The sequence below is a fragment of the Agrobacterium sp. genome, from assembly GCF_059499945.1.
Genome location: NZ_JCABZP010000015.1, coordinates 284,907 through 342,140 on the forward strand (window position 1 = coordinate 284,907; position 57,234 = coordinate 342,140).

General features: G+C 59.6%; 54 protein-coding genes (2 of these 54 running past the window's edge). 21 read left to right on the forward strand and 33 right to left on the reverse strand.

Features of this window, described 5'->3' with window-relative positions; all coding sequences use genetic code 11:
- A protein-coding gene (locus tag AC5I5B_RS18845) for a 2-hydroxyacid dehydrogenase (protein ID WP_060723100.1) crosses the window boundary here: on the forward strand, positions 1-736 show its 3' portion. It extends 275 nt beyond the left edge of the window; 736 of the gene's 1,011 nt are visible here — the last part of the coding sequence; its start codon lies off the left edge, out of view; its stop codon occupies positions 734-736.
- Between the two features lie 144 nt (positions 737-880).
- Positions 881-1,633: a FadR/GntR family transcriptional regulator gene (locus tag AC5I5B_RS18850; protein WP_111792399.1), complete on the forward strand. Its 753-nt coding sequence runs from the start codon at positions 881-883 to the stop codon at positions 1,631-1,633.
- 55 nt (positions 1,634-1,688) lie between these two features.
- On the opposite strand, the gene AC5I5B_RS18855 is transcribed toward AC5I5B_RS18850, so the two are convergent.
- A complete protein-coding gene (locus AC5I5B_RS18855; RefSeq protein WP_060723098.1) occupies positions 1,689-2,486 on the reverse strand; it encodes a hypothetical protein in 798 nt (265 codons plus the stop codon).
- Positions 2,487-2,496: 10 nt separating this feature from the next.
- Positions 2,497-4,284 carry a heparinase II/III domain-containing protein gene (locus tag AC5I5B_RS18860; RefSeq protein WP_111834223.1) on the reverse strand — a complete coding sequence of 596 codons (1,788 nt, stop codon included), beginning with the start codon at positions 4,282-4,284 and terminating at the stop codon, positions 2,497-2,499.
- 246 nt (positions 4,285-4,530) lie between these two features.
- Here AC5I5B_RS18860 and AC5I5B_RS18865 point away from each other — a divergent pair, with 246 nt between their 5' ends.
- The 9 genes from AC5I5B_RS18865 (at position 4,531) to AC5I5B_RS18905 (ending at position 15,461) form a co-directional block, all read left to right on the forward strand.
- Positions 4,531-5,460, forward strand: coding sequence for a carbohydrate ABC transporter permease (locus tag AC5I5B_RS18865; protein WP_112357198.1), 930 nt, complete (start codon positions 4,531-4,533; stop codon positions 5,458-5,460).
- A 3-nt stretch (positions 5,461-5,463) separates the two neighbouring features.
- Positions 5,464-6,300 carry a carbohydrate ABC transporter permease gene (locus AC5I5B_RS18870; protein WP_003506013.1) on the forward strand — a complete coding sequence of 279 codons (837 nt, stop codon included), beginning with the start codon at positions 5,464-5,466 and terminating at the stop codon, positions 6,298-6,300.
- Positions 6,301-6,304: 4 nt separating this feature from the next.
- Positions 6,305-7,483, forward strand: coding sequence for a glycoside hydrolase family 88 protein (locus tag AC5I5B_RS18875; protein ID WP_107676669.1), 1,179 nt, complete (start codon positions 6,305-6,307; stop codon positions 7,481-7,483).
- Between the two features lie 13 nt (positions 7,484-7,496).
- A complete protein-coding gene (locus AC5I5B_RS18880) occupies positions 7,497-8,606 on the forward strand; it encodes an ABC transporter ATP-binding protein (protein ID WP_111834224.1) in 1,110 nt (369 codons plus the stop codon).
- A 19-nt stretch (positions 8,607-8,625) separates the two neighbouring features.
- Complete coding sequence (locus AC5I5B_RS18885) at positions 8,626-9,333, forward strand: DUF624 domain-containing protein (protein ID WP_065695008.1); 708 nt, start codon at positions 8,626-8,628, stop codon at positions 9,331-9,333.
- 48 nt (positions 9,334-9,381) lie between these two features.
- A complete protein-coding gene (locus AC5I5B_RS18890) occupies positions 9,382-10,662 on the forward strand; it encodes an ABC transporter substrate-binding protein (RefSeq protein WP_111834225.1) in 1,281 nt (426 codons plus the stop codon).
- Positions 10,663-10,732: 70 nt separating this feature from the next.
- Positions 10,733-12,598 carry a DUF2264 domain-containing protein gene (locus AC5I5B_RS18895; RefSeq protein WP_111834226.1) on the forward strand — a complete coding sequence of 622 codons (1,866 nt, stop codon included), beginning with the start codon at positions 10,733-10,735 and terminating at the stop codon, positions 12,596-12,598.
- Positions 12,599-12,603: 5 nt separating this feature from the next.
- Complete coding sequence (locus AC5I5B_RS18900; protein ID WP_111834227.1) at positions 12,604-14,265, forward strand: acyltransferase; 1,662 nt, start codon at positions 12,604-12,606, stop codon at positions 14,263-14,265.
- Between the two features lie 50 nt (positions 14,266-14,315).
- A complete protein-coding gene (locus AC5I5B_RS18905) occupies positions 14,316-15,461 on the forward strand; it encodes an alpha-hydroxy acid oxidase (RefSeq protein ID WP_111834228.1) in 1,146 nt (381 codons plus the stop codon).
- A 43-nt stretch (positions 15,462-15,504) separates the two neighbouring features.
- Here the strand turns inward: AC5I5B_RS18905 and AC5I5B_RS18910 are convergent, their stop codons facing one another.
- Positions 15,505-15,846 (reverse strand): hypothetical protein, encoded by a 342-nt coding sequence (locus AC5I5B_RS18910; RefSeq protein WP_111834229.1) that lies wholly within the window; start codon positions 15,844-15,846, stop codon positions 15,505-15,507.
- A gap of 234 nt (positions 15,847-16,080) precedes the next feature.
- Between AC5I5B_RS18910 and AC5I5B_RS18915 the strand changes: the two genes are divergently transcribed.
- Positions 16,081-17,022 carry a helix-turn-helix domain-containing GNAT family N-acetyltransferase gene (locus AC5I5B_RS18915; RefSeq protein ID WP_111834230.1) on the forward strand — a complete coding sequence of 314 codons (942 nt, stop codon included), beginning with the start codon at positions 16,081-16,083 and terminating at the stop codon, positions 17,020-17,022.
- Positions 17,023-17,095: 73 nt separating this feature from the next.
- On the opposite strand, the gene AC5I5B_RS18920 is transcribed toward AC5I5B_RS18915, so the two are convergent.
- From AC5I5B_RS18920 to AC5I5B_RS18990, 15 genes are all read right to left on the reverse strand, one after another.
- Entirely contained in the window at positions 17,096-18,127 is a 1,032-nt protein-coding gene (locus AC5I5B_RS18920; protein ID WP_111794791.1) for an L-idonate 5-dehydrogenase, read from the reverse strand.
- 63 nt (positions 18,128-18,190) lie between these two features.
- Positions 18,191-18,865: a 4-carboxy-4-hydroxy-2-oxoadipate aldolase/oxaloacetate decarboxylase gene (locus tag AC5I5B_RS18925; protein WP_003505993.1), complete on the reverse strand. Its 675-nt coding sequence runs from the start codon at positions 18,863-18,865 to the stop codon at positions 18,191-18,193.
- A 94-nt stretch (positions 18,866-18,959) separates the two neighbouring features.
- Positions 18,960-19,796 (reverse strand): ABC transporter substrate-binding protein, encoded by an 837-nt coding sequence (locus tag AC5I5B_RS18930; RefSeq protein WP_003505991.1) that lies wholly within the window; start codon positions 19,794-19,796, stop codon positions 18,960-18,962.
- Between the two features lie 33 nt (positions 19,797-19,829).
- Positions 19,830-20,594 (reverse strand): amino acid ABC transporter ATP-binding protein, encoded by a 765-nt coding sequence (locus AC5I5B_RS18935; RefSeq protein WP_003505989.1) that lies wholly within the window; start codon positions 20,592-20,594, stop codon positions 19,830-19,832.
- Positions 20,591-21,352 (reverse strand): amino acid ABC transporter permease, encoded by a 762-nt coding sequence (locus AC5I5B_RS18940; protein ID WP_111834231.1) that lies wholly within the window; start codon positions 21,350-21,352, stop codon positions 20,591-20,593. The genes AC5I5B_RS18935 and AC5I5B_RS18940 overlap by 4 nt, the downstream gene beginning before the upstream one ends.
- The gene (locus tag AC5I5B_RS18945; RefSeq protein ID WP_003505985.1) at positions 21,349-22,056 is read right to left on the reverse strand and encodes an amino acid ABC transporter permease; all 708 of its coding nucleotides are present in this window, start codon (positions 22,054-22,056) and stop codon (positions 21,349-21,351) included. The genes AC5I5B_RS18940 and AC5I5B_RS18945 overlap by 4 nt, the downstream gene beginning before the upstream one ends.
- Positions 22,053-22,856, reverse strand: coding sequence for an SDR family oxidoreductase (locus AC5I5B_RS18950; protein ID WP_111834232.1), 804 nt, complete (start codon positions 22,854-22,856; stop codon positions 22,053-22,055). Before AC5I5B_RS18950 ends, AC5I5B_RS18945 begins: the two co-directional genes overlap by 4 nt.
- 169 nt (positions 22,857-23,025) lie before the next feature.
- Complete coding sequence (locus AC5I5B_RS18955; protein ID WP_111834233.1) at positions 23,026-23,961, reverse strand: 2-hydroxyacid dehydrogenase; 936 nt, start codon at positions 23,959-23,961, stop codon at positions 23,026-23,028.
- Positions 23,962-23,970: 9 nt separating this feature from the next.
- A complete protein-coding gene (locus AC5I5B_RS18960; protein ID WP_020810699.1) occupies positions 23,971-24,726 on the reverse strand; it encodes an SDR family oxidoreductase in 756 nt (251 codons plus the stop codon).
- On the reverse strand, positions 24,723-25,709 hold the full coding sequence (gene denD / locus AC5I5B_RS18965) for a D-erythronate dehydrogenase (RefSeq protein ID WP_111834234.1): 987 nt from the start codon (positions 25,707-25,709) through the stop codon (positions 24,723-24,725). Before denD ends, AC5I5B_RS18960 begins: the two co-directional genes overlap by 4 nt.
- A gap of 43 nt (positions 25,710-25,752) precedes the next feature.
- Complete coding sequence (locus AC5I5B_RS18970) at positions 25,753-27,264, reverse strand: tripartite tricarboxylate transporter permease (protein WP_020810701.1); 1,512 nt, start codon at positions 27,262-27,264, stop codon at positions 25,753-25,755.
- The gene (locus AC5I5B_RS18975; RefSeq protein WP_111794795.1) at positions 27,261-27,719 is read right to left on the reverse strand and encodes a tripartite tricarboxylate transporter TctB family protein; all 459 of its coding nucleotides are present in this window, start codon (positions 27,717-27,719) and stop codon (positions 27,261-27,263) included. Before AC5I5B_RS18975 ends, AC5I5B_RS18970 begins: the two co-directional genes overlap by 4 nt.
- 73 nt (positions 27,720-27,792) lie before the next feature.
- Positions 27,793-28,461: a 4-carboxy-4-hydroxy-2-oxoadipate aldolase/oxaloacetate decarboxylase gene (locus AC5I5B_RS18980; protein WP_107676680.1), complete on the reverse strand. Its 669-nt coding sequence runs from the start codon at positions 28,459-28,461 to the stop codon at positions 27,793-27,795.
- An 86-nt stretch (positions 28,462-28,547) separates the two neighbouring features.
- Positions 28,548-29,501, reverse strand: coding sequence for a tripartite tricarboxylate transporter substrate binding protein (locus AC5I5B_RS18985; protein WP_111834235.1), 954 nt, complete (start codon positions 29,499-29,501; stop codon positions 28,548-28,550).
- Positions 29,502-29,595: 94 nt separating this feature from the next.
- Positions 29,596-30,483 (reverse strand): LysR family transcriptional regulator, encoded by an 888-nt coding sequence (locus AC5I5B_RS18990; protein WP_020810704.1) that lies wholly within the window; start codon positions 30,481-30,483, stop codon positions 29,596-29,598.
- Positions 30,484-30,692: 209 nt separating this feature from the next.
- On the opposite strand from AC5I5B_RS18990, the gene AC5I5B_RS18995 reads away from it, so the two are divergent.
- Complete coding sequence (locus AC5I5B_RS18995) at positions 30,693-31,610, forward strand: DMT family transporter (protein WP_003505963.1); 918 nt, start codon at positions 30,693-30,695, stop codon at positions 31,608-31,610.
- On the opposite strand, the gene AC5I5B_RS19000 is transcribed toward AC5I5B_RS18995, so the two are convergent.
- Complete coding sequence (locus AC5I5B_RS19000) at positions 31,591-32,517, reverse strand: DMT family transporter (RefSeq protein ID WP_111834236.1); 927 nt, start codon at positions 32,515-32,517, stop codon at positions 31,591-31,593. The genes AC5I5B_RS18995 and AC5I5B_RS19000 overlap by 20 nt on opposite strands.
- Before the next feature lie 194 nt (positions 32,518-32,711).
- Between AC5I5B_RS19000 and accB the strand changes: the two genes are divergently transcribed.
- The 6 genes from accB to AC5I5B_RS19030 are packed head-to-tail and all read left to right on the forward strand — an operon-like array spanning position 32,712 to position 37,505.
- On the forward strand, positions 32,712-33,179 hold the full coding sequence (gene accB, locus AC5I5B_RS19005; protein ID WP_003505959.1) for an acetyl-CoA carboxylase biotin carboxyl carrier protein: 468 nt from the start codon (positions 32,712-32,714) through the stop codon (positions 33,177-33,179).
- On the forward strand, positions 33,176-34,570 hold the full coding sequence (gene accC, locus AC5I5B_RS19010; protein WP_111834237.1) for an acetyl-CoA carboxylase biotin carboxylase subunit: 1,395 nt from the start codon (positions 33,176-33,178) through the stop codon (positions 34,568-34,570). Before accB ends, accC begins: the two co-directional genes overlap by 4 nt.
- Positions 34,567-35,007, forward strand: coding sequence for an acetyl-CoA carboxylase biotin carboxyl carrier protein (locus tag AC5I5B_RS19015; RefSeq protein ID WP_111834238.1), 441 nt, complete (start codon positions 34,567-34,569; stop codon positions 35,005-35,007). Before accC ends, AC5I5B_RS19015 begins: the two co-directional genes overlap by 4 nt.
- On the forward strand, positions 35,004-35,717 hold the full coding sequence (pxpB, locus tag AC5I5B_RS19020; RefSeq protein WP_111834239.1) for a 5-oxoprolinase subunit PxpB: 714 nt from the start codon (positions 35,004-35,006) through the stop codon (positions 35,715-35,717). Before AC5I5B_RS19015 ends, pxpB begins: the two co-directional genes overlap by 4 nt.
- Positions 35,714-36,712 carry a 5-oxoprolinase subunit C family protein gene (locus AC5I5B_RS19025; RefSeq protein ID WP_111834240.1) on the forward strand — a complete coding sequence of 333 codons (999 nt, stop codon included), beginning with the start codon at positions 35,714-35,716 and terminating at the stop codon, positions 36,710-36,712. The genes pxpB and AC5I5B_RS19025 overlap by 4 nt, the downstream gene beginning before the upstream one ends.
- Positions 36,713-36,737: 25 nt before the next feature.
- The gene (locus AC5I5B_RS19030; RefSeq protein WP_495752778.1) at positions 36,738-37,505 is read left to right on the forward strand and encodes a 5-oxoprolinase subunit PxpA; all 768 of its coding nucleotides are present in this window, start codon (positions 36,738-36,740) and stop codon (positions 37,503-37,505) included.
- Positions 37,506-37,640: 135 nt separating this feature from the next.
- Here AC5I5B_RS19030 and AC5I5B_RS19035 read toward each other — a convergent pair whose 3' ends face one another.
- Genes AC5I5B_RS19035 through AC5I5B_RS19050 form a run of 4 tightly spaced genes read right to left on the reverse strand, consistent with a single transcriptional unit; the run spans position 37,641 to position 41,570 of the window.
- A complete protein-coding gene (locus AC5I5B_RS19035; RefSeq protein WP_020810713.1) occupies positions 37,641-38,744 on the reverse strand; it encodes an ABC transporter ATP-binding protein in 1,104 nt (367 codons plus the stop codon).
- Positions 38,745-38,753: 9 nt separating this feature from the next.
- The gene (locus tag AC5I5B_RS19040) at positions 38,754-39,830 is read right to left on the reverse strand and encodes an ABC transporter substrate-binding protein (protein WP_003505945.1); all 1,077 of its coding nucleotides are present in this window, start codon (positions 39,828-39,830) and stop codon (positions 38,754-38,756) included.
- A gap of 25 nt (positions 39,831-39,855) precedes the next feature.
- Positions 39,856-40,659 carry an ABC transporter permease gene (locus tag AC5I5B_RS19045; RefSeq protein WP_003505942.1) on the reverse strand — a complete coding sequence of 268 codons (804 nt, stop codon included), beginning with the start codon at positions 40,657-40,659 and terminating at the stop codon, positions 39,856-39,858.
- Entirely contained in the window at positions 40,656-41,570 is a 915-nt protein-coding gene (locus AC5I5B_RS19050) for an ABC transporter permease (protein ID WP_495752779.1), read from the reverse strand. Before AC5I5B_RS19050 ends, AC5I5B_RS19045 begins: the two co-directional genes overlap by 4 nt.
- Positions 41,571-42,014: 444 nt before the next feature.
- Between AC5I5B_RS19050 and AC5I5B_RS19055 the strand changes: the two genes are divergently transcribed.
- Both AC5I5B_RS19055 and AC5I5B_RS19060 read left to right on the forward strand, forming a co-directional pair.
- Positions 42,015-43,217, forward strand: coding sequence for a pyridoxal phosphate-dependent aminotransferase (locus AC5I5B_RS19055; RefSeq protein WP_111834242.1), 1,203 nt, complete (start codon positions 42,015-42,017; stop codon positions 43,215-43,217).
- 10 nt (positions 43,218-43,227) lie between these two features.
- Entirely contained in the window at positions 43,228-43,920 is a 693-nt protein-coding gene (locus tag AC5I5B_RS19060; RefSeq protein ID WP_111834243.1) for an SDR family NAD(P)-dependent oxidoreductase, read from the forward strand.
- Positions 43,921-43,983: 63 nt separating this feature from the next.
- On the opposite strand, the gene AC5I5B_RS19065 is transcribed toward AC5I5B_RS19060, so the two are convergent.
- From AC5I5B_RS19065 to AC5I5B_RS19110, 10 genes are all read right to left on the reverse strand, one after another.
- Positions 43,984-44,889: a LysR substrate-binding domain-containing protein gene (locus AC5I5B_RS19065; RefSeq protein WP_003505935.1), complete on the reverse strand. Its 906-nt coding sequence runs from the start codon at positions 44,887-44,889 to the stop codon at positions 43,984-43,986.
- 113 nt (positions 44,890-45,002) lie between these two features.
- A complete protein-coding gene (locus AC5I5B_RS19070; protein ID WP_495752780.1) occupies positions 45,003-47,207 on the reverse strand; it encodes a methyl-accepting chemotaxis protein in 2,205 nt (734 codons plus the stop codon).
- A 279-nt stretch (positions 47,208-47,486) separates the two neighbouring features.
- Complete coding sequence (locus tag AC5I5B_RS19075) at positions 47,487-48,986, reverse strand: FGGY family carbohydrate kinase (protein WP_162695571.1); 1,500 nt, start codon at positions 48,984-48,986, stop codon at positions 47,487-47,489.
- Positions 48,979-49,821 carry a class I fructose-bisphosphate aldolase gene (locus AC5I5B_RS19080; RefSeq protein ID WP_003505929.1) on the reverse strand — a complete coding sequence of 281 codons (843 nt, stop codon included), beginning with the start codon at positions 49,819-49,821 and terminating at the stop codon, positions 48,979-48,981. Before AC5I5B_RS19080 ends, AC5I5B_RS19075 begins: the two co-directional genes overlap by 8 nt.
- Before the next feature lie 2 nt (positions 49,822-49,823).
- Positions 49,824-51,548, reverse strand: a complete 1,725-nt coding sequence (locus tag AC5I5B_RS19085; protein WP_111834784.1) for a glycerol-3-phosphate dehydrogenase/oxidase — start codon at positions 51,546-51,548, stop codon at positions 49,824-49,826.
- Between the two features lie 120 nt (positions 51,549-51,668).
- On the reverse strand, positions 51,669-52,667 hold the full coding sequence (locus AC5I5B_RS19090) for an aldo/keto reductase (RefSeq protein WP_111834785.1): 999 nt from the start codon (positions 52,665-52,667) through the stop codon (positions 51,669-51,671).
- Positions 52,664-53,638, reverse strand: a complete 975-nt coding sequence (locus AC5I5B_RS19095) for a sugar-binding transcriptional regulator (protein ID WP_003505921.1) — start codon at positions 53,636-53,638, stop codon at positions 52,664-52,666. The genes AC5I5B_RS19090 and AC5I5B_RS19095 overlap by 4 nt, the downstream gene beginning before the upstream one ends.
- Positions 53,639-53,679: 41 nt before the next feature.
- The gene (locus AC5I5B_RS19100) at positions 53,680-54,681 is read right to left on the reverse strand and encodes an ABC transporter permease (protein ID WP_003505919.1); all 1,002 of its coding nucleotides are present in this window, start codon (positions 54,679-54,681) and stop codon (positions 53,680-53,682) included.
- A 12-nt stretch (positions 54,682-54,693) separates the two neighbouring features.
- A complete protein-coding gene (locus AC5I5B_RS19105) occupies positions 54,694-56,214 on the reverse strand; it encodes a sugar ABC transporter ATP-binding protein (RefSeq protein ID WP_111834786.1) in 1,521 nt (506 codons plus the stop codon).
- 69 nt (positions 56,215-56,283) lie between these two features.
- On the reverse strand, positions 56,284-57,234 hold the 3' portion of the coding sequence (locus AC5I5B_RS19110; protein WP_111834787.1) for a substrate-binding domain-containing protein. It continues 63 nt past the right edge of the window; 951 of the gene's 1,014 nt are visible here — the last part of the coding sequence; its start codon lies off the right edge, out of view — the gene reads right to left on this strand; the stop codon is at positions 56,284-56,286.

Sequence of the window (57,234 nt, forward strand, 5' to 3'; positions counted from 1 at the left end):
CGTTGCGCGCGTCCCGGCCTATTCGCCCTATGCGGTTGCCGAACACACCATGGCGCTCATCCTGTCGCTCAACCGCAAGATTCACCGCGCCTATAACCGTGTCCGTGAAGGAAACTTCGCCCTTGATGGGCTGCTTGGCTTCGATCTTCACGGCAAGACCGTCGGCATTGTGGGTACGGGGAAGATTGGGGCGATTTTCGCGCGCATTGTGGCCGGTTTCGGCTGCCGTCTCGTCGGCCACGATCTCCGGCCAAATCCCGATTGCGAGGCGCTGGGCATGGAATATGTCACGCGCGAGGAACTGTTCCAGACATCGGACATTCTGGCGCTGATGTGCCCACTCACACCGGAGACCCGTCACCTCATTCGCAGGGAGACACTGCCGCTGCTAAAAAAGGGCGTGATGCTCGTCAATACCAGCCGCGGCGCCATCATCAACACGCAGGCCGCGATTGCGGGTCTGAAAGACGGCACGATCGGCAGCCTCGGCATCGATGTCTATGAAGAAGAAGCCGATCTCTTTTTCGAGGACCTTTCCAATGACGTGCTGCGCGATGACGTTTTCGCCCGATTGCTGACCTTCCCCAATGTCCTGGTGACCGGCCATCAGGGCTTCTTCACGCAGGAAGCCCTCACGAACATCGCGGACACCACGATCGGCAATATCGAGAGCTTTTTCAGAACCGGCAGGGCGTTGCATGCCGTTTCCACGGAACAGTTTGCCGGCCCAGCCTAGTATCTCCTGCCAGAGTCGGGAAGATTTTAATGCCATCCTGCCCGACTTCTGCAGGAAAGCGGGTAAAATTGGTATGATCATTGAGTTTTATTGAAATTCATCATACATATTTGACAGGCTCCACGCCTGCCTCGATTTTAATGCATGGTGACCGACGTGCCTGAACAGCAAAAACAGCGCAGCAAATCCTCCGGTTCTCTGGTCAGCAGAGTTAGCCTCAGCCTGAGAAACGCGATTGCCTCAGGGCAATACGGACCCGGTGACCGCTTGCCCAGCGAAATCGAGATGACGGAAACCCATGGTGTCAGCCGCACCGTCGTGCGCGAGGCGGTCACGGCGCTACGCTGCGACGGGCTGGTAGAAGTTCGCCAGGGGGCAGGCATTTTCGTGCTGAAGCGTGAAAAGGAAGCGTCACCCACGCCCGGTATCGACCGCGCCCGCCTCTCTTCCGATCTGGAAGTGCTGGAAATCAGGACGCCGCTCGAAATCGAAGCGGCGGGGCTCGCCGCCCTTCGCCGCTCGCCATCGCAGGAGGAGGCGATTTTCGACTGTCACGCCCGGCTTCTGCAATGTATCGAAGAAAACCGCTCCATTCGCGAAGCCGATCTCGCGCTGCATCTGGCCATTGCGGCCGCCACCAACAATCCGCTCTTCACACAGTTTCTCGAACTGCACGGCCAGGCCGTGATTCCACAATCGCGCGTGGTTTCCGAAACCGCGGAGAACGACCAGACAGCTTACCGGCGATTGATCCACAAGGAGCATGAAGCCATCGTCATCGCCATATCCGACCGAAACGAACAGGCCGCGAAGCTGGCGATGCAGGCGCATCTGCGGGGCAGCCAGCACCGCTACCGCGACATGATGCGAGACCTGCGCGGCATCGCGCACAGCTAAGGGATTTCCGGTAAACTGCGTCGTCGCTCTATGCTCTGAAGGGCGCGATCAGGAACTACGGCGCTTCCCGCAGATCCGCACCCCAGACCTCGATCTGCGTCAGTGCGGGAAAGGGCGAAGGATCGTCCGCTTTCTTGAGATCGTGCAGACGGATCCACTCCACCCGGCGCGGCACGACCGGAAAACTCTGGGCAGCCCCGGTTTTTTGCAGGGAAAAGCTCGCGCTTTCACCGTCAGAAAAAGTGACGCTCGCTTTTTCCCACCAGGCATCATGGGGGAAATCCGCCCTCAGATAAAAGGTCAACTGGTCGATGAGGACTGCGCGGCCGAATACGAGCGTCAACGAGGCTTCGGGATCGCGGTTGATGCCCCAGCTGGTATAGGGCCAGAAACCATGACCAGCGCTTGCCTTTTCGCCATCAATGACATTGCGGGCCGCAAAGGCCGCCTCCCCGCGCGTTTCGGTGCTCGCATAGACATGCGGAAACAGCGAGGTGTTTTCATGATCATCAAACGGGTTCAGGGCCAGATTCCTGCGAACTCCAATCTCGCCGGCAAGTGTGCGGCGGGCAGCGATCCGGTGAAGGTTACCGCTGAAGGCCTGCGGCGGATAGGATTTGCGCTTTGCAGCGGAAGGAACAGGCAGGATGAACTCGTTCCCGTGCAAGAAAACCAGCGTCGGCGGCATGCCGGCATCGAGCGCGAGCCAGATGTGGCCTGGCTGCGAAACCGCGACGACAAGCCTGTCTCCCTCGCAATATTCTGCGCGATAGACTAGCAAAGCTTCATCCTCCGCTCCGGCTTCCGCCAGAACATCTCCCGCCGCATTGACGACCTTGAGTGTGAGCTTCATCGGCACTTCCTTAACTGATCGTCAGGCACAGACGTCCGGCTTTGATGGGAATGAGAACGCGATAGATTTCCGGCGGCCAGGACTGGCGAAGGCGGGCATCGTTGATTGTTATGGCTTCGATGACAGGCTCTCCTGCGCCTTCGCAGGCTATCTCTCCCAGCCCCGCAAAGACCAGGCCACCCGGCATGAGGGCAGGTTTTTCGGCGACCATGAGCGACAGAACCGCCTCCCGGCCGCCCAGATAGTCGTCAACGACCTCCACATGGCTGCCACGCAGCAGTCGGACGCGGCGACGATAGTGTTCAACACCCGCGACGCTGGGATAAGCCCCGGCCATATCGAGAGAAAATTCCGCCTCTTCTTCAGAAAACCTGGTCACAAAATCTGCAGCTGCAAACTCTGCCCCGGCGACCTGCATGACGCCGCCGAAAGTCGGCAGATTGTGAAAGGCCGACTGCATCGTCCAGATGTCATAGCGCTGCGGCGAGAAGGTTTTTGCAGTGTAGGTTTCCACCCCGACATCGATGATGAACGGCCTGCCGTTCTTATAAAGCGTGAAGCTGCCGACATCGTTGTGGTTATGGCTCTCGCCATTATTGTCCGCCTTCACGGCAAGATCGAAAACTCCGTCGCGGGCAATCGCCAGACCGATGCCGGGATAGATGATGTCGGTCTTTGCGGGGTCGGCGGCAGTGAGCGCAGACAATTCCTGTGTGGCCAGAACCGCCTGGACACGATACCAGAGGTTCCACTCCTTGTGCATAAGCCGGTCCGGCGAGCGGTTCCAGCAGGCGGTAGCGAAAGTCTGGAGTGACGGCGAAGAAACGGCCTTGCCGAAAAGATATTCCCGCACGCCGGATGTCTCGATCTTCGCCGGCGCATCGGCGAAGTTGAAAAACTTGTCCCCCGCCACATGCATGTTGACGATGAATTCGGCCATGTTGCGAAGCTTCGGCGCATGAAAGAGCGGTGCCATGGAGCCGGGCGCGGAGGTTTCGAGAATGCTCATCGCCCCGAACATACAAAGTGCCGCATGACCGTAATAAAGAACACCCTCTTCGCAGGCGCCGTCTTCTGCATAATCCTTCTGAAAGGCATCTAGACTCTTGAGCGCCTTTTCGACGACCGAACGTCTCGTCGGCTGGTCAGTGGGAGATAGCATGGTCGAGAGAAGAACATTCTGGGTGATCCAGGCCGTCCAGTTGTTCATTCGCTCGTCGCCATTCCCCATCCACCAGAAATGCCGGGCTAGATAGGGTTTTGTTATACGCTGATCGATCCCGGCGCGGACCCGCGAAACGAGATTTGTATTTGCCCGCTCCAGCTCCGGTGCGAGCAAATGCAGGCACACAGCGAGGTTGGCGCCCGTTTCAGCAGCAAACAGGTCTATCACCGGATTTTGCGGATCGGGCAGAGGATCTCGTGGGCCGCCGCGAATATGGGAGTTATGGGCGGGCAATTGCCAGCCGCTCTCTTCGCATATCAGCCAGAGACCATCGATGATGGCATCGAGAAAACGGCCCTGCCCTTCGGCGCATTCCCCCAGAACCAGCGCGTTCAGCTTCAGTCGCCGGGAAAAATAAAGCGCCTCGAAACGATCGCGATTGCCAGTACGGCTATATTCCCGGTAATCGCCCGCCAAAATGACGGACCACGGCTCGCCAAGCGCCTTTTCCGCCGCCTCGACGAGGCTGCGGCAAACCGTATCCGGCGCTGAAGACCGTATTTTTTCCACCGTCAGTTCCACACCGAAATCGGCGAACCGTTCGGGCAGGAGCCGCATCATTTCGACAAACACGCCCTCAAACCTCCCGCGCGTTCCGCAATCCGATATGCGGCTCCTATCATACGTATTTCTAGAAAACCAGAAAATTTGTCTGACTTTATGCAAAGTTGTTTGACCAATATTGATATTGTGTTATCCAGAGCGCGGGAGGCGGCAGGGTGAAGACCCCGGTCGTAATGGAAAACGCAGCAGCCGACACCGATGACGCGGTGAAACGGCAGCAATGGGAGGTAGGCTGTGGCAATCGCAACCGCGACCATGTCCGACAAGCAGGCGGTTCCGTATGGGAAGAAGAAAGTCCGGGTCGTCTCCAAACGGCGGCGCAGGATCGAAAATGCGCTCGTCGCCTATTCCTTCATTGCACCCAATTTTATCGGCTTTGCGATTTTCACGCTCGGGCCGATCCTCTTCGCCTTTGCGCTGGCCTTCATGCATTGGGATGGCTCCAATGCAATGCGTTTCGCCGGCCTCGATAACTTCTGGCGGCTTTTCGAAGACAGGGCCTTCATCGCTGCCTTCTGGAACACGGTCATCTACACGGTCGCATCGGTGCCGGCGACGCTCGCCTGCGCGCTGGGGCTTGCGATCCTGCTCAACCAGAAAATCCGCGGCCGCAATTTCTTTCGTACCGCGATGTTCTTTCCCTATGTCGCATCGCTGGTCGCCGTGGCCGTCGTCTGGAACATGATTTTCAATCCGGAAATGGGTCCGGTCAACATGCTGCTTTATACGCTCGGCCTTGATCCCGCCGATATGCCGGGATGGGCGGCGGACCGGCACTGGGCCATGGTCACGGTCATTCTCTTCGGCGTGTGGAAGAGCATGGGCTATTACATGGTCATCTATCTCGCCGGGCTGCAGGGCATCAATTCGGAGCTTTACGAAGCGGCGGGGCTGGATGGCGCCAATGCCTGGCAGAAATTCATCCACGTCACCCTGCCGCAGCTTGCACCGACCACCTTCTTCGTCACCGTCATGCTGACGATCCAGTCCTTCAAGGTTTTCGATCAGGTCTATATGATCACGCAGGGCGGGCCGGGCACCTCGACGCTGGTTCTCGTCTATCACATATACAATGAGGCCTTCATTTCTTGGGATCTCGGCTATTCCAGCATGATCGCGCTCGTCCTGTTTTTCCTGGTCCTTGTCGTCACCATCGTCCAGTTCAAACGGCAGCGGGAGGATTGATCCATGCGCATCATGGGCCGTAAAATCCCCACCGCGACGATCGGTATCTATCTGACCGTCATCGTCGTCACCATCGTCATGCTTTTGCCCTTCGCATGGATGCTGTCGGCATCGCTGAAGCTCAGCCGTGATGTCTTCGCCTTCCCGATCGAATGGATACCCTCTCAGCCGCGCTGGGAGAACTACGTGGAAATCTGGACGAAGATCCCGCTGGCGCTGTTCATCTACAACACGTCGAAGCTGACGATCATCGTCACGCTGCTGCAATTGCTGACATCGAGCTTTGCGGCCTATGCCTTTGCCAAGCTGCATTTTCCCTACAAGAACACGTTGTTTCTCGGCTATATCGCCACCATCGCCATGCCCTGGCAGGTCTATATGGTGCCGCAATTCCTGCTGATGCGAGAATTCGGGCTCAACAACACCCATCTCGCCCTGATTTTCCTGCAAGCCTTCACCGCCTTCGGCGTTTTCCTGATGCGGCAGTTCTACATGTCGATCCCGAACGAGCTATGCGAAGCGGCCCGCATCGACGGCATGAACGAGTACCAGATCTGGGCGAAGATCATGCTGCCGCTTTCCAAACCGGCGCTTTCCACATTGACGATCTTCACCTTCGTCACAACCTGGAACGATTTTCTCGGGCCGATGATCTATCTCACCAAGACCGAGCTGAAGACCATTCAGATCGGTCTTCGCATGTTCATTTCGCAATATTCGGCCGAATACGGGTTGATCATGGCCGCGTCGGTCGTGGCGCTTATCCCGGTTCTCGTCGTTTTCCTGGCATTGCAGCGCTTCTTCGTCGAAGGCGTCGCTTCCACTGGCCTCAAGGGTTGATTTCATGCTCGATTTGACCACGTCCCTTCCAACCCCGATCACCACAGCTGAAATCGATGCTGCGCTGACGGCCGCCATCGCGCAGGTCAGGCGCAATCTGCCGCAATTCACCTACGCGGCGCAGAACCATTCGAGCGTGAAGAATTTTTACCCGGCAGTCGCCAACGACCAATGGACCGCCGGTTTCTGGCCGGGCCAGATATGGCTCGCCTTCGAACATACCGGCGACAGGACCTTTCAGCATGCGGCGCAAATACAGGTGCAGAGCTTCCTGCACCGTATCGAAAACCGCATCGAGACCGACCATCACGATATGGGTTTTCTCTATTCGCCCTCCTGCATCGCCGCATGGAAACTGGTGGGAGACGAAGACGGCAGGCGCGCGGCACTTATGGCGGCCGATCAGCTGATGGAGCGGTTCCAGCCCGTCGGGCAATTCATTCAGGCCTGGGGCCGCAGGGACAACCCCAACGAATATCGCTACATCATCGACTGCCTTTTGAACCTGCCGCTGCTTTATTGGGCTAGCCGCGAAACGGGCCGGGAAGACTACCGGACCGTCGCACTCGCCCATGCCCGCACCACACTTGCCCATTCCGTCCGGCCTGACGATTCCACCTATCATACATTTTACATGGACCCGGAAACCGGCGCGCCGGTGCGCGGCGTCACGAAGCAGGGTTATAGCGACGAGAGCTACTGGGCCCGTGGACAGGCCTGGGGCATCGCCGGCATGGCCATCTCCTATCGTTACGAGCGGCTGCCCGCGTATCGCGACACGTTCGAGCGGCTTCTCGCTTTCTATCTCAAACGCCTGCCCGACGATCTCGTGCCCTATTGGGACCTGATCTTTGCCGATGGCGATGGCGATGGAGAGCCGCGCGACAGTTCGGCAGCGGCCATCGTCGCCTGCGGCCTCCTGGAAATGGCGGAGCTGGAGACGCCGGAAAAGGCAGAAGAATACCGCAATCTGGCGAGGCGCATGGTGAAAAGCCTTGCCGATATCTATTCGGTTCGCGATCCCGCGATCTCCAACGGGCAGCTTCTGCACGGCACCTATTCCAAGAAGACGCCCCATAATACCTGCCGGGGCGAAGGCGTCGATGAGTGCGTCTCATGGGGCGATTATTATTATCTGGAAGCGCTGATCCGGCTTTCGCGCAACTGGTCTTCCTATTGGTGAGCGCGAGGAACAGATGGCTAGCATTTCCCTGAAAAAACTCAACAAAACCTTCGGCGCACTCAAGGTCGTTCACGATATCGATCTGGATATTGCCGACAAGGAATTCATTATTCTGGTCGGCCCTTCCGGATGTGGAAAATCCACCACGCTCAGGATGATCGCCGGGCTGGAGGAAATTTCCGGCGGCGAGTTGCGCATCGGCGAAGACGTGATGAATGACGTGCCATCCAAGGATCGCGATATCGCCATGGTGTTCCAGAATTATGCGCTTTATCCGCATATGACCGTCTACAAGAACATGGCCTTCGGCCTGGAACTTAGGAAAGCGCCGCGCGAGATCATCGATACCAAGGTCAAGGAAGCGGCGAAAATTCTCGACATCACCCATCTGCTGAACCGCAAGCCCAAGGCGCTGTCCGGCGGCCAGCGCCAGCGTGTCGCTCTCGGCCGGGCGATGGTGCGCAATCCGGAAGTTTTCCTGCTCGACGAACCGCTTTCCAATCTGGACGCCAAGCTGCGCGGCACCATGCGGTCGGAAATTTCCAAGCTGCACAAGCGGCTGGACGCCACCTTCATCTACGTGACTCACGATCAGGTAGAAGCCATGACCATGGCCGATCGCATCGTGGTGATGAAGGACGGCCATATCCAGCAGGTGGATACGCCGCAAAACCTCTACGACCGGCCGATCAACATGTTCGTCGCGGGCTTCATCGGCGCGCCGCAGATGAACATGCTCCCCGTGACGCTACGCCGTGACGGGGACCGTTTCACCGCCCTGTTCGACGGCACTTCCCTGCCGCTGCCAGCCGAAATCGATGCCGGGCGTCTGCGACCTTACGAGGAAAAGGACATCATTCTCGGCATCCGACCGGAAAATTTCCACGAATTCGCCCCCGCGGATATCGATGCCGGCAATGTTTCTCCCTTCGCGGCCGCCGTGGAACTGGCGGAGCCAATGGGATCGGAAGTGCATCTCAACCTCGTCTCCGGCGGCAGAAACCTTGTTGCGCGCGTCTCACCACGTTTCAGGGCAAAGATCGGCGATCCCGTCGAACTGGTGGCCGATCTGACGAATGCGCAGCTTTTCGATCCTGTCACCGAACGATCGATCCTTTACTGACGCGGCCGGGAGAAACGCGATGCAATGGCTGGAAGGGTTATGGACGAAGGAAGGAGCCGGGATCGACAAGAACGCCCCGCCACTGACCGGCCTTGCGCTCTTCCTGGATATCCTCAAACGCGAATGGTGGGAGATGGTGAAGCTCAACATCCTCTTCATCATCGCCAGTCTGCCGGTGGTGACGATGCCGGCGGCGATGTTCGCCATGGCCCGCATCTGTGTGTCCTTCGCGGACGATAAAAATACCTATCTGCTACGTGACTTTCTCGAAGCCCTGCGAAAACTCGCCCTGCGCGGCACCGCGCTTGTGGTGTTAAGCGCATTGCTGGTGAGCGCCGGTACTTATGCGACTGTCAGTTATGCCGGGGCCGCCCGGCTTCAGCTCGCTTACAGCCTGCCTTTTGCGATCAGCCTGGCGGTAACGCTATTCCTCATCCTCCTCAGTGCCTATGCCAGTGTTGTTCTGGCCAGGCAGCAGGACCTGCCACTTTCGGAAACCCTGCGGCAGGCGGCATTTCTTGCACTCACGAAACCGTTGCCGATGTTGGCGGCGCTCGGGTTCGTCGCAGCGCTCTGGCTCGCACATATCCTTTTTTATCCGGTGTCCGTGTTCATGCCGGCAACCATCAATTTTTCGCTCGGCATGTTCGCCCTGTGTTTCGCGGCGAGAAACGCCGCCGCGAAAACGCGTGTGCGGATGCCCGAACCGGCGGGGAGCGGCACTTAAGGCAGACCAAAATCAAAACGACATCAGTCAGGGAAGGAGAAACGGGCTATGGAGTTTACGACAACCAGACGTGCATTTGCTCTCGCAACCGCCGGTCTCGGCATTGCGATCGGCATGGGAGGAACCGCGCTTGCTGCGGGTGATGCACCCGTCACGCTTAAATGGGCGTTGTGGGATCTGGATAAGGGCGCTTATTTCAAGCCCTTGATGGAGGCCTACAAGCAGAAGCATCCGAATGTGACGTTCGAGGTGGTGGACCTCGGCTCGCAGGACTATACGCAGATGATATCCACGCAGCTGACCGGCGGCTCCAAGGATATTGATGTCGTCACCATCAAGGATGTGCCCGGCTACGCCAATCTGGTGCGCGCCGGCAACATCACCGATCTCAGCGGCTTCATCAAGGACCAGAAGATCGAGACGGCCCCCTATGGCGGCCTGATCGAGGAACTGACCATCGATGGCAAGATTTATGCTTTGCCGTTCCGCTCGGATTTCTGGGTGGTCTATTACAACAAGGATATTTTCGACAAGGCGGGCGTGCCTTACCCCAGCAATGACATGAGCTGGGCGCAATTCGATGAAATCGCCGGCAAGCTGAAGAGCGGCATGGGTGCCAACCGCACCTATGGCGCGCTGCTGCACACCTGGCGTTCGACGGTGCAGCTGCCGGGCATTCAGGATGGCAAACACACGCTGGTGGACGGCAATTATGAATTCCTGAAACCCTGGTATGAGCGTGCGCTTGCCCTGCAGAAAAGCGGCGCGATACCGTCCTATGCCTCGCTGAAAACATCCAACACCCACTATTCCGCCCTGTTCTTCAACGGAACGATCGGCATGTTGCCCATGGGCACATGGTTCGTCGGAACCCAGATCGCCAAGGTAAAATCCGGCGAGTCGAAAAGCGCCAACTGGGGCATCGTGAAATTCCCCCATCCGGATGGGGTCGCGGCAGGCGCGACGGCCGCGCAGATTGCCGGATTGTCGGTGAATGCCAATTCCGGCCACAAGGAAGCGGCGCTGGATTTCATCCACTTCGTCACCGGACCTGAGGGTGCGGCGATCATTGCCTCCACCGGCACTTTCCCTGCGCTCAGAACCGACGATGTTGCCGAGAAGATCGCAGCGCTGCCGGGCTTCCCGCAGGATCAGGGCAGCAAGGACGCGTTGCAGGCGGGCAAGGCCTATCTGGAAATGGCGGTCAACCCGAATGCGGCCAAGATCGAGGTCGTTTTGAACCGCGTGCATGATGCGCTGATGACCGACAATATCTCCATCGATGACGGCATCAAGGACATGAATGACGGCGTCAAAGCCATCAAATAATTACCACGGGGGCCGTGGGCGATAAGCCCGCGGCCCTTCCTTTGATCATGAATTCCGGACATTCATAACCGTGCCTCACGAGACCGCCACAGCCAATCCGCTCTTTCACAATCCGCTGCTCAGCAGGGACGATCTCGCAAAGGCGGTGATCGATCTCTTCAACCCGCTGCTTGGCTGTTTTTCACCCGGCGGCGCGCGTGTCCGGCTCGGAGCAACGGGGGCGATTTTCGATTTTCCTGCGGCGGAACTGGAGGGTTTTGCCCGGCCACTGTGGGGCATCGTCCCGCTTGCCGCCGGTGGTTACGATTTTTCGCACTGGGATCTCTACAGGCGTGGACTGGCCAATGGTACCAACCCGGCTCACCCCGAATATTGGGGCGACACCGCCGACCGTCATCAGCGACTGGTCGAACTGGCGGCCATAGGATTTGCGCTCGCCATGGTTCCCGAACATATCTGGGAGCCGCTCTCCGAAACGGACAAGCAGGCTGTCGCCGCCTATCTGCTGGCCGCCCGCGAGCGGGAATTCGTCGACAATAACTGGAAATTCTTCCGCGTCCTGATCGATCTCGGACTGGAAAGAGTGGGTGTGGATTTCGACCGGACCAAAACCCAGGCCTATCTCGATGAACTCGAGGCTTTCGATATCGGCAATGGCTGGTATCGAGACGGGCCGGTGCGTCGGGTCGATCATTATATTCCCTTCGCCATGCATTTTTACGGTCTGATCTATACCGTGCTGGCGAAAGGGGACGACGCGCGAAAAACACGGTTGCTGGAACGCTCGCACATCTTCGCCCGCGACATGCGCCACTGGTTCGGGCCGGACGGAGCCTCGCTCGCCTTCGGGCGCAGCCAGACCTATCGTTTTGCTGCAGGCGGCTTCTGGGGTGCTCTCGCCTTTTCAGGTTTGGAAGCGCTGCCGTGGCCGGAGATCAAGGGCTACTACATGCGCCATATCCGCTGGTGGTCGAAGCGGCCTATCGCCGATCGCGATGGCGTCCTGTCAGTTGGATACGCCTATCCGAACCTTCTGATGAGCGAGAGCTATAATTCTCCCTGTTCGCCCTATTGGGCGCTTAAATTTTTCCTGCCGCTGGCGCTGCCCGCCGATCACCCCTTCTGGGCCGCGGAAGAGGCCGAACCGCAGGAGTTTGCCGAACCGGTTCCCCTAGCAGAGCCCGGCATGGTGGCCTTTCATACGCCGGGCAACATCGTGGTCCTGTCCTCCGGGCAACAGCACGAGAGGATGCGCGGCGCGCAGGAAAAATACTCGAAATTCGTCTATTCCACCCGTTATGCCTTCAATATCGAAGCGGATGACCGGCATTTTGCCGCCGCGAGTTTCGACGGCATGCTCGGCCTTTCCGACGATGGGGTGCACTTCCGCACCCGCGAGACGATGGAAGAGGCGTTGATTGCCAAAGACTGCCTCTATTCCCGCTGGCGGCCATGGGCGGATGTCGAGATCGAGACCTGGCTCGTGCCGCAAAACCCCTGGCACATAAGGCTGCACCGCATCCGCACCCCACGCCCCTTGCAAACATCAGAAGGCGGATTTGCCATAGAGCGGGCCGATTTCAATAGCGACCGCACCGAGGCGGGCGAAGGTCGCGCCGTCTGTTACGGACAGACTGACACCAGCATCATCGCCGATCTTTCGGCCGGTATTCGGCGCGAAGGCCTATGCCATCAGGCAATCGCCAATACCAACCTTATCCACGCCAGAACCCTTGTTCCGCAATTGCGCGGCACCATCGCCTCCGGCGAAACGCTGCTGGTGACGGCGGCCATGGCACTGCCGGCTGGCAAAGAGGCCGAGGCCGCATTGGCTGCCCTTCCCGATATTCCTGATCTCGCAGGGCTGGAAAAGATGTTCAAGCGGAAAGGACGGCGCGTTCCCGCCCATGCTCTCGATGAAAACCGCGCAGGCTGACGGAGATGACCCACGACACACCGGGTGTCTCCCAGAGGCCGGATCGGCTGAACATCCTGACCTGGGAGCGGAAGCAGGAGGATATCGACAGCCCCGACCATCAGGCGCGGCTGCGCGGCCTTGAGCGCTCCGCCAACGCCGTTTTCGGGCAGGGCGTTTACATTGCCGACAAGGCCGAGGTGCATACGGACAGGTTATTGATGGGTGCGCAGTCGTGGGTCGCCGGTTATGCAATCGTGCGCGGCAATATCGAACTGGGTGAAAATGTATCGATCAATCCCTATGCCTGTCTTTCCGGCAAGGTGACGATCGGCAACGGCGTGCGTATCGCCTCACATGTCAGCATCGTCGGCTTCAACCATGGTTTCGACGACATTGAAACTCCGATCTATCGCCAACCGCTGACCTCGCTCGGGATAGAGATTGGTGACGACGTCTGGATCGGCGCCAATGCGGTTGTGCTTGATGGCGTGAAGATAGGACGCGGCGCTGTTATCGCCGCAGGCGCGGTGGTGGCGAAAAACATTCCCGCCATGGCCATTGCAGGCGGCGTTCCCGCCCGGGTTCTGCGATACCGCGGAGGAAAAGCGGCCGCACCGAAGCTGCCCGATCATCTGCTGCAGGAACTCGGCAAGGAGATTGCCGGCGACTGGCTTGCCGCCATCCGCTCCTATGGCGAAGATGGCATCTATCGTTCCGCCGATGCATCCGGACATGAGGTCGAAAGCGTCAGGCATCTGTGCGATGCGATCGAGATCGCGGCGGCCTTCGGACAGGAGGATATCGCTTTCGATGCCGGAAAAACCGTGGCCAGCCTTCAGGCCCTGCAGGATCAGGAAACCGGACTATTTTTCGCCGGTGACCGCCGCCCCTTAACGCCGCCCGAGAAGGACCCTGCCGTCCTCTACAATATTCTGGCGGTCGGATATGCGCTTGAATGTTTCGGCGCCGCGCCGAAACAGCCGGTCGCTTTCGTGGAGCATCTTCGCGCCGACGAACTCATCCTGTTGCTGGAAAAACTGCCGTGGCAAAGCCGGGCATGGCATTGCGGCGCCACCATAGACGCCATCGCCACCGCGCTTTATGTCAACAGGCGCTATTTCACATCCGGCGACAATCTCACCGTTCTCTTCGGCTGGCTGGCCATGAACGTGGAGAAAACCACCGGGCTTTGGGGTGAGCCGACCTCCACACAGGGCCTACTGCAACCGGTCAACGGCTTTTACCGGCTTACCCGCGGCTCCCATGCCCAGTTCGGCCTGCCCGTTCCCTATCCGGCAGCAGCAATAGACTCCGTCATCGCCAATTATCATGCCTATGGCGGTTTTCATGGCGAGAATTTTAATGCCTGCAACCTGCTCGATACGATCCATCCCCTTCTTCTCTGCCTGAAACAGACGGATCACCGGCAAGATGAGGCAAAGGAGATAGCCCGGGAAATTCTGCGCCGAAATGAGGGGCGCTGGCAAAGAGGCAAGGGCTTTGCCTTCGCCGAGGGGCACCCGGCCGGGCTGCAGGGCACGGAAATGTGGATGTCGGTTCTCTGGCTTTCAGCGAAGCTTCTCGGTGCAGAACAGCTCTTGCCGTTCCGACCTCGCGGCATCCATCGCTTTGAGCCTGCGGAAATCGTCCATGGCATGATTGCCCGCCCTAAATCTCCGGTATAGGTTTCCGATACTCTTTTGAAAGCTTTCAAACCGGACCGGTCGGGTAACAGATGCAACTCAGCGACTGCTATAATTTCCACGATTTTCGCCGCATGGCCAAACAGCGTCTTCCCGGACCGATCTTCAACTACATAGACGGCGCTGCCGATGACGAGGTGACGTATCGGCGAAACACGGCCGCCTTCGAAAAATGCGATCTCGTTCCCGATGTGCTGCGGGGCGTGGCCGATGTGGATATGTCGGTCACCGTCATGGGGCAGAAGCTGTCCATGCCGGTCTATTGTTCCCCGACGGCGCTGCAACGCCTTTTCCATCATCAAGGGGAACGGGCGGTTGCGGCAGCGGCGGGGAAATACGGCACGATGTTCGGCGTCTCTTCGCTCGGCACCACGAGCCTGGAAGAAGCGCGCCGGATCAGCGGCGGCCCACAGGTCTATCAGTTCTATTTCCACAAGGACCGAGGCCTCAACCGCGATATGATGGCGCGTGCCAAGAGCGCCGGTGTCGAGACGATGATGCTGACCGTCGACAGCATCACGGGCGGCAACCGCGAGCGCGACAAGCGTACCGGCTTTGCCATTCCGTTCAAGCTCAATCTTTCCGGCATCGCGCAATTCGCCATCAAGCCGGCCTGGGGCATCAATTACCTTACACATGAGCGCTTCAGCCTGCCGCAGCTCGATGACCACATCAAAATGGACGGCGGCGCTCTTTCCATCAGCCGCTATTTCACCGACATGCTCGACCCTTCGATGAACTGGGACGATGTGGCGCAGATGGTGCGCGAATGGGGCGGGCCGTTCTGCCTTAAAGGCATCATGTCGGTGGATGACGCCAGACGCGCCGTGGAAATCGGCTGCAGCGGCATTGTGCTTTCCAATCACGGCGGGCGCCAGCTCGATGGCTCCCGCAGCGCCTTCGATCAACTGGCCGAGATCGTCGATGCGGTCGGCGACCAGATCGACGTGATGATGGATGGCGGCGTGCAGCGCGGCACCCATGTTCTGAAAGCACTGTCTCTCGGCGCGAAAGCCGTGGGGCTCGGCCGCTATTACCTTTTCCCCCTTGCCGCCGCCGGGCAACCGGGCGTGGAACGGGCGCTTGAGCTGATGCGTATCGAAATCGAGCGCGGCATGAAGCTGATGGGCTGCACCTCCGTCGATCAGCTTACACGCCGAAACCTTCGGTTCCGTTGAGCAGGCAGGACGGTTACAGAAGGACTTGCGCGGAGCGCGGTCACTATCGACCACTGAAACCGCATGCCATTTCAGCCGCGTTTCGTCGCTGCTCCTGAAGCGCCATGCCGATATTCCAGACGAGCGCCAGGCACACAAGTCCACAAAAACAGGCTGAAATCAGCGACCGATGGCGTTTGGCTCCGGAGAGAAACATCCAGCCGATAATTGCATAGACCGCAAGCGCCGGCACGGCGGCAATCAGAACGGATATGGGGCCATCGCAATCGACAGCCTTCATGCCGATGGCGCGATATTCGTTCGGAGTCGCCACCAGGCCGAGGACGGCCACGGGAAACATGGCGGCTAAAACCGCATAACGGAAAAATCGGGGCGTGTCGGGCATGCCTGCTCCATAGCCGGATAATCAACTGCCGCGAACGCGGCCGGGAAATTCCACCGTACGGTCTCAGCGACCATCCATCTTGCCGATGATATCGGTTTAGCCACCATTGTCGGCGACCGGGAGAGCAGATTGCCCGCTTTTGCTGAGAAAGCCAGCCTTTTACGTTGGCAGCAATCTTGGCAAGCGAAGCAGAATGTGATTATGGTTGCATGATGCAACCATAATGGATCAACCGTGTCCCAGCAACCTGTCCCCGTAAGCGATATCCGCTCCACCTCGCGCCGGCTCGTCCGCGAACTCGGCTTCATGGGCGGAGATTTTGCCGGCACCGATCTGCCGCCCTCCGCCGTGCATGCACTGATCGAGATCGAGACATGCCCCAACATCACGGCGCGGGATCTGGGAAAGCTGCTGCGGCTTGAAAAATCGAGTGTCAGCCGCATGCTGCGCAAGCTCGTGCTTTCCGGCGATGTTCGCGAAGAAACGGATGAGGAGGATAGCCGTATCAAGCGGTTGCGTCTGACGGGGAAAGGGCAGGAGAAGGTGGGCGCCATTCACGGCTTTGCGAACCGGCAGGTCTCTGACGCCCTGACGCAGCTTACGTCGGCGGATGCCCACACGATCCTCCAAGGGCTCCGTCTTTACGCCGATGCGCTGGGAGACCGGACCGATACCGTTGCTCCCTCCATAGAGATCCAGGAGGGGTACAGGCCGGGTATCATTGCCCGTATCACGCAGATGCATGCGCTTTATTACGCCCGGACATCCGGTTTCGGCCAGCGTTTCGAATCCGTCGTGGCCGAAGGCCTCGCGGCTTTCTGCAACCGGCTCGAAAGCCCGAAGGATGCGATCTGGGTCGCAATGCGTGGACAGGAGGTCATCGGCTCCGTCGCTATCGATGGTGAAGATCTCGGAGCGGATATTGCGCATCTGCGCTGGTTCATCGTTGATGACGGCGTACGCGGTGGCGGTGTGGGACGCAGGCTGCTGGAGACTGCGTTGGCCTTCGTTGATGAAAGAGGGTTTGCCGAGACCCACCTCTGGACATTCAACGGCCTTTTGGCCGCGCGACACCTTTACGAAGCCCATGGTTTCGCATGTGTTGAGGAACATCCGGGCAGCCAATGGGGAAGCGAGGTGCTAGAACAGCGCTTCGTCCGGCCACGGCCCGAATGATCTTTCAACCGCGCGTAAACGGCCGCAATCGAAATCTTCCTGCGACCGTTTCGAAACCAGGGAACGGCGCCCGTTAAAAGGCGAGTTGAACCTTCATCGACCTGCTTCTGTCACCGGCGGCTTCAAATGCCGCAACCGCTTCTTCTAGTGGAAAGGTTCCGGTCAGCAGGGGCTTCAGGTCGACACGGCGCTGATTGATGAAATCGACGGCAAGTCCGAATTCCTCATGGAACCGGAACGTGCCCTTCATCTCGATTTCCTTGGCAACCACCATATTCTGCGGAATGGACACATCGCCGCCGAGGCCAAGCTGAACCACGGTAGAGCGGGGTTTCAGCGCTTCGAGACCCGAACGGACGGCTCTTTCATTTCCGGACGCCTCGAACTGAACGTCGAAATAACCCTTGTTCGCCGAATAGGCGGAGAGCCCATCCGGATCGCTGGCGACATTGATGACGCGGTCGGCGCCGATGGCGAGCGCCTTTTGCAGAACCGCATCCATGATGTCGGTCGCGACGATTTCCCGGGCGCCATGAGCACGGGCGGCAATGATCGCCAACGCACCGATCGGCCCACAGCCGGTGACCAGAACACGTTTGTCGGTCAATGCGCCAGCGCGGTTGACGCCGTGCAGCGTTACCGCGAAGGGTTCGGCCATGGCCGCTTCATGGATGGAGACGCCATCCCGCACCTTGTGGCACTGGTATGCTTCGGCGACGAGGCGCTGGCGGAATGCACCCTGAATATGCGGCATGGGCATGGCGGAGCCATAAAAGCGCATGTTCAGGCACTGGTTCTGCTGACCCTTCAGGCAGAATTCGCAATGGTTGCAGGGCCGGCTCGGCGATACGGCAACACGGTCGCCAACAGCCAGACCGGAAACCCCCTCTCCCAAAGCCTTGATGGTACCGGCCACCTCATGGCCAAGGATCATCGGCTCACGCACGCGCACGGTGCCGAAACCGCCGTGATTGTAATAATGCAGGTCGGAGCCGCAGATGCCGCCCGCCTCGATGGCGACCTCGACCTGTCCCGGGCCGGGCTGTTCGTCCGGCCGTTCCTCGATCCGCAGATCCTTCGCCGCGTGGATGACAACCGCTTTCATAGTCTCTCCTCCCATGAGGGTTCGGCATGGCGGCTAATGCCGCCAGGCCATTCCCCGGATTTCTCAGATATCGACCACGAGGCCCTTGGCTTTCAGCACAGCCTCGAGCTTGCTGACCTCGATCACCGACTTGCCCTGCTTGTAGGCTTCGATGTAACCGGCCTCGGCATCTTCGCGGGCCTGCGAAAGCTTGGCCGCTTCCTGCGCTTCATCGCGTCTGACAACGACGAGACCATCGGCATCACCGACGATAATATCGCCCGGATTGATGATCTCACCGCCGACGATCACCTGATCATTGACCGCGGCAATGGTCTCCTTAACCGTGCCCTTGATGCAGACGCTGAGCGAGAAGACCGGGAAACCGAGGTCTCGCAGCTGCAGCGTGTCGCGCACGCCGGTATCGGTCACCAGGCCGCCAATACCCTTTGCGAGGCAGGCATTGGCGAGAACGTCGCCGAACGAACCGGCTTCTTCATATTCGCCGGCGGAAACGACGATGATGTCGCCCGGCTTGGCATAGTTGATGGCAAGCTGCAGCATGATGTTGTCGCGCGGCGCACATTTGACCGTGAAGGCCGGACCGCAGAGCTTCATGCGATAATCGACCGGCTTCAGCCGGGATGACAATGCGCCGCGACGTCCCTGCGCCTCATGAATCGTGGCGGGAGAGAATTTGGCTAGGGCTTCGACATCCGCCTTGGCCGGACGCTGCGCGATATCTTTAATGTGGATCATGAAAACCTCCCACGTTGAAACCGTCGGCGAGAACGTCTCGCCGACCGATGATGGTGTTGAATGGATGGAATGATGGCCGAGGCTGAGCCGAAGCTCAGGGGATCGGATCGAACTTCAATTCGGAAAGAGGCACGACCTTGTCGGTGCGCGTCATCTTGTATTCGGTGTTCGGGCCAAGCCACTTGTCCCAGATGCGGTTGATCTCGCCATCCGCATCGAGCTTGCGGAGAATCTCGTTGATCTTGGCGGTCAATGCCGGATTGTCCTTGGCCATGCCAATGCCGATGGGCTGGAAGAGCATCGGCTCTTCGATCATGCGCATCTGCTTGCCCTTGGTCTTGGATTCGTTGACGAACTTGGTCATCGTCATGGTGTTGCCAACGATGCCGCGCGCCTTGCCCTGCTGCACGGCGAGATAGGCGGACGCCGTATCCTGGAACGTCAGCGGCTCGGACTTGTTGAGCTTGACGGAGAGTTCCGACGTCGAGCCCTTGCTGGAAGCGATGCGCTGGCCGACGAAATCGGACTTCTTGGTGCCGGGGTCGTCGACCGGAACGATCAGCATTTCCTTAGCCAGATAATATGGATCGCTGAACTGGATCTGTTCGGCGCGGCTCTGGGTATAGGCAAGGTTCGCTACCGAGAGATCGACGCGGCCGAGCTTGACTTCGGGAACGCGCGCTTCGACCGACACCGGCTTGATCTCAGCCTTGACGCCCAGTTCCTTGGCGATAGCGCCGCACAAATCGACGTCGAAGCCTGCCATTTCACGCGTCTTCGGGTCCGGCGAGGCGAAAGGCGGGACGTCGGCGAATGTCGCGCAACGCAGCGTCTTGTTTGCAATGATCGTATCGAGTTGATCCGCCTTGGCCGGAATGACCGCAGCCGAGGTCGCCAATACGGCGGTAAGAGTAATGCACTTCCAGTTCATTTCAGTTCTCCCTGTTATTATAGAGGTTGGGTCCTAGTGTCTCAGATCGGCAAGAAACCGCTGGGCACGCGGATGTTGCGGATTTTTGAAAAACTCGTCCGGTTTCGCGGTTTCGAGAATGCGCCCGGCATCTATGAACCAGATGCGATCGGCCACTTCGCGGGCAAAGCCCATTTCATGGGTAACGCAGAGCATGGTCATGCCTTCGGCTGCGAGGCTCTTCATGACGGCGAGCACCTCACCGACCATTTCCGGATCGAGCGCTGAGGTCGGCTCGTCGAACAGCATGACCGGCGGCTCCATGGCGAGCGCCCGCGCAATGGCGACGCGCTGCTGCTGGCCGCCGGAAAGCTGGGCGGGATAGGAACCGGCCTTGTCGGCAAGGCCGACGCGATCGAGAAGCTTCAGCGCCTTTTCATGCGCTACCGCCGGTGAAACACCCTTCACCCGGATCGGCGACATGGAGACATTTTCCACCACCGAAAGATGCGGGAAGAGGTTGAAGCTCTGGAAGACGAAACCCACCCGGCTGCGCAGCGCATTCAGCTCCTTGGCGCGCATCTGGGCATGGATGTTCCTGCCATCCAGCATGATCGAACCGCTGCTGATCTCCTCCAGACGGTTGATCGTGCGGATAAGGGTGGACTTGCCGGAACCCGACGGCCCACAGATGACCACGACCTCGCCACGGGTGACGTTTTCGTTGACATCCTTGAGCACCTGATAATCGCCATAGCTTTTGCAGACCTGCGAAAGCGTGATGGTGTAGTCCTGAGTGGCGGAAACTGGCGCGGTCATAGCTGCTCCGTAACGATATTGGCGGGGGCCGGTGCGGTGTCAACGGCAAGCTTGCCGCGCGGGCCGGCGCGCCGGCGGGCGATGCGGCGCTCGAGAAGATTGGCGACTTGGGTGAGCGACCAGCAGATGATGTAATAGACCAGCGCCAGAATGAGGAAGACCTGGAAGGGCTGGGTCAGGAGCTGGTTGTTCACCTGGTTCGCCGCAAAGGTCAGGTCAGGCACATTGATGACGTAGCCGAGGGTCGTGTCCTTGATGGTGGATACGAAGGTCGATATCAGGCTCGGAATCATGTTGTAGAGCGCCTGCGGCAGGATGATGTAACGCATCGCGCTGAAATAGCCGTGGCCGAGCGCCCGCGCCGCATCCATCTGCCCCGTGCCCAGCGATACGATGCCGGCGCGCACGACTTCGCTCATGAAAGCGCCCTGATAGATGACGAGCGTGGTCAGCATGGTGACAAAGCTCGGCACGTCGGCGCCGGTCCAGAGCGGAACGAGAAAATAGCTCCAGAGAATGAGCATCAGCAGCGGCACGCCGCGGGTGAAATAGACCAAGGCGGTGACCGGCCAGCGCAGGAGCCGCCATTTCGACAGCCGCGCCAGCGCCATCAGGATGCTGACGGGAAAGGCGAGCGCGATGCTGAGCGCCGACAGGATGAGCGTGTTGGCAAGCCCGCCGAGCGGCCCGTTGGGATATTGGCCGATGAGGAGCAGCAGCCAGTAATCCTGGATGATTGCGATCATGTCGTGGATCATGCCCGTGCCCTCCGGAGAGGATCGGCGCGCATGGAGATATAGGCTCCAAGACCCATGATCAGCAGCGAGAAGAACAGATAAAGCACGGTGGCGACCAGATAGACCTCAAACGTCCGGAAACTCAGATTCTCGACTTCCTTGACGGCATGGGTCAGTTCCGGTGCACCGATCAGAACGCCGAGACTGCTGTTCTTGAAGAGGGACGTGCTGTGATTGATCAGCGGCGGCAGCGCATTACGCACGCCCTGCGGCATGATGACGAAACGCATGGCCGAGACATAGCTATGCCCGAGCGCACGTGCGGCCTCCATCTGGCCGGGATTGATCGAACGAACGCCGGAGCGCAGATCCTCGCTGAAATATGCCGCCTGACAAAGACCGAGACCGATAATGGCGAAGATCGCTTCGGCATTATGGCTCGAAAGCCAGCTGGCCAGTCCGCTCGGCAGCAGCGTGAACACGCCGAAATACCACAGCATCAGCTGCACCAGCGTCGGCACGTTGCGGTGATAGGACACATATGCCGCCACCAGCGGATCACCGAAGCGGAAAGGCGACAGGCGGATGGCAAGCAGCACGATGGCGAGCGACATGGCAAGCAGCCATGAGCCGGCATAGATGATGAACGTCATCTGGATGCCATGCAAAAACATCGAGACGTAGTCCGCATTGTTCAGAATTGCCCAGAGGTCAAAACCGCTCACGCGACTCTTCCTCCGGCTCCACCCGCCGCAGCCATATTTTCAGCCGGCCGATTTTCAACCGTTTGGGGCTTGGCTGTCTGCAGACCGCCCATGACCTGAAGCGTCGGGGTAATTTCCATGTGGCCAATATTCATGGCCACGGGCGCTGCGATGGCAAACGCGATCGCAGCGGCGATATCGTAGGCCTGCGGCAGCTCGAAACCATCGATGAAACGTTCGCGAATGCTCGGATCATCACCATGAACATGGTTGAAGATGTCGGTTGCGACGCGGCCGGGGCAGATTTCCGTTACCCGCACGCGTTTGCCGAAAGCATCGATGCGCAGCTGGTTGGACAGCATCGCCACGCCTGCCTTGCTGGCGTGATAGGTGGAATTGCCACCGAAATTATAATTGCCGGCAATGGAGGAGATGTTGATGACATGGCCGCGATCGCGCGCCACCATGCCCGGCACCACCATGCGGCAGAGATGCAGCACGGCGCGCAGGTTGACGTCGATCAGGAGATCGATGTCACTCTCATCCGCTTCCAGAAATTTCTTCGGGCGGTCGACACCGGCATTGTTCACGAGGACATCGAACGCCACCTCACTGGTGAGCTTCGCGAGCGCCGCCCGGTCTGTCACATCTATGGCATGTGCGAAACAGCCCGTGCGCTTCGCCAGCTGGTTGAGAGCGTCCACACTTCTGGCAACCGCATGCACTTCCAGCCCTTCACGGCAAAGTCGCTCGACGACAGCGGCGCCAATTCCGGAAGATGCGCCGGTTACGAGTGCGGTCTTGTAGTCTGAGAATGGCATGTTTGTCCCCTATCGTTGAGCAAACAGTAGTGAAGCTTTCATCGCTTGCCTAAGACCGATTTTTTTTGGAGTAATAAGCAACTTGTATGGATGGCGAATGCGCCACATTCGGCGATGCGGCAACCCGGCCGATGGGGCGTACGTTGCCGATGCCAGCCACCAGCACATTCTAGACCACTGCGGTCGGCAGGTCCCGTCCCGCGAAATGTGCATCCAGATTGGCGAGAACCAGAGCGCCCATCTCAAGCCGCGTCTCATGCGTCGCAGCGCCGATATGCGGAGCGAGAACGACATTGCGCATGCCGATCAGCGCCTCGGGAACATGCGGTTCGTTCTCGAAGACATCGAGCGCTGCACCCTTCAGCCCGCCTGCCACAAGAACATCAACCAGCGCCTTTTCATCCACCAGAGACCCTCTGGCGACGTTGACGAGAACACCGTCCGGTCCCAGCGCCTCCAGCACCTCGCGGTTGATCGCGTGTTTTGTCTCCGGCGTTGCCGCCGCCGCGACAATCAGGACGTCGCAGTCCCTCGCGAGCGACATGGCCGTCGAATGATACTCATAGGCCACGTCCTGTTTCTGCCGGCTGAAATAGGAAATCTCCGCATTGAAAGCTTCCAGCCGCACCGCAATGGCGCGGCCTATGCGGCCAAGCCCGTAAATGCCGTAACGCCGCCGCGAGGCCTTGTTACCCAGCGGCATTTCGCCTCTTTTCCACTCCCCGGAGCGGACATGATGATCGGCGCGCACAAGCTGGCGCAGCAGCATGACGGAGAGACCGATGGCAAGATCGGCCACATCCTCCGTCAGCACGTCAGGCGTGTTCGTCACCCTGAAACCGCGCGCGCGGGCCTGGTCGAGATCGACCTTGTCGAAGCCGACGCCATTGATGGCAACGATTTCGAGAGCGGGCAGACAGGCGGCAAGCTCAAGGGTGAGGCCGATATGGCCGCCGGTGACGACAGCCTTTATCGACGCTGCCTCCGCCTGGAGAAACGCCTGCTTGTCGGATATTTCGTGCCAGCGATGGACCCTGAAGCGCTTTTGCAGTTCGGCTTCGATCTGCGGCTGAAGCGGATAGGTTTGCAGAAGATCGGGCTTCATGCGCGCTCCTTACCCGCGACCGACGAAAGGCATGCCGCTCGCCATCACCGTCATGGTCAGCACGTTCGCCTCGAGCGGCAGCGAGGCCATATGCACCACGGCCTTGGCAACGATGCCGGCATCGATGGTCGGTTCGATGGCGGTGCTGCCATCCGCCTGCAGCACGCCGGTTGCCATGGCGCGCGTCATTTCGGTGCTGGCATTGCCGATATCGATCTGTCCGCAGGCGATGTTGAACCGCCGGCCATCCAGCGCGGCCGATTTTGTAAGTCCGGTGATCGCATGTTTGGTCGCGGTATATGGCGCAGACCGCGGCCGCGGCGTGGTGGCGGAAATCGAGCCATTGTTGATGATGCGGCCACCCTGCGGCGACTGCGTCTTCATCTGGCGAAACGCCGCCTGGGTGCAGAGAAAAGCCCCTGTGAGGTTAGCCCCGACCACGGCATTCCAGGTTTCGAACGGCACATCTTCGATATGCACCGCCGGTGCGGACATGCCGGCATTATTGACCAGAAGATCGAGGCGACCGAAACGCCCGATGATTTCCGCAAACAGCCGCTCGACATCGGCCGGAGCGGAAATATCAGCCGCGACGGCCAGAACACAGTCTTTATGTTCGCTCCATTCGGCGGCGGCAGTGTCGAGAACCTCCCGCCGCCGGCCCGTTATCGCGACCTTGTAACCATCTTCCAGAAGCGCTTTGGCAATCGCCTTGCCGACCCCTGTTCCTCCACCCGTGACGAGCGCGATCTTTCCATCACTCATGCTGCTTTCCCCTCCAGCTCATCTTCCACATGCGCTTGAATGATTTCGGCAAAGGAGGTTTCCGCCCTGAAGCCGAGCGACAGCGCTAGTTGCGGATCGTAATCCTCGGCCCAGCCGTCGACGATCCGGATGATCCGCTCGTCGGGAACGCGTTTGATAAGCGCTACAGCCTTTTGCCCGGCAAAGGCGCGCAGCGCCTCGATTTCATCCCCAACCGTGGCCGACAGCCCCGGCATGATGAGATTGCGGCGAACGCCAAGCCCGGAGAGATCCACCGTCGCGGCGCGCAGCAGGAAGGCGACCGCCGAGCGCGGGCTGGCGAACCAGTGACGCACGGTATCGGCAACTGGCAGCACCGCTTCCTGACCCACCAGCGGTTCGCGCAGGATATTGGAGAAGAAGCCGGAGGCGGCCGCATTCGGTTTGCCGGGGCGGATGCAGATGGTGGGGAGACGGATGCTGACGCCATCAAAGAAACCGCGGCGACTATAGTCCGAAAGCAACAGCTCCACGATCGCCTTCTGCGTGCCATAGCTGGTCAATGGCGCCGTCAGGAACTCGTCGCCGATCACCTTGGGGAATGGCGAACCGAACACGGCAAGCGATGAGCAGAAGACCATGCGCGGCCGATATCCATCCTTTTCGTGCTCCAGACGAATGGCTTCGAACAGCGAGCGCCCGCCATCGAGATTGATGCGATAACCTTTCTCGAAATCCGCTTCCGCCTCGCCCGAAACCACGGCGGCGAGGTTGAAGATCACATCCGGCCGTTTTGCGATCAGCTTTTCGGCCACGCCGGCATTCGACAGATCACTGCGCTCGATGGTCAGTGCACCGCCGAAGCCTTTCGGCGCGGCCGGTTCGAAAACATCCGTCAGCGTCATTTCGGTAATCTTCGCACCATCAAGCGTTCCGTCGGAAGCGAGACGTTGTGTCAATTTGCGGCCGATCATTCCGGCCGCGCCGATTATCAGAATATGCATTATTTCACCTTTGCTTGGCCGGTGAGACCGGCTCGATTGATTGTCAATCGTCATCACCCTGAAACACGACCTCGCGGCGACGCATGATCGCGGGCATCGCCATCATGATGACGACCATGCCGGACAGCGCGAGCAGCGTTGCGCTGATCGGATGGGTGACGAATGTTGAGAAACTGCCCTGCGAAATCAGCAGCCCGAGGCGCATGTTCTGTTCCAGAAGCGGACCGAGAACGAAGCCCAAAACCAGAGGCGCCGGCTCGCAGCCGATCTTGCGCAGAAAGAAGCCGACAATGCCGAAGACCGCGCAGAACAGAACGTCCACAACGCTGTAGGAAAGCCCATAGGCCCCGATGGCGCAAAACATCAGAATGGCGGGGCACAAGAAGCGGTATGGAATGCCGAGAAGCCGAACCCAGATGCCGATCAGCGGCAGGTTCAGGACCAGGAGCAGCAGATTGCCCACCCACATGCTGGCGATCAGCCCCCAGAAGAGATCGGGCCGCGACTGCATGACCTCCGGTCCCGGGGTGATGCCCTGGATCATCATCGCCCCGACCATCAGCGCCATCAGGCCGTTGGCGGGAATGCCAAGCGTCAGGAGCGGAATGAAAGAGGTCTGCGCGCCGGCATTATTGGCGCTTTCCGGCCCCGCCAGCCCTTCGATCGCACCCTTGCCGAACCGGGATGGATCCTTGGCGATCTTGCGCTCCAGCGCGTAGCTGGCGAAAGAACTCATGATCGCACCGCCGCCGGGCAGTACGCCGAGGAAGGAGCCGAGCGCCGTGCCGCGCAGGACGGCCGGAAATGCCTGTTTGAAATCCTGTCGGGTCGGCATCAGCGATCCGGTCTTTGTCGTTCCTGCATCACGCTCCACACCCTGCTGCAGGTTAAAAAGGATTTCGCTGACACCTAGCAGCCCGATGGCCAGCACGACGAAATCGATGCCGTCGAACAGTTCCGCCATGCCGAAGGTGAAACGCTGCTCACCCGATGTCGGATCGATGCCGACGAGGCTCAGCGCAATGCCGAAGGCGACCATGCCGACCGCCTTGACCGGCGATCCGCTGGACAGGAACACGGCAAACAGAAGCCCGAAGATCACCAGACTGAAATAGTCAGCCGGCCCGAAGGCAAGCGCAATGGCGGAGAGTGGCTTTGCGACCACGACGATCAGAATGGTCGCCACCGTGCCGGCAAAAAACGACCCGAGCGCCGCAGTGGCCAGCGCCACCCCCGCCCTGCCCTGCCGGGCCATGGCATAACCATCGATGCAGGTGACGACGGATGAGGATTCGCCCGGCAGATTGACGAGGATCGCCGTAGTCGAACCGCCATATTGTGCACCATAGAAAATGCCCGCAAGCATGATCAACGCCGCCGTGTCCGGCATCGTATAGGTGATGGGCAAAAGCAGCGCGACGGTCGCGGAAGGGCCGATGCCCGGCAGGATGCCGATCATCGTGCCGAGCGTGACGCCCAGCAGACAATAGAAAAGGTTGACCGGCGTGACAGCAACACCGAAACCGAGGGCGATATTGGCAAGAAGATCGGTCATGGCAGCAGGGGTATCCTCTGTCCGAGGCCGACGACGAAAATGAGGATGCAGGCGAGGATGAGCACCGCGGAAAGCAGCAGCACCTCAACCGGCCGGATTCTGCCATAGGCGATGCAGGCGAGCAGGATCAGCACAAAAGCGGCGGCGATGAAGCCCAATGGCTCGATCAGCAGCGCAAAACCGGCAATGCCGGCCACTGCCAGAAACGGACGCATCTTCGGGGTCACCCAGGCTTCGGACGGTGTCTTTCCCAACAGATCCTGCAAGAGCAGTGCGATACCGAGCGCGAACATCAATGCCGCGATGACCGTTGGCATGTAGCCCGGCCCGGGCTGGAAATTGGTGCCCATGCTCAGCGGCCGCGCGCCGTAATAAAGCCCGGCGGCGGCCACCAGAAAGAAGACCCCGGACAGAATATTCGCCGTCAGTTTCGAGCCGTTTTTGTGTTCGGCCATGTTTTTCTCCCCTCCTCATTGAGGAATACGCCGTGCCTCCCGACACGGCGTATCCAAATATCGAATATCCGGCTCAATCCGCCCAGACGCACCCCTTCGAGCGCATCATGTCGTAACGATCCTCGATATCCATCTTGCCCTGGCGGTGCAGTCCCATCATGTGGTTCTCGTGGTCGTCGCGCTCCTGGCAGGCCTTGACGAGTTTCGCGATATCCTTCTCACGCACGACGACAACGCCGTCATCGTCGCCGCAGACGATATCGCCGGGGCTGATCAGTTCACCGCCCACCACGACCGGATGGTTGATGGTGCCGAGCGTGTCCTTGGACGTGCCCTTCATGCAAAGCCCGAGCGAGAAAACCGGAAAACCGATTTCGCGCAGCCCCTTGCCGTCACGCACCGCGGCGCTGACCACGAAGCCGACAATGCCCTTGCCGATACAGGCGGCGGCCAGCACATCGCCAAAGCCGCCCTGATTTGGATTGTCACCGCCATCGATGACCAGCACGTCGCCGGGCTTTGCGAGATTAATGGCTTCGAAAATCATCAGATTATCGCCGATATGGCATTTTGCCGTGATTGCCGGGCCGCAGATTTTCAGGCCGGGCTTGATCGGCTTGATGCGATAATCGAGAGCGCCAAGCTTGCCCTGCGCCTCGTGAATGGTTGCGGGGCTGAATTTGCTGATCGCCTCAATATCAGCCCTTGAGGGGCGCTGGAAATTGCGGATGACATGGGCCATTGGCCGGATTCCTTTCAACAGTGGGTCATGCCCGGGCCACGCACAGGCCCAAGCGTCATTTCGGTTAGTGGTGAGAGAAGCGCCGCTTATTTCGTCCAGGGCTTGCTTTTCCAGAGCTCGACCAGATTGGCGTTGCCCTTCTTGAGTGCCTCGGCAAATTCCGCCTGGGTCAGCGGCAGCATGGTCAGTTCGCGCTTTTTGGCCTCGGCAAGATAATCCGGGTCCTTCAGCGCCTTCTGGAATGCATCGACCAGCTTGGCCTCGACATCCGCCGGCAGGCCTTTCGGTGCACCAAAACCTGCAAGAAGGCTGAACTGAACGTCGTAACCGGCTTCCTTGAAGGTCGGCACATCTGGCGAGAGCGGCGAACGCTCAGTGCCTGATGTCGCCAGAACACGAAGTGCACCCGAACGATTGTCTGCAAAAACCTCGTTCAAGTTCATGAAACCGAGTGTGACGTGGTTACCGAGCATGGCGAGCCGTGCCGGTCCGCCCCCATTAAAGGGGACGAAATTGAGCTTCACGCCCGCCGCTTCCTCGAACAGCAGGGCGGTGATCTGGCTTGGATGACCGATACCCGTCACGCCAACGACGACCGGGTTCGCCTTGGCCGCTTCAACGAATTCCTTGGCTGTCTTGATCGGCGATACCTTGTTGACCGTCAACGCCAGATCGCCGCCGATCTGGTTGGCGAGCGGCGTGAAGGCGTCCTGCTTATAGCTGGCATTGCCCTGCACGATCGGCGAATACATGGAGGGGAAATTCAACGCCCCGATCGTGTATCCGTCTGGTTTCGCATTGGCGATATAGGTCGCGCCGATCAGCCCGCCAGCACCTTCGCGGTTTTCCACCACGACCGATGTGCCGAGATATTTTTCGAGATAGGGCACCAGCGCCCGCGACTGTATATCGGTGCCGCCGCCGGCCGGATAACCGATGACGAGCGTCACCGGCCGCTCCGGATATTCCGCCGCCGCCCCTCCGGCAGCCAGAACTCCCGCAGCCGCCAGCATGCCGAACAGAGATGTCTTCAAACGCATATCTTTTCCTCCCCGATATACTTTCACCGGGGAGGCTAGGAAGAAGCCATCAACAATACAAATACCGAGTTTTCAACTTACCCATACAAATCGTTTATGGGTTGAATGCCGACTCGCGTCTTGCGACGGCCCGCAACAGGTCTCGGAACAGCCTGAACGTCCGCTCGTCCACCTCCCTGTTCCTCAGCAAATGGATGGAGCGATAAATGACGGGATCGGTAATATGAGCGGCCTGAAGCTGACCGGCCTCCTGTTCCTGCTGCACCGAATTCCATGACAGAATCGTCGCGCCAATACCGGCGCTGACGGCGCGTTTGATTGTATCCTGCCCGTCGATCTCCATGGTCACGTTCAGCGTGATGCCGGCGCGGGCGGCGGCCTCGTCGATCGATACGCGCAGCGGGTTGTCCTTCGGCGGCAGGATAAGGTTGAGCCCCGCCACAGCCTCGAGCGGCATCGACCGACCGATGGGTCGGGAAGACACCGCAAAAAGGCTCTCCTTGATGATAAGATCATCGGCCTTGTCCTCCGCGCCGACCAGCGCGACAGCCATATCCACCTTGCCGAGACGAATGAGGCGCAGAGATTCGTCATTGCGCGCCTCTATCAGCCGCAGCGAAACCTTTGGCATAGAAGCGGCAACCTCACTGATGATGTTCGGTGCAAAGGCCGTGGCCCAGGAAGGAATAAGGCTCAGCCGGATCACCCGCTCATCCAGATAGGCCATGGCCCGGATTTCCGCCTCCGCCTGCCGGACCTTCTCGGTAATCTCCCGGGCATGAATAAGGAGTATTTCACCCTTCTCCGTCGCCTTCACGCCGCGCGCCAGCCTGTGCAGCACGGGGAAACCCACCAGCCGCTCCAGTTCCGTGATGTGGTGACTGAGCGCCGGCTGGGCGATCCCCAATTGCCGCGCCGCCGCCGACATGGAGCCGCAATCAGCAATCGCGACCAGATATCGCAGCCTGCGCAAATCCAACATGTCGGCTTAAACCTCCCACCGGTTCGAGATGCGATCATGACACCAAATCGCCGCCGGAGCCTAGGGCAAAAGCACCATCGAGTGGTTCCACCGCTTTTCAAAGGGGCAAGCTGCGCATGATGGGGTAAGACAAGATTCTTATGGCCAGCAACCATGGCTATTCTCCGCCTCTTCCCCATGACACGGTCTTTGCTGCGATGGGGAGCGGGATGGATCCTAAGACAGGTATTTTGCTCAAGCTGGTGGCCATGCTGGCATTCACAGTCATGTCCGCCTGCGTGAAGGGTTTGGGCGGAGCGATCCCGGTCGGCGAAGTCGTCTTCTGCCGGGGATTTTTTGCCCTCATTCCCCTCTGTCTCTGGTTCATCGCCTCATCCGAGCGGATAACCGTGCCGGCCGCCAAGAATATAGGCCGCCTGCTTGCGGGCAGCTCGGCTGGATTGGGCGGCATGTTCTTCGGCTTTCTGGCGCTCGCCTATCTGCCGCTGGTGAATGTCACGGTGCTGAGCTACACGACACCGCTTTTCACCATCATGCTGGCCGCGCTGCTTTTGCGCGAAAAAGTGCGGATATATCGCTGGTCCGCCGTGCTGACGGGCTTCATCGGCGTCTTCATCACGCTCTCACCCAACCCGGTGTTTGACGCCGTGTCAGGCCCTACCCAGATCGACAGCATTGCGATGATCGGAACGGCGCTGGCGCTGACCGGTGCGCTTTGCGCGGCCTTTTCCTCCATCGCCGTCCGCCACCTGAACAGCATCGAAAAGCCGTCGCGCATCGTGCTCATCTATACGCTGACGGGTGTCGTCGCCGGCTTCGCCACGCTTGGATTTGGATGGAAGATGCCGGATTTCAACCAGTTTCTGCTGCTCGCCGGCGGCGGGCTTGCCGGCGGCATCGGCCAGATCACCATGACGCTCAGCCTGCGCCATGCCCAGGCCTCCCTGCTGGCGCCGTTCGATTACACGACGATGATCTGGGCGATCGCCCTCGGTTATCTCTTCATGGCCGAAGTGCCGACAGGTGCGACTATCATAGGCGCTTTGACGGTCATCGCCGCCGGGCTGTTCGCCATGTGGCGCGAAAACCGGCTGACGAAACAGGCCGTCAGGGAGCCGACAAGGTAAGCTCATCGGTAAGGCGCTTTTTGTGCAGCCGCCTTTCCCGCCACAACGTGAACAAGCCGGCGGCAACCACGATCGAGGCTCCGAGAATGGTCGTCAGTGCGGGCACCTGATCCATGAAGGCATAACCAATCAATAGCGCCCAGATCATCGTCGTGTAATCGAACGGCGCCAGCAGTGAAGCCTCGGCATAACGCAGGCTCAGCGTCACCAGTATCTGCGCGATCCCGCCAATGAGACCGGTACCGATCAGCAGGGTCCATTGCCACGCGGTCGGCATTGTCCAGCCCATGCCGATACTGGCAAAACCGATGACCGTTGTGAGCAGTGTGAAATAGAAAATGATCGCACCGGTATTTTCCGTCTGCGTCAGATGCCGGATCTGGATCATCGATATCGCAGAGAAAAAAGCCGCTGCCAGACCGAACAGACCACCGAGCATGGCGACACCCGAACCGGAGGCGACATCCGAAACATCGAAGGAAAAATGCGGCGACAGGATAAGCACGATGCCGCACAGCCCGAAGACCACCGCCGTCCAGCGATAAATCCTCACGACCTCCTTCAGAAGAAAGACCGCCAGAATGACGGTAAAAAGTGGCGTGGCATAGCTGATGGCCGTCGCATCAGCGAGCGGAATGTAAGCCAGCGCCAGATAGCTGAAGACCATGCCGCCGGTTCCGGAAAAACTCCTCACCAGATGCCCGCCAATGTGGCTGGTCGCCACCTGTTTCCGAAATCCTCCCTGCACGGCCATCCACAGACAGAGCGGTAGCATGGCCACCGCCGACCTGAAAAAAACGACCTGCCCGATGGGTATTTCACCCCTGAGACCGCTGATGCAGGCGCCCATCAGCACAAGAGCGAGCGCTGCAGAGATTTTGAGGAGAATGCCTTTGCGGGAATCCATGGTTCGTTCCTTCGGACGTCTTCGAACCGTTTCACCACGCGGCGGCGGGATATCAAACCTCAAACCCGTGTCCATAGAAACTTCGTCTGACCCCATCAATCCCGCCTCCATGGTAGCTGTTGCTGATGGACAGGGTGCGGATTCCGCTCCGCTTGCCCGCCGCCGTGGGGACAAAAAAGACGTTGGAAACCAATATGGATCTGGAAAAGATCAAGAAACTGATCGAGTTTGTCGGCTCTTCGCGAGTGTCCGAATTGACCGTGAGCCAGGAGGGAACCACGGTCCGGATCATTCGCGAAAACAATGCCGTTTCACAGCACGCGACATCATCGCAGCCCCGCACCGTTCCGGTGGCGGAAGCGGCATCCACCGAGGCACCCCGCGCCGAAGAACAGGCACCTGCATCCGCCACAGCGGCACCGGCGCCCTCCGGCATCGTCGCGGCACCCTCATTCGGTCTTTTCCATCGCGCTCCGAGCCCGGGCTCGGCACCCTTCGCTGAAGCCGGAGACGAGGTTAGGGAAGGGCAGGAACTCTTCATCATCGAAGCGATGAAAGTGTTCAACACCGTGAGAGCCGAACGAAGCGGCAGGATCGCCAGATTCATCGCCAATGACGGCGAAGACGTCGAACTTGGACAGCCAGTGCTGGAGTTCGAATGATGGATGCAACACTTCCAAAGGAAGGAGCCGGGCAAAGGGCATTCGACAGCGTCCTCATCGCCAATCGCGGCGAAATCGCACTCCGCGTGCAGCGCGCCTGCCGTGAACTCGGCCTGAAGACCATCATGGTCTATTCGGAAGCGGACAAGGATGCGGATTATCTGAAGGCGGCCGATACCGCCATCTGCATCGGCCCGGCTTCTCCCGGCCAGAGCTATCTCAACGTGCCGGCTATCCTGCTTGCCATGAAGCTGACGGGCGCAGGCGCTGTTCATCCCGGTTATGGTTTTCTCTCCGAAAGGGCATCGTTTTCGGAAGCGGTTGAGGAAGCGGGTGCGGTTTTCATCGGCCCACGTGCCGACGCCATCCGCACCATGGGCGACAAGATCGCGGCAAAACGGGCGATGATGGAGGCCGGCGTGCCCTGCGTTCCCGGCCCCGATTCCGCCCTGCCGGATGACATGGCGGAGGTTTCGAAAATCGCCACTGAGATCGGCTATCCCGTCATCGTCAAGGCAGCCGGCGGCGGCGGTGGACGTGGCATGCGCGTCGTTCATGATGCCTCCACCCTTCACGACGCCGTTCTCGTTACGCGCGAAGAGGCAAGCCGCGCCTTCGGAACGCCGGAACTCTATATCGAAAAATTCCTCGAACATCCTCGCCATGTCGAAATTCAGGTTCTCTGCGATGGTCAGGGCGGCGGCGTCTGGGTTGGCCTGCGCGATTGCTCGATGCAGCGCCGGCACCAGAAAGTCGTCGAGGAAGGTCCGGCCATCGGCATCCCGCCTGATGTTGCGGCCTTTGTCGGCAATCGCTGCGTTGAAGCGTGCCGCCAGATCGGTTATCGCGGCGTCGGCACCTTCGAGTTTCTTTATGAAAACGGCGAATTCTACTTTATCGAGATGAACACCCGTCTGCAGGTCGAACATCCGGTCACGGAAATGACCTCGGGCGTGGATCTGGTGCGCCAGCAGCTTCTCGTCGCTCTCGGCTATCCGCTGGAAATTTCGCAGGAGGACATTGTCTGCGAGGGACACTCGATCGAGTGCCGTATCAATGCCGAAGATCCCTACAGTTTCATTCCCTGCCCCGGTCTGATCACGGCTCTCCACTTGCCGGGCGGCCCCGGCGTGCGGGTCGATACCCATGTAACAGCGGGCTATCGGGTTTCCGCCCATTACGATTCCCTGATCGCCAAGCTCATCGTCCATGCGCCGACGCGCGAGCAGGCGATCATGCGCATGCGCCGCGCGCTTGGCGAAATGCGCATAGAAGGCGTCTCCACCAACCTGCCGCTGCATCGGGAAATATTGGAAGACCCGGCCTTCTCCGAAGGCGGCACTGACATCCATTACCTCGAACACTGGCTTGCAGCGCGGAGTTCAAAATGAAGCGACAGTCTGTTTCGATATCCCGCTACAGCGAGCCTGGCATCATTGCCGATCTTGCCGCTTACCTTGAGCGCAACAACGTATCCGCCATCGAAATAGAGACGCCGGATGGGTCACTGAAGATCGTCGCCATGGCAGGGGGTCAGGCTCCTGCCGCACCGCGCCCCGCCGAGACGGCCAAGGCGCCGGCAAAGACCGGAGACATCCTTGCCCGCGCACCGATTGCCGGCATCTTCACCCCAGCGCATCCGCAGCGCCCCGACCGCCCGATCCAGATAGGAAAATCCGTAGTGAAGGGCGAAATCGTTGCATTCGTGACAGTCGGACCCGTGATCGTTCCGGTGATCGCCGACAAAGCCGGCACCGTCACCGAAGTGGTGGCAGAAGCCGGTGCGCTTGTCGGATATGGCTCCACCCTTCTCAAGACCGAAGCATGATGGTGACGTCAATGAGCAACCTCCCGCTGAAAACGCCCCACCTTTCCCCCGCCCATCTGGGCCTGCCGAAAATCTCGATGATCGGCAACAAGACCTTTCTGATCGAAGCGCCCGGCGAGCTGGACCTGCCTGCACAGCGGCGCATCTGGGCGCTGACACGCGCGCTGAAGGACCGCCCCGATGTGTTGGAACTCATACCCGGCATGACCAACCTCCTGATCGTGCTGCGCGGCACGCCCGATGATGCCGGGCGTTTGCAGGACGAGCTTCTCGACATCTGGCAACGCACGACCGAACTCGATCTTCTGGGCAAGACCATCGAGGTGCCGACGACCTATGGCGGCGAGCACGCCATCGACCTTGCCGCGATCTGCGATTATTCGGGTCTGCCGGACAAGGAAGTCGTGCGCCTGCACTTCGAGCAGACCTATACGGTTTTCGCCGTCGGCAGCGCGCCGGGCTTTGGTTATCTCGGCGGTCTCGATCCACGCATTTTCATGCCACGCAAGAAAGTCCCGTCGCTGCGCATGCTGAAAGGCATGGTGACGATCGGCGGTATGCAGTCTGGCATCTCGGTCCTGACCGGGCCTAATGGCTGGAATTCGCTGGGTTTCACCGAAATCACCATGTTCGACGCCACGGCTGAGCAGCCGGCGGTGCTTGCGCCCGGCGACCGGGTTCGTTTCCTTCCTGAAAGGATCGAACTATGATCCATATTCTTGCCTGCGGACCGCTGAACACCGTCCAGGATCTCGGCCGTGCGGGTTACCGCAATATCGGCATCACCGCCACGGGCGCGATGGACCCCATCGCGCTCAGGGTCGGCAATATCCTCGTCGGCAACGGCGAAGACGCCGCCGCGATTGAAATCCAGACCTTCCCTTTCCGCATCGAGTTCGAAGAGGCACTGACCTTCGCCGTGACCGGCGCAGATTGTACGGCACGGCTTGATGGTGCGGACCTGCTACCCTACTGGTGCACTCGGGCTGCAAAAGGTCAAATACTCGAGCTTTCGACACCGCAGAAGACTGCTCGTGCCTATCTCTGCCTTCAGGGCGGCATCGACGTTCCGGTGGTCATGGGATCGCGCAGCACCTCGCTTCGCGGTTCCTTCGGCGGCCACGAAGGACGCCATCTCGCCACCGGCGACAGGCTTGCCGTTCTGCCATCCGAGGCCTCGCCGCTGCCCTCAAACGGTCTTGGTGTCATGGCGCTTGCCGTTGCGATGCCGGACATGTTTCCGGTGTCCGACAATGGCGAATTGCTGCTGAGAGCCATTCCGGCCGCCGAACACGATCTTTTCGGCGAAGGCGCCGAACGTTTCTGGTCGGAGGCCTGGAAAATCACCTCACAGAGCGACCGCACCGGTTACCGGCTTGCCGGAACGCCGATGACACTTTCGGCCCCGGTGGAGCTGCGTTCTTACGGCGTCATTCCCGGTGTGGTTCAGGTGCCGCCAAGCGGCGAGCCGATCATCCAGATGAGCGACGCCAATACGGCCGGCGGTTATCCCAAGATGGCCGGCATCATCGACAGCGATCTGTGGCGGCTCGGACAGGCGCGCATCGGCAGCCGCATCCGCTTCGTGCAAGCAACGGTGCGCGAAGCGCTGGAAGTCGAACAGGCGATCGACGCCTATTTCGCAGATATCCGCAAGACCCTGCCGCTGATTACCGCCGCACTCGGCACGCTCGCAAAACGATAATCCTGAAAAACAAGGAGAGGGAACCATGAAGATCGATGTTAATTCCGATATGGGCGAAGGTTTCGGCGTCTATAAGGTCTGCGACGACGGGAAACTTATGGAAGTCGTCTCTTCGGCAAATATCGCCTGCGGATTCCATGCGGGCGATCCGGAAATGATGGCGCGCATGGTGCGTCTGGCCAAACAGAACGGCGTCGGCGTCGGCGCTCATCCGGGCCTTGCCGACCGTCTCGGCTTTGGCCGCCGCGAAATTCCCGTCGACGCGGAAGAAATGGAACAGCAGGTTCTCTACCAGCTCGGCGCGCTATCGGCGATTGCGAGGGCGCAGGATGTCGCGCTTTCTCACATCAGCTTCCATGCTGCCATGGGCAACATGATCAACCGCGACGCGGCCCTTGCCGAACGGATCATGAAAAAGATCAAAGCGGTCGATCCCAATCTCATCGTCTTTTCGATGCCGGACATGCTGATCGAAAAGGCCGCGCTGGATTGCGGGCTGAAGGTGCTCAATCTTTTCCTCGCCGACCGGGCCTATGATGTGAAGGGGCAGCTCGTGCCGCGCAAGCTGCCCAATTCCGTCATCAAGGAAGAGACGAAAGTGCGCGCGCGCGTGCGCCAGTTTCTGGAAAAAGGCACCGTCACGACAATCGAGGGCGAGATCATCCCCGTTCGCGCCAGATCGATCCTCGTTCACAGCGATACACCCGGTTCGCTGGAGCTTGCTCGCACGGTGCGCAGCGAAGTGGAAGCCTGCGGGGGCAGCGTCGTTCCGGCCCGCGAAGTAGTCGTCTGAGGGCGGCCCGCTTTCCTCTTATCATTGACAATCAAACAATTACGGCACCGTGCATCATTTCTGGAGCACGGTGCCATTACATTTTCAGGTATTTTTCGTCGGCCGAACCGGTGAACCGATCCGGCAGAGGAAGTATCAATTCAGCTGGATCACGTGATTGCTGTCGTTTGTCCAGCTCAGTTTCACCCGGTCGCCGGCCACGCTGACGGCATTGGTGAACCCTTCCGTCTGGGTCTGCCTGTAGGCGATCATCGGCTCGCCACTATCCAGCCGCAGGTAGTAGTGCAGCATAAAACCGCGATAGACGACCTGCTCCACTTTTGCCGTCGTGGAATTGCTGGCGTTTTCACCCGCGTCGGCCGCAAGCGGCGAAACCGAGATCGCCTCCGGGCGAACCGTGACAACAACCTTGTCGCCCTGGACCGTACCCATGTCATCCACATCCAGCCGCACCCCGGCACCGGTCACAAGCCGTGCGGCGCGGCCGTTGCGTTCCACCACACTCGCCTCGAAGAAGTTCGAGGCGCCGATGAAACCAGCGACGAAGCGCGTCAGCGGCTTCTGGTAGATTTCACCTGCCGGCGCGATCTGCTCGAGATTGCCGTCCCGCATCACGGCGATCTGGTCCGCCATGGTCAGGGCCTCGTCCTGATCATGCGTCACCATGATGGTGGTGAGGCCAAGCCGCTGCTGCAGGCTGCGGATTTCAACCTGCATGCTTTCCCGAAGGCCCTTGTCGAGTGCGCCAAGCGGCTCGTCCAGCAGCAGCATCGAAGGCTCGATCACCAGAGCGCGCGCCAGTGCGACACGCTGCTGCTGGCCGCCGGAAAGCTGCGCCGGCAGCCGGTCGCCGAAGGCGTGCAGCTGAACGAGATCGAGCGCCTGCTTCACACGCCCTTCCCGATCGGCCTTGGAAACGCCCCGCATCTCGAGACCGAAGGCGACGTTTTCGGCAACGGTCATATGGGGAAACAGGGCGTAGTTCTGAAACAGCATACCGACATTGCGGCGATGAACCGGGGTGCGCGTGGTCGGCTTGCCGCCGACCACGATTTCACCCGAGGTGGGATCGACGAGCCCCGCAATCATGCGAAGGCAGGTCGTTTTCCCGCATCCGCTCGGACCGAGAAGCGCCAGGATTTCCCCTGCCTTGACGGTAAGCGAAACATCATCGACGGCAACGACCTGACCGCTGTAATGCTTGGTCAGTCTTTCCAGGCGGACTTCTACGGATTTCATCTGCGTTCCTCAGCCGTTAAAGGTCTGGTTGTATTTTTCGAGCCACTGCGCGCGGCGCGGAATGATGTATTTCCAGTCCGGCGTGAAGAGGTTCAGCGATTCCATCTTCGCTTCCGGATAGGCAAGGAATTTCGCCGTATCCGCGCCGAACTCGATGCCCTTGACGGAGGGGGCGCTGAGCGTGGCTTCAGACAGCATCTTCTGCACGCCGGGGTCGAGGATGCGGTTGATATAGGCGAGAGCGAGATCGCGGTGCGGCCCGCCCTTGACCAGCGCGATGGAGTTGATGCCGGTGAAAGCGCCTTCCTTCGGGAAGGTCATGTCCAGCGGCACGCCCTTTTTGGTGTGTGGATAAACGGCCTTGGAATATTCGATGCCGCCGAAATCCGCCTGGCCCTGCGCAACCATCATGGTCTGCGCTTCCGCATCATAGATGGAAAGGACGTTCGGCTTCAGGTCGGCAAGTTTCGCCCAGCCTGCATCGGTGGCATATTGCGCTTCTTTCAGCGGTTTGCCGGTCGCAAGTGCGGCCGCCACCATCAGCATCAGAACGCTCTGGGTATTCTTCGGCGTATTCAGAAGCATCCGGCGGGCATATTTCTTGTCGAACATCTGTTCGTAACTTTCGAACGGCTTGCCCGTTGTCGGATTGTAGAACAGGCCGGCAATCGAAATTGCAAAACCGACGCCGAAATTGTCTTCGAAAAGATAACGGGAATAGACGTTCTTGAGGTTGGGGATTTCATCGATCGGCAATTGCTCGATCAGGCCTTCCTCCTTGGCCTGGGGAACGCCGACATCGTCCATCGACATCACGCTATATTGCGGATTTTCGCGGGTGGCGCGCAGCGTGGCGATATTGGCAAGCGTTGCGCCTTCAGTCGTCAGGACCCGGCACTTATATTCCTTTTCGAAGGCCGGGATCACTTCCTTCTTGATCAGCCCGCCCTGTGCCGAATTATAGACGCCGACATACATGGTGCGGTCCTGCGCGGAAGCCGCGGTATAAAAATAGGGTGTGGCGAGCGCGCCTGCGGTGACTGTGAGGAAACTGCGCCGTTTCATGATGATGGTCTTGTCTGTCATTTCCGGTACCCCTCTTGTTGTTGATTTACATTGCCATTGCCCGGCGCAGACCAACCAGCCTGTCGAGGACGAGCACGACGGTAACCGCCAGAACGATGATGATGGTGGACATGGTCGCGACCGAAGGATCAAAGACCGTACCGATCTGGCGATAGAGAACGATGGGCACGGGCAGGTTCGCGGAATCGGCCAGCCACATCGAAACGGGATAATTGTCAAAAGAAACCATGAAGCAGAAGATCGAGCCGGAGGCGACACCGGGCGCGATCTGCGGAAAGATCACCCGCGTGAAGGTTTTCCAGCGGGTGGCGCCAAGCGTGCGCGCCGCTTCCTCGAGGCTGACATTGACGAGCTGGAGGCTGGTCAGCACCGTGCGGATCACATAGGGCGACGTCACCACGGTATGGGCGATGAGAAGCTTCAGCTTGGTATCCATCCAGCCGTAGCCGGAAAAGAGCTGCAGCAGCGCAAGGCCGGTCACCAGCACGGGAAAGATCAGCGGCGAAAGCAGTAGCCCCTTCATCAGCGAGCGGCCGATGAATTTACCCCGGGAGAGCGCGAAGGCTGCGGGAACGCCAAGTGCCAGCGACAGAATGGTGGTCGCCACCGCAAGCGCCGCACTGAAGGTGAGGCCGGCGGTGAATTCCTCGTTCTGCATTACCGCCGCATACCAGCGGAAGGTGAAACCCTGCGGCGGGAAGGTGACGAAATAGCTGTCGGAAAACGAGATGGCGACGACAAGGACGATCGGAGCCAGAATGAAGACCATCATGGCAGCGGTGATCGCATAAAGGACGATGGCGGGTGTGCCGGTCAGCTTGTTGTTCATGATGCACTTGCCTTGATACGACGCCCGCCGAGCAACCTCATCGAGACGGCGTTGATCAGAATGACGATGAAGACGAGGATGGTGGCGATGGTGGCGCCGAACGGCCAGTCATAGACCGCGAGAACCTGCTGTTCGACCATGTTGCCGAGCATTTGCGAGCCGGGACCGCCGATCAAAGCGGGAATGACATAGGATGCGGAGGCGAGCGAGAACACCAGCGTGAAACCCGCCACGAGGCCGGGAAGGCTGAGCGGGAAAGTGATCCGCAGGAAAACTTTCCACGCGGGCGCACCGAGCGTGCGGGCGGCCTGCTGCAGATTCGGATCAATCTTGCCAAGCGCGGACGACAGCGGCAGCACCATCATCGGGAAGAAGATGTGCAGAGAGCCGATGATGACGGCGGCGTCCGAAAAAAGCAGCGTCAACGGGCTATCTATGATGCCCAGATTCATCAGGATGTAGTTCAAGAGACCGGTCGGACCATTGCCCAGAATGAGCTGCCAGCCGTAAGCGCGAACCACGACGCTGACGGCCAGCGGTGCGATGACGATCAGCGTGATGATGCGGGTCGTGACGATATTGCCGCGCACGAGAACGGTCGCGACCGGATAGGCGAGTATAGCCGCGAGAGCCGAAGTGATCAGGCTGATGCGGATCGTCGCCCAGAGCACTTTCTGGTAAAGATCGACCTCGAAAAACCTCACATAGTGTGCAAACGTGAAGGGGGCACCGATCAACCCCTGCGAGTTCTGCGTCATGACGCTGAAGGTCATCAACCGAATTGCCGGCCAGAAGAAAAAGATCGTGAGAAAGATCAGAAGCGGCAGGATGAGTATGCCGGGCGAAAACAGCCGGCGCTCGATGGCTTTCCAGCCGGAAACTCCACGGCGTGGCGGGGCATGTGGTTCCATGATCGCAATATCCGACATCTATACTCCCGTCGCGTTGAATACGGCACGAGGCATCGCGTTGAGCCGAACGAAATCGTCCAGGCCCTATGACTAGAATTTGCTGGGTGTGCTCCCTGTCGAGGTATCCGGTCTTTTGCCGGCCCCTGTCGCATGTTTCTGCATTTTCGCGCCGGTTACCTCTTTGGGTAATATTGTCCGATGCGTCGTTCCCTTGTTGTTGTCAGGAGCTTAGGGGCTAAGCCGACGCGCTGCATAATAGTTTATTGCTCTTAGGTCATCGCATACGAGTATGGACCTGCGCCCTCTCAGAGCGATGCATCAAAATCCCGTATGACCTCACATCGAAGTCGTATTGGGGAAACGGCGGAAATTTCCCGTAACCTCTTTGTCATGCACTGGCACCACGAAGATGCCTGCCTTCACCGTTACAATCGGAAATGATCCATGCCCGCTATCGCCCAACGCCTCAACAACGTCACCGTTTCAGCCTCGCTTGCCATGACCCAGAAAGCCCGCGACCTCGCGGCTCAGGGCATCAAGGTCATCAGCCTGTCGTCCGGCGAGCCGGATTTCCCGACCCCTGCCCACGCGGTTGAAGCGGCGCACGCGGCCGCCGTTGCCGGCGATACGAAATATCCGCCCGCCGACGGAACGCCTGCCCTGCGCGCCGCCATCCAGCGGAAGTTCAAGCGTGATAACAATCTCGACTACGATCCAAGCCAGATTCTGGTGGCGGGCGGCGGCAAGCAGATCATCTTCAACGCCATCATGGCCACCTGCGACCCAGGCGACGAAGTCGTCATCCCCGCGCCGTCCTGGATCAGCTATGCCGATATCGTCAAGTTTTCGGGCGCCGTGCCGGTGCCGGTGGTTTGCCCCGAAAATAACGGTTTCCGCCTGCGGGCCGAAGATCTCGAAGCCGCCATCACCCCGAAAACCAAATGGCTGCTTTTCAACTTCCCAAACAACCCCACCGGCGCCGCCTGCTCGCGAGCGGAAATGAAAGAGATCGCCGAAGTCATGCTGCGGCATCCGCATGTCTGGATCATGACCGACGACATGTATGAGCATCTGATCTATGACGACTTCGAATTCTGCACCATCGCCGAAGTCGAACCGCGGCTCTATGATCGGGTTCTGACCGTCAACGGCGCATCGAAAGCCTATGCCATGACCGGCTGGCGTCTCGGCTTCTGCGGCGGCCCGAAGGACCTCATCAAGGCCATCAGCAACGTCAACACCCAGAACAGCGGCGGTGTCGCAACCATCGTACAGGCTGCCGCCGTCGCGGTTCTCGACGGCCCGCAGGATCTGCTGAAGGAACGCGCCGATATCTACAAGACGCGCCGCGATTTCGTGCTCGACAAGCTCGCCGAAATCGACGGCATCCGCTGCCACAAGCCGGAAGGCGCCTTCTATATCTTCCCGAACATTGGGGCGCTGATCGGCAAGACGACGAAGGGCGGCAAGAAGATCGAGAACGACACCGATTTCGTCATGGCGCTTCTCGCCGAACATCACGTTGCGACTGTGCAGGGTGCGGCCTATGGCTTGAGCCCCTTCTTCCGGCTTTCTTATGCCACCAGCATGGAGAACCTGGCCGAAGGCTGCGCCCGCATCGCCGAATTCTGCAATGGAATGAAATAGGGAGAGCAGCATGTTGGGAGGAAGTGGCCGTGTCATCATGGTTTCCGGCGCATCGCGAGGCCTTGGCCTTGCGATCGCCAAGAGGCTTCACGAAGCCGGTTTCACCGTCGCGGCGGGAGCGCGAAATCCGGCCGCTGTTGCGGTAAAGGACCGGCTTTCAGCTGATCGATACGATGCGGAAGAGACGGGCTCGGCCGAGGCCTGGGTTGAAGCCGTCGCAACAAGATATGGCCGGATCGATGGTCTGGTAAATTGCGCCGGCATCAACCCCAAGGTACGGGTCATGGATGCGGGCGAAGAAAGCCTCGACCAGATGTGGCGCATCAACGTCAAGGGCCCCCTGAGGGTAACACGCGCCGCCATCCCTCATCTCGTCAAGTCCGGACAGGGCAGGGTCATCAATGTCGCCTCGCTGGCGGGACGCCGCGTTGGCTCCAATGTCGGTTATGCAATGACGAAATTCGCCGTCGTCGCCCTCACCCACGGTATCCGACAGGAGTTGTGGGACAACGGCGTGCGCGCCACTGCCCTCTGCCCAGGTTACATCGCGACCGACATGACAACAGGCGAAACGGAAGTCAGCCGCGAGGATATGACCCAGCCGGAGGATCTCGCTGAAATGGTAGAAACCCTGCTTTGCCTGCCGAACAACCTTTCGGTGGCCGAATTGCTGGTGAATTGCCGCAAGGAATCAATGCTTTAAGCTTTTTTGCGCGCGGTACGGAAAGACCATGCCGCGCGTAGTTTTAAAACCGGCCTGATCCTTTTATTTCAGGGTCTCCGCCAGTTGCAGCAATATCTCCTTGACGGCCAGCGCAGGCTCGGAGAGCGGCGTATTGTCCGATACGCAGAAGGACAGCGTTTCCTCGATCATCGGGCTGGCGATCTGCCTGACGACGATTTCTTCATTGGATTCCGCCACGATACGGTCAGCGATGGCCTTGGGCGTTATGGTCGCGCCAAGCCCGGCATCCACGCCGCGCGCGATGGTCCTTACCGATTCCAGCTCCGCCATGACGATCAGATCCTTGCGGCTGCGGGTGAAAGCGAGATTGATGGCGCGGCGTACGAAATTATAGGTCGGCGGTAGAAGGAAAGGGAGAAACGCCAGATCAGCAACCGTGATCGGCGCATCGCCCGGTTCCACGCCGAAGCTGCGATGCACGACCAGCACGAATTCCTCACGCAATAGCGGCGTGAACTTGACGCCCCGGATCGGCCCGGTTCCGTGAATGAGGCCCATTTCCAAACGGCCATTCATGATCATCTGGCTATAGGGCTGGCTGACGCTTTCCGTGATGTGCAGCAGAATGCCGGGATGAAGCCGCTTGGTTTCTTCCATCAGACGCAGCGAGAGCGTCGCGGCGCTGCTGAAGGGCGCAAGTCCCACCGATACCTTGCCGGAAAGCACCGCGCCCGCTTCCAGAGCCTCCGCCTGCGCCTGCTCCATCTGCCGCAAAATGACCTGCGCATGCCTGTAGACGACCTTGCCGGCATCGGTCATGACCACGCCCTGCTGGCTTCGGGTCAGCAGTTTCTGGCGGAAATGCTCCTCGATGCTTGCCAGTTGCTGGCTAAGCGCCGGCTGGGCGATATGCAGCACATCGGCCGCCCTGGTTATGCTACCCATGTCGACAATCGTGATAAACGATTTCAGGCGCCTGATATCCATCTGCTGTTGATCATCCCATTACTGCTTGCAGGAATAAGATGCTCAATTTGCAGACAAAGTCCATCTTCCATTTCCCCGCCGGCCCCAACAGCGCCGATGGCGAAGGCGTCCAATCAGGCCGCCCTGAGAGAACCCCGATGGACACCCGTTCCCTGACCGAGTTCGAACTGGCCGAGCAGCCGGTTCAGCGCATCGACCTCTGTTGCCAGGGTGTGGCTTGCGGCAGTCATCTCCTCGACCATTGCCGCATTTTTCTGCGTGTCCTGATCCATCTGGTTGACGGCAACGTTGATCTGTTGGAGGCCGGACGACTGTTCCTGCGCGGATTCCACGATCGCGGCGACGTGCTGGTTGATCTCCTGCACTTCGGCAACGATGACATCGAGCGCCTTGCCGGTGTCGCCGACAAGATGCACGCCGTCTTCGACCTGCTGGTTCGACTTTTTGATCAGCGACTTGATTTCCTTCGCCGCGGCGGCGGAGCGTTGGGCAAGCTCACGCACTTCCTGCGCCACCACGGCAAAACCCTTGCCCGCCTCGCCGGCACGCGCCGCTTCCACCCCGGCATTCAACGCCAGCAAATTCGTCTGGAACGCGATCTCATCGATCACGCCGATGATGCTGGAAATCTCGTTTGACGATTTCTCTATCCGCTCCATCGCCAGCACGGCCTGCCGTACGACCTCACCCGACCGTTCCGCGCCGATGCGCGTGCGGGAAACGAGCCGGCCCGCCTCATGTGCACGGTTCGCGGCGTCCTTTACCGTTATCGTGATCTCCTCAAGGGCGGCGGCGGTTTCTTCAACGGCCGCCGCCTGCTGCTCCGTTCGCCGCGCCAGATCATCGGACGCCGCCTTGATTTCATTGGCGCCGGCATCGATGCCAGAGGCATTTTCCGATACCCGCAGAAGCGCGTCCTGCAATTTCCCGGCCGAGCCGTTGAAGTCGCTCCGCACCGCATCGAGCTGCTCGACAAAGGGATCGTCTATTCGACAGGACACATCGCCGTCGGCGAGCTTTGCCAGCGCATAGGCCAGGCTGTCAACGGCAAAGCGGATGCTGCTCGCCTCATCGGCGGCCCTGCGTTCCCGGACCGTGCGCTCTTCTTCGCCAAGCGCGCGGTTGCTCTCCGCCTGCTGTTCCAGCGAGGCCTTTTGTCGATTGTTTTCGCGCAAAACGTCAAGTGAGCGGGCAAGATCGCCGATCTCGTCCCTTGTCTCGATATCCTTCAGTGTCAGCTGAAGATTTCCCTGCGCAATCTGGGCGGTCTCATCGATGATGTTGGCGATGCGCCCGATGAACCGCCGCGCGATGAACCATCCCGCCAGCGCCAGCAGCACGGTGGCCGTCACGATCGTCACAGCGGCGTCACGCATCATGGCATGCAGCTGCGCAAGCACTGTTTCTTCCGGCACCGAGATGATTGCGTACCATTTCATGTCCTGGGTAAGCATGACGGGCAAGGCGATGGCGAAGGACTTCGTTCCGTCCTGTGTGGTAATCTCCCGCTCCGCACCGGGATTTGCAATCAGCTGATCCCAGCCAGCGGTCTGCGCACCGCCATCCGCAAGGCTTTTTCCCATGATCGCCGCATCCGGATGGCTGATGATCTTGCCGCCGCCGCTGACGAGACTGACGAAACCCGTTCCCATGGGCCGCACGGTCGAAAGCGCCTTGCCTGTTTCATCAAGCGACAGGTCGAGGCCAGCAACGCCCAGAGGTTTGCCATCGACCATAACCGGCTTGGCGATAGAGGTGATCAGAACCTCCTTGCCGTCGATTGCATAAGAATAGGGTTCGATGACGACCGTTTTCTTCAGGGTGAAGGGCAATTGATAATAATCGCCCGGGCCTGCGGTGGCATAGTCGGTCAAAGCGGTATTGCTTATTTTGCCGCCGCTGCGTACCCAATAGGGTATGTACCGGCCGGTCGCGTCATGGCCTTCCCTGTTGGCGAAATCCGCGTCCTTACCGTCAAACGCATTGGGCTCCCATCCGGTCCAGAGGCCAAGGATATCGGGGTTATTGGCCAGCATCTGGTGAATGATCTGATCGGCCTTGCCCCGGTCGGCATCACCTGACTGTTTCATCGATTCCAGAACCGAGGCGAGGCTGTTGACGATGTGAATGGTACCGCTGATATTCTTTTCGGTCACTAGCGCTTCGGCATGGGCGATCTGCCGCATACGCTCGAGATTGTTGGCCCTGGTATCCTCCATGGACCGATAAAACAGCACGGCCGAAGCCGCGATCGTCGCAAAGACACCACATGCGGCGACCGCAAAAATATTCCGGCCCGTTGTCGATTTAAAAAGCATGTCCCATCCCTCAAAACTATGCTGCGACGGTAGCGGGAGTTACGGGTGCGTGCGCAACTGTTGGCGACCGGGCTAGAGAGTGAGCTTAAGAAGTTAAGTTTAAGATTTACTTTCAATTCTATTTTTCACGCGCAATTAAAAAACATCAATACTTTATCAAGTTGCAATATTTAAGTATATACAAACTATTACGCGATATTTTATCCCCTGCACAGATACTTCACTGCGCAGGGGCTCTGCTTGATGCAGCGCGGGATTGCGCTCTGCCGAAGCCGGAGATTATTGTGGTAACCTCAAGGCGCTCCAGAAGCCACGCAACTGTGCGGTCAATTCCGCATAGAGACGATAGCGCCGCCCATAGTGCGAGACTTGCGCAGCATCCGGCTGATAAGCATTCGCAACCCGTGTCATCGCCGCAACCGCCTCCTCATAATCAGGATAAAGCCTAATCGCCACGGCCGCGCCAATGGCCGCGCCGAGTGCGCCCGTCTCGCGCGCCTCCGCGACACGCAGCGGAATTTCCAGAACATCAGCCATGATCTGCGGCCAATGCTGGCTGCGGGAACCGCCGCCGGACATCACGGCGGTTTCCACCGGCAATCCCGCTTCGCGCAGGACACCGATATGGCGGCGATGTTCGAAACACACGCCTTCGAACAGGGCACGCAACATATGGCCCTCGCCATGCCATCCGGCGAGGCCATAAAAGCCGCCCCGAAATTCCGCCCCCAGCCGCGATCCGAAAATGAACGGATGAAAAAACGGATCGTCGGCGCGCGGTGTGACGGAGCCGACCAGTTCGTTGCAGCGCTCGAAGGCACGGTCGCCGTGGTCGCCGCGAACACGATGCACGTACCATTCGAGATTGGCGGCGGAAGTGGCGCTGGATTCGATATTGACATAGCGGTCACGGCCAAAGGTCGTGACCATGAAGACATCGGGGCTGATGACCGGCTTGTCTGCGAAAACCTGGTTGATGCTCCAGGTGCCAGCGATGATGGAAGCTTCCCCGGCATTAATGACGCCCGACCCCATGGCGCTGGAGACCACATCGAAGAAACCGCCAATGACGGGTGTGCCTTCGGGCAGCCCCGTGATGTCAGCAGCCTCGCTTGTCACATGGCCGACGATGTCGGCCGATTCCACGAGACGAGGGAAAAACGCGAACGCGTCCTCAAGATCGTAAAGGGACAGAAGCTCGCGGTCGAGGTGCGCTTCCGGCAAGGCCAGCAGCCCCGCGCCGCTGAGGTCGGAAATATCATTGGCAAGGCAACCCGTCAGGCGGAAATTGACGAAATCCTTGCAGAACAGGACCGTGCCGATCTGCCCGTATAGATTGGGCGCATGCCGTTTGACCCAGGCAAGCAGGCTGGGTGTTTGCGCAGGCCATGGCCGCTGCAGGCAACGAGCCTGCAACTGCGCTCCGCTTTTCCGGTCAAGCTCGGCCGCCACATCGGCGGCGCGGCTGTCGAGCGACTGGATGCCGATCAGGGGCTGCTGGTTCTTGTCCAGGAGGTAAAGACCATTGCCGTGGCCGGCGCAGCCCACCGCCAGAATACTGCGGGGATCGACAGAGGATTTCACCAGAAGCTGGCGGATCGCCTCGCAGCCGTTCCGCCATAATTCCTCGAGATCGCGCTCGACATAGCCGGGCTGGGGGAATGTCGAATGTCCATCGATGGCGTGTTGCGCGATCTGCCGGCCCGCCGTGTCGAACAGCACGGCCTTGATGACCGTGTTGCCGACATCGAGACCCAATATGTAATTTTTGTCAGCCACGATTATAGATATCCCATGCTTCCTCACCACCTGCACCCTGATGGATGATGGCCATCAACGCCGCAACGACGGCCTTGGGATTGTCGTGCTGATAGATATTGCGCCCATAGACCATGCCGTTCGCGCCTTCGGCCACCAGAGCCGCCGATTTTGCCAGTACATTGCGCAAGTCCTCACGCCCCCCGCCCCGCACCAGCACCGGGCACCGCGCGGCTTCGATCACCTTGTGAAAATCGCGCGGATCGCTGGTCGGATCGGCCTTGATGATATCGGCTCCCATTTCCGAGGCAAGACGCACCAGCGTGACGATCTTTTCGGCATCGCCATCCACCTGATAACCGCCCCTGATATCATTGGGCAGCATCACCAGAGGTTCGATCATCAGCGGCATGCCGAAACGATGGCAATCTGCCCGCACGCGGCTGATGTTTTCGACGCATTGACGAAACAGGTCCGGCTCGTCCGGCAGCATGAACAGGTTCACGACGACGCAGGCGGCATCCATTTCCAGCGCACCGATGATCGGATCGTGATGGTTCTGTAGCTGCGACCACATCGTTCTGTGGCGCGTGGAATTATAGGGATTGCCCATATCGATACGCATGACGAGAGCCGGCTTGTCGCGCTCCGGCCGCTGCTGCAGCAGATCGGCCTGCCCATAGGCCATCTGAATGGCATCGGGACCGGCCTCGACCAGCCTGCCCACGGTCTGCGCCATATCCTCCAGCCCGACAAGGAAGCTCGGCTCGTTGCAAACCCCGTGATCAATGGCCACATCGAGGCAGCCGCCATTGCGAAACAGCCGGTTCATGCGCGCCTTTTTCGAAATCCGCATCATCATGCATTCTCCTTGCATCTGTGTTGAAGCATTGCCGGCGTGACGCCGTAAAAAGTCTCCAGCTCATGGGTAAGCCGCTGCCGTTCCGCTGCCGCCTGGGTGGTCGGCCAGCCCAGCTCGCGTGCCGCGACGTTCAAGATCGCGTCGATCAGTTCGGCATCGATGACGCCGGTGATGGCGAGCGTCGTACGCCGCAACACGAGATCGGTCAGGTGTCGCACGTGTTCACAGCGGATCAGCCAGATCATCTCCGCGGCCGTTATCGGCGATTTTTCTGAAAGCCGCGCATCATCCGCACGGTCCCGGCAAAAGCCCATCAGATCGAAGGCGCGGGAGCCGTAAGCCAGAGCCAGATGCTCCGCCCGGTCTCCGGCGATCGAAAACTCCTCCGACAGCAGGGCCGGCAGGCTGCCTACGCCGGCGGGAAAATTCCTGCCGCCGCCAATTGGGCGATCCATGGTACCGGTCAGTCGTCTGCGTCCAAGAAAGGCCAGAACCTCGTCGGTCACCTGCTCACCAAAGGCTCTGAAGGTGGTCCACTTGCCGCCGATCATGCAGAGCTGTGGCGGATCGCCCGCAACGCGGTGGATGAAATGGCTGCGGGATATTTTTCCGGTAAAGGCGGCATCGCTGCGCGGCAGCGGGCGTATGCCGCTGAAACTGAAGACAATGTCGGAATGGTCGATGGCAATCTGCGGAAAGACCTGCCGGATCGCCTCGATAATATAATCCCGCTCCTCGGGCTCGCAGCGCACCCGCTCGGGCCGATCCACCTTGATATCGGTCGAGCCAGCGAGAACACGGCCGAGATAGGGAAAGAGGATACAGACGCGATTATCGGCATTCTCGAAAAAGATCATATGGCCGTTCAGGGCCTTGAGAAGCGCGTCGTTGGCGATAATCAGATGTGATCCCTTGGTTCCGGAGACGGTCGGTTTTGCTTTCTCCGCCACTGGTCCGGCGGTCAGCGTGCCAATCGTCTCGTCGATCCATGCGCCGGTCGCATTGACGATGATCCTTGGGCGGATGGGCAGAGTTTCATCCGCGCCCTCCAGCCGAAGACGGTACTCATCGCCAAGACGGACAAGTTCGGCATAGTTGAGCGCAATGCTTTGCGGCGCATCGGTACGGGTGTCGATCAGAAGCTCCAGCGCAAGCCGTTCAGGCTGGCTTATCCACGCATCGTAGTAAGTGGCGGAGTATCTGATTTCCGGCGTCAGATCCGGCCAATGCTGCAAAGTCCCGGGCGCGCCTCGAAACGCGTGACGGGGCAGAATACGGTTTTTTCGGGTGACAAAATCATAGAGCATGAGACCCGCCTTGATGGCGAGAGCGCCCCGGCTTGCGGGTTTTCCGCCTGAGCCGGCAAAGGTTGCTGCCGCGTTGAAAAGGCCGCTGAAAGTCGAGAAAATCGGGATCGTGGTCGGCAGCGGACGAACCATATGCGGGGCGAGTCTCAGAAGTGCGTCCCGCTCCCGCAAAGACTCTGCCACGAGGCTGAATTCACCATTTTCGAGATAACGCAGGCCGCCATGGATCATGCGCGAGGGTGCGGCGCTGCAGCCTGAGGAGAAATCGTTGCGCTCGACCAGCAGCACCCGCAGCCCCTGCAAGGCGAGATCGCGATAGGCGGCAATTCCGTTGATGCCGCCGCCGATAACGACGGCATCAAAATCACCATCGTGCCGGATGCGGCGCAGAGCGTCCTCGCGAAAACTGGGCATAGAAATACCGTTCGCTGGCTGACGACCAGCGTCCCAATGTTGTTGACCGTTTAAAGCGACGTGAGAGACGGGACGAAAATGATACGCTGTTCGCCTGAAGTCCCGTCTCAGCTTACATAATCAGGTATCGAGCCCCACAAGATGCTCCGCGACGCCGGCACTGATGAGCGCCAGCTCACTCTCCGTGAGGCGAAGACGCGCCGCCGCGGCATTTTCAACCGCCTGAGCCGGATCACGCGCGCCGCACAGCGAAAATGTTATGCCCGGCTGCGCAATCGTCCAGGCAATCACCACCTGGGCGACCGAAGCTCCATGGGTGGCCGCCACCGGTTTCAGCACGTCGATCAACCGCGCGATTTTCTGGCGGTTCGCCTGACTGAAGCGCGGGTTGCCGTGACGCTGGTCGTCTTCCGCAAAAACCCGCTCCGGCCCAACCTTGCCCGAGAGGAGACCGAGCGCCAGCGACGAATAGCTGAGAACCGAGACGGCATTCTCTAGGCAAAGCGGCAGGAGCGTCGTCTCGATACCGCGCTTCACCATAGAATATTCTTCCTGAATGGCATCCAGCGCGCCGGTTGCGATATAGGCTTCGAGATCGTCCGGCGAAACGTTGCTTGCCCCGATGGAACGGATCTTTCCCTCCTCCTTCAGCCGCACCAAAGCCCCGACCGTCTCGGCAATCGGCGTCGTGGCGTCCTGCCAATGGGTGACGTAATGGTCGATATAGTCGGTTCCGAGCCGTTTCAGGCTCTCTTCGACCTCATGCCGGATGGACGCGGCGCCGAGATAACGGTGAACCGGCTTGCCATCCTGATGGAAGAAATAGGCACCCTCATTCACATGCCAGACAAGCCCGCATTTGGTAACCAGCACCACCTTGTCACGCCTGCCGGCAATTGCCTTGCCGACGATGGTTTCCGCAAGCCCCATGCCATAGGCCGGCGCGGTGTCAATGAGGGAAATGCCCGCATCGATGGAGGCCTGGATGGCGGCGATGGATTGCCGCTCGTCGGTGCCACCCCACATCCAGCCACCGATGGCCCAGGTGCCAAGCCCCACGGCGGATGCGCTGATGGCGCTGCCGCCGATCGTCCGGGTCAATATTGCATTGTCTGTCACGAGGTTTCCCCTCCTTCATGATCCAGTAAATAGCCGGCTATTGCCTCGTCCACGACGAGCGAGGTCAGATAACGGCCGGCAAGCGTGGCAGCCACCGGTCCAGCCTTGATGGCGCCTGCCGCCACGCCAATGATATTCGGGCACCGGGCAAGCTGCCCGGGGTCCAGCGCCACCACGCGCGAGTTGAGATCGATCCGCGCCAGCTGCCCGTCCGCCATGGTGAGGTGGGCAAGAAATTCCCCGGCAATGCCCGCATCCACCAGCGCCTGCCCGCCACGGGCGGCATCCGGCAGAAGATCGTAGTAGCCGGAGCCCGGCGCCTCCACCGAACCGATGCCGACCAGCGCCACCTGCGCCTGCCGCGCCAGATCGAAGACCTCGCGGATCGATGCGACGTTCATCAGCAAATCGCGCTGTTCCTCATCCTCGGCAAACAGCGGCGCATGCACGAGCGAGGCGCTGCCGCCGAGTTTCTCCGCCAGCTGCGTGGCGAGATGATTGACATCCGTATAGTGCTTGCCCTGCACGCCGCCCGTCAAAGGCACCACCCGCACATCGAAACGACGCTCCGCCTGCAGATTGTCGACAACCGCGCTCACCGCCTTGCCGCCCGTAATCGCGATCACGTCACCGTCACGGATCGTCTCCAGCAAATGGTTGGCGGCCACCCGACCCACCATCTGCAAGGCGGTTTCCGGATTATCGGATACCGTTGGTGTGACCACCGACTGCCTGAGGCCGAAACGACGGGTGATCTCGCTTTCGAGATCCACCAGCCTCTGATAGGGGCTAGCGATGGTGATCTTCACCATGCCCGCCTTGCGGCCGGCCGCAATCATGCGGTTCACCTTGGTATGGGAAAGATTGAGCCGCTCGGCGATCTCTGACTGCTTCACCCCCTCGATGAAATGCAGCACCAGGACGGAATACATCTGTCTCTGTTGATCGAAATCGTCCTTGATATCCAGCATGATCGTCTTTCTCCAGTTACCCATGGGCGTTCAATGGGCGCTCAGCGGCGACGCCTGACCAGATAGTGGTCGAACAGAACCGCAGTCAGCAATATGCTTCCCCTGATGATGTCCTGCCAGTAGACAGACACATTGAGCAAGGCAAGCGAACTGGAAACGACCGAGAGAAGGATCGCCCCAAGGATTGCACCGAGAATGGTGCCCGAGCCGCCCGAAAGGCTCGCGCCGCCGATAACCGCCGCCGCAATAACGTTGAGTTCCATGCCGACGCCGAAGCTCGGCTGGGCAGAACCGAAGCGGGCCATGTAGATAACGCCTGCAACACCGCACAGCATCGAACAAAGCGTGGTGGTGGCAAACACGACCCGGCCGACGCGGATGCCGGAATAGGCTGCGGCCTTGGGATTGCTGCCGGTATAGAACACCTTGCGGAAGGCAGTCGTGCGCCGCAGCAGCAGATCGAAAGAGACGACCACCACCGCAAATATGATCAGCACCAGCGGAATGCCGCCAATCACACCCTGGCCGATGAACTTGAATTCGGGCGGCAGGGAATAGAGCCCCAGTGGCCGCCCGCCGGTTGCCAGCAGGCAAACACCGCGCGCAATCACCATGACGCCCAGCGACACGATGAAATGATGCAGGCCGATGACAGTGGTCAGAAATCCCATGGCCATGCCGACCAATGTCGTCAGGCAGATCGCCAGCCCCGCCGCCACCCAGGGATCGACGCCATTAAGGAAAAGCCAGCCGGCCGCCACCATCGCCAGTGCGGTGACGGAGCCGACCGAAAGATCGATGCCGCCCGAGATCAAGAGGATCGTCATGCCAACCACGACAATGCTTTCAATGGCGAAGACCATGGCCATGGCCCGCAGATTGTCCACGGTCAGGAAATAGGGAGATATGAAGGACATCACTGCAAAAAGCGCAAGGATGATGACGATCAGCCCGGTTTCCCGCGCCTTGAGCGCCGGCTCCCACCAGGCGGTGCGGCGAACCGCCGTTTCGGCAAGGCTTGAAGGTGTTTCCGATGTTGCCATTTTCCCGCTCCCTCAGGCCCTTTCCGGGCTATGCACAATATTGATCGATGCAAGCTGCATGATCTTTTCCTCCGTCATGTCTTCGCCCTCGACCTCACCCGTGATCCGTCCCTCGCGCACCACCAGCACGCGATCGCTGACGCCGATAAGTTCCGGCAGTTCCGAAGAAATGACGACCACGCCGACCCCCTCACGCGCCAGTTCCCGGATCTGGCGGTGGATTTCGGCTTTCGCACCCACATCCACCCCGCGTGTCGGCTCATCCAGAAAGATGACCTCCGGCTCTACCGACAGCATCTTCGCCAGCGCTACCTTCTGCTGGTTGCCGCCGCTCAAGGTCGACACCGCATCGCCAACACTGTTCGCCCGCAATTTCAGCCGACGTCCCAGCTCATCGGCCCGCTTCATCTCCTTGCGCCGTTCGATGAAGCCCATGCCGTTCGATACCCTGCCGATATCGAGCGCGGAGACATTCGAGGCGATGGACATATTGAGGAACAGCCCGTCCCCCTTGCGGTCCTCGGACAGATAGACCAGCCCCTCGCGGATGCTGTCACGGTAGTCTTTCAGCCTCAGCGGCCGGCCACGCAGCGTAACCTCGCCTCTCGGTTTTCCCTCCAACCGGCAGACCGCCCGGGCAATCTCGCTTCTTCCCGCACCGATCAGCCCTGCCAACCCCAGGATTTCGCCCCGACGCAGATCGAAATTGACATCGAAAACGCGCTTTCCTTCATTCAAGCCCCGAACCGAAAGAATGATGTCATCGGATTTCTCGTCGTCCGAAAGCTTTGGCGGGTAGAGCTTGTCGAGCACCCGTCCGACCATGCTGTTGACGACCTCCTCGGGGGAAATGTCGGCAATATTCTCCGTCCTGATATGGCAGCCGTCGCGCATGACGGTGATGCGGTCGCAATGGTCGAAAATCTCCGCCATGCGATGCGAGATATAGATGATGGCAATGCCCCGTTCCGCCAGCCGGTGCATGATCCTGAAAAGCGTCTGGGCTTCGGTCTCGGTCAAAGCCGCCGTCGGCTCGTCAAGGATCAGGATGCGGCAATCCAGCGTCAGCGCCTTGGCGATCTCAACGATCTGCTGTTGCGAAATCGAAAGGTCGCCGGCGCGGCGGGTGGGATCGATATCGCCGATTTCCCGCAGCACGATTGTCGCCTGCCTTTCGAGGTCGCGATAGTTCATGAACCACGAACGGCTTTGGCCGGTCTGCGACATGAACATGTTTTCGGCGACCGAAATCTCCGGGCAGAGCGCGATCTCCTGATGCACGAAGCCGATGCCAAGCCGGTTCGCCGCATTGGGCGAGGATATCTTGACCGGTTTGCCATCCAGCAGAATTTCCCCGCCATCCGGCTGCAGAATGCCGTCGATGATATGCATCAGCGTCGATTTGCCGGCGCCGTTTTCACCCGCCAGTGCGTGGATTTCGCCACGCCGCAGCTCAAATGCCGCATTGCGCAGCGCCCGCACGGGGCCGAACGCCTTTTGAATATTCGTCATGCTGAGGATGACCTCACCCATAACGCCCTCCCGAACCTGCTTCCCTTATGGCCGGCGAGGCGCAAACCTCGCCGGGTCCAGAGCGACGCGTCAGCGCCCCTTCATATAGTCGTTGAGATCGAAGGAAGCGGCGTTCGCCTTGGTGATGACGGCGAAACCATTGTCCATCGAAGGAACCTGCATCGGGTTGAAGCCGGAAACCTTGTAGTCGTTGAACGGGTCGATCAGGTCCGAATGGGCGCCGAGAAAGGTATTCATGAAACCCATGAAACCCTGAACGCCCTGATTGGGATTGATGGACATGTAGATATTGCCCTGCTTGATATGTTCCAGCGTTGCAGGCGTGATATCCGCATGCAGGATCAGGACCTTCTTTTTTGCCTCGAGAACAGCGGTGGTCGCGCCTTCAGCCGAACCGGCCTCGGGTATCCATAATGCGCCGAGATTTGGATTGGCCTGCAGCAGGGCGCCAACTGCCTGATAGGCGACATTCGCATCCTGATTGGTCGCCTGGCGGCCGACCAGCTTCATTTCCGGATAGGTGCGCCCCATATAGTCGATGAGGGCGGTGACGCGCAGATCGTGATTGCTCTGTCCCGGATTTTCCAGAACGGCATATTCGCCTTTTTCACCAAGCTTCTTGACGATTTCGTCAGCCGCGAATTTCGCCTCGGCGACATTATCAGAGGTGATGTAGGCGGTGCGCTTCGACTTCGGAGAATCCGCCGCAAAAGTCGTCACCGAAACGCCGGAGCCAATCGCCTTGTTGATGGGTTCGATAAATGGATCGGCCTGCATCGGGTGCAGCAGGATGCCTTTCGGCTTCTTCACGAGTTCCTGCTCGAAGGACGCGATCTGCTTGGTGATGTCATATTCCGGCGTACCGGTAAAAACGGCCTCGCAGCCGAGCGCCTTTGCTGCCTGCTTGAAGCCCTCAAAGACCGGCACCCAATAGGGGTGGCTGGAAACCATGACGTTCATCACATAGGTCTCGCCCGGCTCGCAGGCGAATTTGCCCGCAGCGACGGCCTGAGAGCCGGC

Excerpts from the sequence above, each read along its gene's own strand:
- AC5I5B_RS18920 (WP_111794791.1), bottom strand. The coding sequence starts at position 18,127 with ATGAAAGCGGTTGTCATCCACGCGGCGAAGGATCTGCGGATCGAGGAA.
- AC5I5B_RS18855 (WP_060723098.1), bottom strand. The coding sequence starts at position 2,486 with ATGAAGCTCACACTCAAGGTCGTCAATGCGGCGGGAGATGTTCTGGCG.
- AC5I5B_RS18885 (WP_065695008.1), top strand. The coding sequence starts at position 8,626 with ATGCAATGGCTGGAAGGGTTATGGACGAAGGAAGGAGCCGGGATCGAC.
- AC5I5B_RS19045 (WP_003505942.1), bottom strand. The coding sequence starts at position 40,659 with ATGAACAACAAGCTGACCGGCACACCCGCCATCGTCCTTTATGCGATC.
- pxpB (WP_111834239.1), top strand. The coding sequence starts at position 35,004 with ATGATGGTGACGTCAATGAGCAACCTCCCGCTGAAAACGCCCCACCTT.
- AC5I5B_RS18960 (WP_020810699.1), bottom strand. The coding sequence starts at position 24,726 with ATGAGTGATGGAAAGATCGCGCTCGTCACGGGTGGAGGAACAGGGGTC.
- AC5I5B_RS19095 (WP_003505921.1), bottom strand. The coding sequence starts at position 53,638 with ATGCTGGATATCAAGGACGATTTCGATCAACAGAGACAGATGTATTCC.
- AC5I5B_RS19085 (WP_111834784.1), bottom strand. The coding sequence starts at position 51,548 with ATGCCCAGTTTTCGCGAGGACGCTCTGCGCCGCATCCGGCACGATGGT.
- AC5I5B_RS18990 (WP_020810704.1), bottom strand. The coding sequence starts at position 30,483 with ATGTTGGATTTGCGCAGGCTGCGATATCTGGTCGCGATTGCTGATTGC.
- AC5I5B_RS18865 (WP_112357198.1), top strand. The coding sequence starts at position 4,531 with ATGTCCGACAAGCAGGCGGTTCCGTATGGGAAGAAGAAAGTCCGGGTC.
- AC5I5B_RS19060 (WP_111834243.1), top strand. The coding sequence starts at position 43,228 with ATGTTGGGAGGAAGTGGCCGTGTCATCATGGTTTCCGGCGCATCGCGA.
- AC5I5B_RS19015 (WP_111834238.1), top strand. The coding sequence starts at position 34,567 with ATGAAGCGACAGTCTGTTTCGATATCCCGCTACAGCGAGCCTGGCATC.
- AC5I5B_RS18850 (WP_111792399.1), top strand. The coding sequence starts at position 881 with ATGGTGACCGACGTGCCTGAACAGCAAAAACAGCGCAGCAAATCCTCC.
- AC5I5B_RS19080 (WP_003505929.1), bottom strand. The coding sequence starts at position 49,821 with ATGCGGATTTCGAAAAAGGCGCGCATGAACCGGCTGTTTCGCAATGGC.
- AC5I5B_RS18980 (WP_107676680.1), bottom strand. The coding sequence starts at position 28,461 with ATGGCCCATGTCATCCGCAATTTCCAGCGCCCCTCAAGGGCTGATATT.
- AC5I5B_RS19050 (WP_495752779.1), bottom strand. The coding sequence starts at position 41,570 with ATGGAACCACATGCCCCGCCACGCCGTGGAGTTTCCGGCTGGAAAGCC.
- accC (WP_111834237.1), top strand. The coding sequence starts at position 33,176 with ATGATGGATGCAACACTTCCAAAGGAAGGAGCCGGGCAAAGGGCATTC.
- AC5I5B_RS19055 (WP_111834242.1), top strand. The coding sequence starts at position 42,015 with ATGCCCGCTATCGCCCAACGCCTCAACAACGTCACCGTTTCAGCCTCG.
- AC5I5B_RS18910 (WP_111834229.1), bottom strand. The coding sequence starts at position 15,846 with ATGCCCGACACGCCCCGATTTTTCCGTTATGCGGTTTTAGCCGCCATG.
- AC5I5B_RS18970 (WP_020810701.1), bottom strand. The coding sequence starts at position 27,264 with ATGACCGATCTTCTTGCCAATATCGCCCTCGGTTTCGGTGTTGCTGTC.
- AC5I5B_RS19000 (WP_111834236.1), bottom strand. The coding sequence starts at position 32,517 with ATGGATTCCCGCAAAGGCATTCTCCTCAAAATCTCTGCAGCGCTCGCT.
- AC5I5B_RS18905 (WP_111834228.1), top strand. The coding sequence starts at position 14,316 with ATGCAACTCAGCGACTGCTATAATTTCCACGATTTTCGCCGCATGGCC.
- AC5I5B_RS19040 (WP_003505945.1), bottom strand. The coding sequence starts at position 39,830 with ATGACAGACAAGACCATCATCATGAAACGGCGCAGTTTCCTCACAGTC.
- AC5I5B_RS18880 (WP_111834224.1), top strand. The coding sequence starts at position 7,497 with ATGGCTAGCATTTCCCTGAAAAAACTCAACAAAACCTTCGGCGCACTC.
- AC5I5B_RS18995 (WP_003505963.1), top strand. The coding sequence starts at position 30,693 with ATGGATCCTAAGACAGGTATTTTGCTCAAGCTGGTGGCCATGCTGGCA.
- AC5I5B_RS18975 (WP_111794795.1), bottom strand. The coding sequence starts at position 27,719 with ATGGCCGAACACAAAAACGGCTCGAAACTGACGGCGAATATTCTGTCC.
- AC5I5B_RS18875 (WP_107676669.1), top strand. The coding sequence starts at position 6,305 with ATGCTCGATTTGACCACGTCCCTTCCAACCCCGATCACCACAGCTGAA.
- AC5I5B_RS18985 (WP_111834235.1), bottom strand. The coding sequence starts at position 29,501 with ATGCGTTTGAAGACATCTCTGTTCGGCATGCTGGCGGCTGCGGGAGTT.
- AC5I5B_RS18950 (WP_111834232.1), bottom strand. The coding sequence starts at position 22,856 with ATGCCATTCTCAGACTACAAGACCGCACTCGTAACCGGCGCATCTTCC.
- AC5I5B_RS19030 (WP_495752778.1), top strand. The coding sequence starts at position 36,738 with ATGAAGATCGATGTTAATTCCGATATGGGCGAAGGTTTCGGCGTCTAT.
- AC5I5B_RS18940 (WP_111834231.1), bottom strand. The coding sequence starts at position 21,352 with ATGATCCACGACATGATCGCAATCATCCAGGATTACTGGCTGCTGCTC.
- AC5I5B_RS19035 (WP_020810713.1), bottom strand. The coding sequence starts at position 38,744 with ATGAAATCCGTAGAAGTCCGCCTGGAAAGACTGACCAAGCATTACAGC.
- denD (WP_111834234.1), bottom strand. The coding sequence starts at position 25,709 with ATGCATATTCTGATAATCGGCGCGGCCGGAATGATCGGCCGCAAATTG.
- AC5I5B_RS18890 (WP_111834225.1), top strand. The coding sequence starts at position 9,382 with ATGGAGTTTACGACAACCAGACGTGCATTTGCTCTCGCAACCGCCGGT.
- AC5I5B_RS18925 (WP_003505993.1), bottom strand. The coding sequence starts at position 18,865 with ATGATCCACATTAAAGATATCGCGCAGCGTCCGGCCAAGGCGGATGTC.
- AC5I5B_RS18870 (WP_003506013.1), top strand. The coding sequence starts at position 5,464 with ATGCGCATCATGGGCCGTAAAATCCCCACCGCGACGATCGGTATCTAT.
- AC5I5B_RS18935 (WP_003505989.1), bottom strand. The coding sequence starts at position 20,594 with ATGACCGCGCCAGTTTCCGCCACTCAGGACTACACCATCACGCTTTCG.
- AC5I5B_RS18955 (WP_111834233.1), bottom strand. The coding sequence starts at position 23,961 with ATGAAGCCCGATCTTCTGCAAACCTATCCGCTTCAGCCGCAGATCGAA.
- AC5I5B_RS19065 (WP_003505935.1), bottom strand. The coding sequence starts at position 44,889 with ATGGATATCAGGCGCCTGAAATCGTTTATCACGATTGTCGACATGGGT.
- AC5I5B_RS19100 (WP_003505919.1), bottom strand. The coding sequence starts at position 54,681 with ATGGCAACATCGGAAACACCTTCAAGCCTTGCCGAAACGGCGGTTCGC.
- AC5I5B_RS19070 (WP_495752780.1), bottom strand. The coding sequence starts at position 47,207 with ATGCTTTTTAAATCGACAACGGGCCGGAATATTTTTGCGGTCGCCGCA.
- accB (WP_003505959.1), top strand. The coding sequence starts at position 32,712 with ATGGATCTGGAAAAGATCAAGAAACTGATCGAGTTTGTCGGCTCTTCG.
- AC5I5B_RS18900 (WP_111834227.1), top strand. The coding sequence starts at position 12,604 with ATGACCCACGACACACCGGGTGTCTCCCAGAGGCCGGATCGGCTGAAC.
- AC5I5B_RS18930 (WP_003505991.1), bottom strand. The coding sequence starts at position 19,796 with ATGAACTGGAAGTGCATTACTCTTACCGCCGTATTGGCGACCTCGGCT.
- AC5I5B_RS19025 (WP_111834240.1), top strand. The coding sequence starts at position 35,714 with ATGATCCATATTCTTGCCTGCGGACCGCTGAACACCGTCCAGGATCTC.
- AC5I5B_RS19105 (WP_111834786.1), bottom strand. The coding sequence starts at position 56,214 with ATGGGTGAGGTCATCCTCAGCATGACGAATATTCAAAAGGCGTTCGGC.